Source organism: Vibrio sp. 1CM23M (genome assembly GCF_023161755.1).
GTDB lineage: Bacteria > Pseudomonadota > Gammaproteobacteria > Enterobacterales > Vibrionaceae > Vibrio > Vibrio coralliirubri.
Window position 1 is genome coordinate 57,672 of record NZ_JALNTR010000004.1, and the last position, 57,531, is coordinate 115,202.

Below are 57,531 nucleotides of genomic sequence, written 5' to 3' on the forward strand. Positions count from 1 at the left end.
AAATATCAAAAAGGGCTCCCTTAGGAGCCCTTTTCTATAAATATAGATTATTTACAAGGCTAAACAATACGGCTAGGCATTCGATGCCGTCATAAAGTCTCTGATTTGCTTGCGGTAGTCAGATAAACGGTTTGGTGTCATTAAGTTGCGTGACTCATCCAACACGTTTCCACCCATATCGTCGGCAATTTTCTGCGCCGCACTCAGCATCACATTGAAGTTTTGATCAGCTTGACCATAACAAGGCAACGTCATAAAGAACGAAATGCCTTTAGTCGTGAAGTCAGCAGGATCGTCGTGTTCTAGTGTTCCTGGCTGCATCATGTTTGCTACGCTGAAAATAACCTTTGGTGCGTCTGTAGATTGTGCAAAGCAGTGGTAGATAGACATCTCACCATAAGTTAGACCGTTGTTTTCCATGCTGCGGAAAAGCTCAGTGCCCACGAATGGGAGCTCTCCAGCACAGTGAACATTAAGAACGATCACTTCTAAACCAAGTTCTTCATCTGGTTTTGCTTCTTCAACAGGCGCGCTTTGTGGAGTCACGACTTCTTTCGCAACAACTGGCTCTCGTTGAGTAAGCGTTTCGTTTGGAACGAGTGGCTCATCAACTGTCTCAGAAGGTTCTTCAAACGAACCGTACTGCTCTTTAAAGCCTGCATGGTTTTCTTTTTGCTCGTCAGTCAACTCAAAGCTTGGAACTTCAGGTTCAACGACCTTCTCTTCCTCAATCACTTCAGGTTCACTTTCAACCTTAATTGGGTCTTCTACGCTGAAAGAAGGAAGATCATTTAATTCGATGTCATCTTCGTAAGCTTCTTTCGCTTGTGGCGCTGTTAGCGGATCTGAGTCGATCAGCGGATCAGTCTCAGAGGGTGAAATAGCAAAATCCGGCTCTTTACGTTCTTTTCGGATTATCTCAAAATCATCTTCTGGGGCGAATGAACGGTTTGGAATAGTTTCTGCTTCATCTAAGCTGTCATTATCAAGCTTACCGAGCGGCTTATCTCCAAACTTTGCTTTCCCTTCTTTTTTACTCGTCCATAGACCATGGAACAATAATGCGGCGATAGCTAATGCGCCAACAATAATGAGTACAAATCGCAATTCCTGCATTTTTCGCTCTCAGCTTTCTTAGTCAACTAGCTATAAACACGCTGTCACTAAGTTGGGTTAATTTGGCTAATCTCACTACTCTATCAAAAGTAGCCACTGTTTTAGAACAACTTAATACAATTAGTTCCTTACATGGTGTGATTTTCACCACGCTTTTTTTCTTAATTTCGGTCGAGTACACTAGACATGTTTGCTATTTAACCAAATTCACATGTGACCTAATTTAAATATGACTATTGAATCTGTTCCCCGCTCCGGCTTTGGCTATTTTATTTTCGGAATAAAAATCGCTTTATCACCGAGCATTCGTAAGTTTGTACTAATGCCACTTATCGCGAACGTGTTACTCGTTGGTGGTGCCTTGTTTTATATCTTCTCCAACCTAAACACTTGGATTGAAGGTTGGATTGGTGCATTGCCAAACTTCTTGTCGTGGTTGTCATACATTTTATGGCCATTACTTGTGTTAACCGTCTTGGCCACATTCTCGTATTTCTTTAGTACGCTCGCTAACTTCATTGCCGCACCATTCAACGGTTTACTCGCGGAAAAAGTTGAAGAGTTGTTGAGTGGTAAAAAAGTTAATGACGATGGTTTACTTGATGTTCTCAAAGATACCCCACGTATATTAGCGAGAGAATGGCGCAAGCTTGTCTACATTCTGCCAAAAGCGATCGGTTTATTCCTACTTTTGTTAATTCCAGCACTAGGGCAAACCGTTGCACCGTTTTTATGGTTCATCTTCACAGCATGGATGTTAGCGATTCAATATGCTGACTACCCGTTCGATAACCATAAAATCAAGTTTGATGACATGAGAAACAATTTGAAACAAAAACAAGGCAAGAGCTACAGCTTTGGTGCGCTTGTTTCTGTGTTCACCACAATTCCAATTCTAAACCTGATCGTAATGCCCGTTGCCGTTTGCGGCGCGACGGCAATGTGGGTTGCTGAGTTTAAAGACCAAGCTCTGCGCTCTCGTCTATAACCCTGCCTATACTTCCTAGCTTCGCCTATCTTTTTGAAGTTCTGATTTCAATAAAGATAGGCGTGAATTCTGCTACATATCTATATGATATAACTTTTTAATCCTTTTACCTTTTTTTCAACTTGTTTAATCTAAATTCAAGCTGAATAAACATCGTAAGACACTAGACGGTAAAGTGATTGATATACTACGTTTAGTTCTGTCATTAAATGAAGGAATATCGCATGAGCAAGATCTACGAAGACAACACCCTAACGATTGGTAACACACCTCTAGTCCGCCTTAACAAAGTAAGCAAAGGTAACGTCCTAGCTAAGATCGAAGCTCGTAACCCAAGCTTCAGTGTTAAGTGTCGTATCGGTTCAAACATGATCTGGGAAGCAGAAAAAGCAGGTACGCTTAAGCCAGGTATCGAGCTAGTTGAGCCTACCAGTGGTAACACAGGTGTTGCACTTGCATTCGTAGCAGCAGCACGCGGTTACAAACTAACGCTCACTATGCCTGAATCAATGAGCCTAGAACGTCGTAAGTTGCTTAAAGCGCTTGGCGCAAACCTAGTGCTAACTGAAGCACCAAAAGGTATGAATGGCGCGATTGCTAAAGCAGAAGAGATTGTTGCTTCAGACCCAGACAAGTACCTACTACTACAACAGTTCAACAACCCAGCCAACCCACAGATTCACGAGCAGACGACTGGTCCTGAAATTTGGGAAGCAACAGACGGCGAAATCGATGTGTTTGTCGCGGGTGTAGGTACAGGCGGTACTATCACAGGTACAAGTCGTTACATTAAAGGTGAAAAAGGCAAAGCGATCACTTCAGTAGCGGTTGAACCCGCAGAGTCTCCAGTGATTGCACAGGCACTTGCAGGCGAAGAAATCAAACCAGCGCCACACAAAATTCAAGGTATCGGCGCAGGTTTCATCCCTGGAAACCTAGATTTAGAGATTATTGACCGTGTTGAATCGGTAACTTCTGAAGAAGCGATCGAGATGGCTCAACGCTTAATGAAAGAAGAAGGTATTCTTGCTGGTATCTCATCTGGCGCGGCAGTAGTAGCAGCGAACAGAATCGCCGAACTACCTGAATTTGCAGGAAAAACTATCGTTACTGTACTGCCAAGTTCTGGTGAACGTTACCTAAGCACAGCCCTATTTGCTGGCATCTTTACGGAAAAAGAGAACCAACAATAATATGTGGTCAAATCAATTTTTCGTCCAAAAAAGCCCCGTTTAGGGGCTTTTTTGTTGATCCCTGCCCCACCTTTGGTAATATCGGGTCTGTTTTATTTTTCGCTTCAAAATAAAAGAAGCAATAAACAAATTCTGAAAGTCATGAGTACTCAACAAAAGACGACCATGGCTGGATAAAAATTTATAACCAGTCTAAGTTCTAACACGAACATGGCGTACTAGCCTCTAGCGCATTTGGGCTAAAGCAGTTAAGCTAATCTGGTTACAAACTTACAAAAAATAAATTAATTGGGGTATATAAAATGTACGAGAAGCAAGTAGAAATCACAGCAGAAAACGGTCTTCACACTCGTCCAGCTGCACAGTTCGTTAAAGAAGCAAAATCTTTCGACGCTGACATCACAGTGACTTCTAACGGCAAAAGCGCTAGCGCGAAAAGCCTGTTCAAACTACAAACTTTAGGCCTAGTAAAAGGTACTAACGTTACTATTTCAGCTGAAGGTCCTCAAGCTCAGCAAGCAGTAGACCACCTAGTTGCTCTTATGGATCAACTACACTAATACGGTCTCCTTCTTTCAAAGCCATTTTGCATAGCAAAGTGGCTTTGTTCGAAATAGATAGGAATAAGCGCGACATTAGTCGACGACTTAAAGTCACACACTCTCCCGTTTACAGTTGAACAACTAAGGTAAGGCTATGATTTCAGGCATCCTAGCATCTCCTGGTATTGCTTTCGGTAAAGCACTACTACTTCAAGAAGATGAAATTGTCCTAAACACTCAATCTATCTCTGACGACCAAGTTGAAGCAGAAGTACAGCGTTTCTTTGACGCTCGTAACAAATCTTCTCAGCAACTTGAAGTTGTTAAGCAAAAAGCACTTGAAACTTTTGGCGAAGAAAAAGAAGCAATCTTTGAAGGCCACATCATGCTGCTTGAAGATGAAGAGCTAGAAGAAGAGATTTTAGCACTCATCAAGAAAGACAAAATGCACGCAGACAACGCGATCCACACTGTGATCGAAGAGCAAGCTGTTGCACTAGAGTCTCTTGATGATGAGTACCTAAAAGAACGTGCAACTGATATCCGTGATATCGGTACTCGTTTCGTTAAAAATGCTCTAGGCATCAACATTGTATCTCTAGCAGATATCAATGAAGAAGTTATCCTAGTTGCTTACGACCTAACGCCATCTGAAACTGCACAAATCAACCTAGACTACGTTCTTGGTTTCGCTTGTGACATCGGCGGTCGTACATCTCATACTTCAATCATGGCACGTTCTCTTGAGCTTCCAGCTATCGTTGGTACTAACGATATCACTAAGCAAGTTAAGAACGGCGACATGCTTGTGCTAGACGCGATGAGCAACAAGATCATCATCAACCCTTCAGATGCTGAATTAGCAGAAGCGAAGAAAATCAAAGAAGATTTCGAAGCAGAAGCGGTTGAACTAGCAAAACTAAAAGATTTACATGCTGAAACTCTAGACGGTCACCGTGTAGAAGTTTGTGGCAACATCGGTACAGTAAAAGACTGTGACGGTATCCTGCGTAACGGCGGTGAAGGCGTTGGTCTGTACCGTACTGAGTTCCTATTTATGGACCGTGACGCGCTTCCTACTGAAGAAGAGCAATACGTTGCTTACAAAGAAGTAGCTGAAGCAATGGAAGGCGAGTCAGTGATTATCCGTACTATGGATATCGGTGGCGATAAAGACCTACCATACATGGACCTTCCACAAGAGATGAACCCTTTCCTAGGCTGGCGTGCAGTACGTATCAGCTTGGATCGTCGTGAAATCCTACGTGACCAACTACGTGGTATCCTACGCGCATCTGCACACGGTAAACTACGTATCATGTTCCCAATGATCATTTCTGTTGAAGAGATCCGTGAACTGAAAAAAGCAATCGAAGAGTACAAAGTTGAACTTCGCGCTGAAGGCCTAGCTTTCGATGAAGAAATCGAAATCGGCGTAATGGTTGAGACTCCAGCAGCAGCTGCAATCGCACACCACCTAGCGAAAGAAGTATCTTTCTTCTCTATCGGTACTAACGACCTAACGCAATACACTCTTGCGGTAGACCGTGGTAACGAAATGATTTCTCACCTATACAACCCACTATCTCCTGCTGTTCTTACAGTAATCAAGCAAGTGATCGACGCATCACACGCTGAAGGTAAGTGGACTGGTATGTGTGGTGAGCTTGCTGGTGATGAACGTGCAACGCTACTTCTTCTTGGTATGGGTCTAGATGAGTTCTCTATGAGCGGCATCTCTATCCCTAAAGTGAAGAAAGTAATCCGTAACTCTAACTTCGCTGAAGTTAAAGCTATGGCTGACGAAGCACTATCTCTACCTACAGCTGCAGAAATTGAAGCTTGCGTAGAAAAATTCATCGCTGAGAAAACTCAGTAATCGCCAAATGCTTAATAAAGTTAGACGGCTAAAAATAGTCGTCTAATTTGTTAGATTGGTATAGTATATTCTACAGAATAAAACTAAACGTTAGGAGCATGACACAATGGGTCTGTTTGACAAACTGAAAAAGCTTGTATCTGATGACAGCGCTGATGCTGGTGCAATCGAAATCATCGCACCTCTTTCTGGTGAAATCGTAAACATCGAAGACGTGCCAGATGTAGTTTTCGCTGAAAAAATCGTTGGTGACGGCATCGCTATCAAACCAGCTGGCGACAAAATGGTAGCTCCAGTTAACGGTACTATCGGTAAGATCTTCGAAACTAACCACGCATTCTCTATCGAGTCTGACGACGGTGTTGAGCTTTTCGTTCACTTCGGTATCGATACTGTTGAGCTTAAAGGCGAAGGCTTCACTCGTGTAGCTGAAGAAGGTCAATCTGTTAAAGCTGGTGACACTATCATCACTTTCGACCTAGCGCTTCTAGAAGAGAAAGCGAAATCTACGCTTACTCCAGTTGTTATCTCTAACATGGACGAAATCAAGGAGCTGAACAAGCTTTCTGGTTCTGTAACTGTTGGCGAAACTCCAGTTCTTAAAGTAACTAAGTAATTTCGATTACTTATATGCTTTAATTAAAACGCTACCTAAGGGTGGCGTTTTTTGTGCCTGTTATATTGCTCGAGTTCCTCAAACAACATTTCTGATTACTACTCCTCACCTTGCTGTAAACAATCCCTCAATAAGCCACAGTAATACCCAATTCTTAATTACCAACATAACCCTACTTTGTTATTAAACCATGTTAAACGCCACCATAAGCGCAGATCCCATGCGTTAGAGCACGCGGTATGACTTTCGACAAGCGCCGGTTCTTTGGTATCTCATTTCGCTCGATTCTGAGATAGCAATCATCATTGATTCCTCATCTATGCTCTAGGTTATCAGCTTTATCTAGCTTATTGTCTGTCGACTACAACAAGAGCCTAACATCTGACTTACTTCTAGACCAAAAGCAGATTCCTGATACCTCGTTCTACTCGGTTCTGGAATGACGTATATATCCTTACTGACCTGTAGAGCACTCGTCATTACCTGCCCCGTCGACAATAGTTTTAAAACACCTTCCTCGTAAAGCTAGATCTCTGATATCTCGTTCTACTCGATTCTGAGATGACGACTAAAGACTTCGATTCAGGTAAACAATGGATCAATACCACCCTATAGCCGTCATTCCCTACAGTGAGGCACGAACGTGATAGGGAATCACGCTTTTACTCCTGATCATCAACTCTACTATTTCCCGAGTCCTTCGCTCACCAAATAACAGGCAATAAAAAACCCAGCCGAAGCTGGGTCTGTTTAGCGCTCATCTCTCACCACGAGCTAATTTGTGGAAGCCTAACGTTAACGCTTATGATCAACAGCGCTTATAGTCAACGTGGCTTTTTAATCGATTAACCTAGTAGGCTAAGTGCCGAGTTCGGCGCTTGCTTCGCTTGAGCAAGAATCGAGCTTGAAGCTTGAGAAAGGATCTGAGACTTAGTCATCTGAGTCGTTTCTTTCGCGAAGTCGGTATCTTTAATACGACTCTTAGACGCGTTAACGTTTTCGTTAATGTTGTCTAAGTTGCTGATAGCGTGATCGAAACGGTTTTGGAAAGCACCTAACTCAGCACGGTGGCTATCTACATACTTAAGTGCCGCATCGATAACAGCTACAGACTCTTGTGCGCCGCCAACTGATGTTACGTCAATAGTATCAACGGTTACGTCTTTACCAGGTTGCATGCCTAGTTCGCCAGCCAAGCTGCCTGAGAATGCTACTTCGCCTTCAACTTTGTTGTTACCAGTAAACATTTGTAGCTTGCCATCTTCAGTTACAGACGCTTTCACAGAGTCTTGTTGACCGTTGATGTACGTTGCTAGCTCTTCGATATCGTCACCCGCTTTTGCGTTGATGTCGATTTCTTGCGCTTGGCCGAAGTTGTCGGTGAACGATAGTTTCAGGTCGTTAGAACCCGCTTGAACGTTCCAGTCTTTATCTTTCGCGTTCTCAGTTTGGTAGCTCTTACCACCCATCTGAGCGTTATCAGAACGCATGTCTTTCAGTTGAAGCATTACCGCTTCACCGTTGTCCGCACCGATTTGGAATGATTTAGTACCGTGAGTACCGTTAAGTAACTTGTTGCCACCAAAAGACGTCGTTTCCGCGATACGGTTCAGTTCGTCGTTCAGTGCTGTTACTTCTTCTTGAATCGCTACACGCTCAGATTTTGAGTTTGAGCCGTTTGAAGATTGTAGAGACAAATCACGCATACGTTGCAGGATGTTAGTCGTCTCGTTCATTGCACCTTCAGCTGTTTGTGCAATTGAGATACCGTCGTTCGCGTTACGTACAGCAACATCAAGACCACGACTTTGAACGTTCAAACGGTTCGAGATTTGTAGGCCCGCAGCGTCATCTTTTGCGCTGTTGATTTTTGAGCCTGAAGCTAGACGCTCCATTGATGTTTGTTGTGCGCTGTTTGCGTTGTTTAGGTAACGTTGCGCTGTCATCGCTGAAACGTTTGTATTTACATTCACTGCCATGGTGACTTCTCCAATTGATTTTCCGGTATAGCGGTTTCCGACGTCTCGGAAAACCAAGTAGTTATCTCTAAGTTACTTTTAATAACGGCGTGACTGGCGAAACCTTTAGGAAAAAAACAACAAAATTAAAGAAATAGCGGTAAAACAGAATAAAGCGTGACTGGTCGTAAAATTATCGAAAAAAGATGAGAAAATCGCTAAAGTTGCCGGGAAGTCTGTCGAGTGAGAAATTGTGTTTTTATTCGCCAAAAAGCACTAGCTAAGCTGAAATGCCTTTATAAGATTCGAGGTAATTCATTAACCTAATAACGTTAAAGCTAGATTCGGCGCTTGCTTGGCTTGAGCGAGTATCGTTGTGCTCACTTGCTGCAGTATTTGTTGCTTGAGCATTTGAGTGGTTTCTTTGGCGTAGTCGGTATCTTTGATTCGACTGTTTGATGTCGCCAAATTCTCGTGAACGTTTTCAAGATTATTAATGGCATGATCAAAGCGGTTTTGCATTGCCCCTAATTCAGAGCGATGGCTATCGACATACTTCATCGCCGTATCCAAAATAGAGACGGCACGCTGAGCACCACCCACATCCGTTACATTAATGTCATCGACTGATTCGTAATAACCCGCCGACATCGAAAGTTCACTTGCTAACGAACCTGAAAAAGAGATCGTGCCCGCGGTATCTTCACCAGACATATAAATCTGAAGCTGTCCGTCATCATTAACAGAAGCCGATACGAGATCCGTTTGACCATTAATGTAAGTCGCTAACTCTTCAATATCATCGCCCGCTTTCGCGTTGATGGTGATTTCTTGTGGCTGACCAAAACGATCAGTAAACGACATCGTCATATCATTCTGGTTTGATTTCACTTCCCATGAATCACTGGCCTTGCCATTAGCAACATAGCTAAAGCCGCCCATGTTGATGTCATCAGTACGCATGCTTTTCAAACCAATCTGCACCGCTTCGCCCGAACTGCCGCCGATTTGAAACGAGGTGTGCCCAAAACTGCCGTTAAGGAGCTTTTTACCCCCAAATGAAGTGGTCTCTGCAATACGATTCAGCTCGTCATTTAAGGCGGTGACTTCTTCTTGAATAGCGATTCGTTCCGATGAACTATTCGAGCCGTTACTCGCTTGTAGAGATAAGTCTCGCATGCGCTGCATGATATTAGTAGTTTCATTCATCGCTCCTTCTGCAGTCTGCATAATGGAGATACCGTCGTTAGCATTTCGAACAGCAACATCAATGCCACTCATCTGTGCTTCTAATCGATTTGAGATCTGTAAGCCAGCCGCATCGTCTTTTGCACTATTAATACGGATCCCTGAAGCTAAGCGCTCCAAAGATTGATTCAGCATGTTATTAGCATTAGAGAGATTTCTCTGAGCCACTAACGCCGAGACATTCGTATTAACAGTTATAGCCATAGACCTTCGCTTACAAAAAGATGAATAAAACTCACGATTGCTCTTATATCGACCAGTTCATATAAAGCTTTAATAAAAAAGGAGCCCTGAGGCTCCCTTTCTTTGCTGCAGATGAGGTGATTTACTTAATCGTTAATGCACTCAACAAGTCAGTTGAAGGTGCAAAGTAGTAAGCGCCAGTCACTGCTTTGGTAAAGCGAAGCAGTTGGTCTGTTTTGCCATCTGTTGCGCCGTACATGCTCTCTAACATCGCATCGAAGTTATGACGAACGTTACAGTAAGCAATGAACAGTAAGCCGTGATCGCCCGTAGCAGTACCGTAAGGTAGGCTGTGGCGAACAATCTTAAGCCCCTTGCCTTCTTCTTTGATATCCACACGGCCAACGTGAGACGCCGCAGGAACATCATCTAACTCAATTGAATCAGGTTTAGTTCGGCCAATCACTTTCTCTTGTGCCGATACATTCAAACGATTCCAAGCTGGCAGGTTGTGCACAAAACGCTGCACCATTACATAACTACCACCAGCGAATTCACCCTCAGGCACAATAGCGACTTCAGCACGTTGTGCATCTTTCGGGTTTTCAGTGCCATCAACAAAGTCTGTCATATCACGAGAATCGAGGAATCGGTAACCGTAGGTTTCATCAACGACTTCAACGTCCGCAGCGACTTCAGATAGTAATTTGCGTAGGATAAAGAAGTGCAGATCATGTCGATTTGAATGACAGTGAATCAGAACATCAGACAATGTGCTCGGTGCAGTGATATCACCTTCACCCAGCGCAGGGAAGTCAATCAAATCAGCGGGCGCTGCTTGCTCGAACTTATCCCAAAAAGCTTTTGAGAACGCAACCGATGCCGTTAAGTTCGCATCAGGTTGAGTTTGGTTTAGTTCGTCGATTAAACTCGGAAGCTTTTGAAGTTCCGCTAAAACATTAGCAGCGTTAGCATTCACTTTCAGTTGAACATAAAGAGCGAAAGGCCCAGCTTCTGGCAAGATAGCGCTTTGAATTTTAGGCTGCTCATTTGAGATGTTAAGCATAGATTAATCCTTTCATTTTTTAGCTTCTAAGTATAATTGGGAATGGGACAAATGTTTTGATGAGAATCAGTCTTCGTGCTCAACCACTTTAAAGCAGTCCCTAGCAGCATGGCTATTGGTCAGGTAAAGCGATAACCATAAAAGCAGCAATAAAGTAATGCCATTGGACCAGCTGAACCATCCATTATCCAAATAGATTAAATAAATTGTATGGGAGCCCTGCGCCAAGATAGCCGTCATGGTGACCCAACGCCCCCAAGACACGACTTTATTGAGGCGTTTTCTATCTGGCGATCTTAGCCCAAATAGCCACATCAGTAGCAAGCTAGGCACACTCAACGCGATCCCGACATAAAACATTTGATGATCTGGATAGATAATTTCGAGTATGTCAGTGCCCGACTCTCGGCTTGCTCCTGCGACAATGAAAACAACCAAAGCTTTCGCCAGAAACAGCCAACCTAACCATAATAGGATTGGGGCTTTTAAAAAGCCGTGCTTATCGTATTGTTCTATGGAGTACCGCACAAATCTCACTTTCAGTTATTTTCAAACTAACACTTTAACGCAAATCATTCATACTTAACTAGCTTTGCGTTATCTTAGTAGCCAATCCGTTTTAATTATCGAACTCAGTATGAAAAAGAAAACTAATACACCGTCTGTTGAATCTCAACAAGAAGCACTGAAGATAGCCAAAGCGACTCAAAAGCCAGCTCAAACCAAAGAACAAACTAAGTTGATTGCTCAAGGTATCGAGAAAGGCATCGCACTGTACAAGAAACAGCAAAAAGAGCGCAGTCGCCAAGCCGACAAAGCAAAAAAGCGAGTACAGAAAGAGAAACAAACTCAACAGACTAATCAAGACCAAGAACAGAATGTCGACACGAGTGTTGCAACAACATCAAATCACGGCAGCAAATTACCGTGGCTACTACTGGTCGTTAGCTGGATAGGCTTCGCAATTTATTTGATGAAATAACAGGGTAATCGTATGAAAAAGGAATTAATCGCTTTCGCTATGAGTGGTGCATTGTTAGGTTGCACGACACCAACATCAATACCTCATAGCGAAGCTGACAAAGTGCAAATGGATTACCACGGTGTGATTAATATCGAGCAATGCGAGTATAAAGGGGAAGTCACTGGCAGCGAAGGCCATTGGTACAGCTACCTGTTTTACCCGAATGACACATTGATTCAAGGCGCCATGAATGAACTCAAGTCGAATACGATTGAGCTCGGCGCAGATACCGTGATATTCACACTTCCCCAAGATTTTTCCACTTCCGTGACTATGCTGGGAACTGTCTATCTGTGTAAGTAAATAGAAACGTAATGAGGTAGCTCACCACTCAAATGAGCGAGATACTCCCTACTATTTCTATTCAAAAAAAAGAAAGCCAGCTTTCGCTGGCTTATGCACTAAATCCAAGGCTTGTTGCTATATCGCCTTTACGCTGGATAACCCATTGACTGTCAAATGGCCCCCAGTCGGATAACTGGTAATAGCCATCATTATGACGTCGCCCATCTTGAACAAACATAAGTTCAATACCGATCCCCGGTAACGCCTTGAGTACATCTTGAATAGTACGACGAGGCCACCCCGTTTTTTCGATGAGTTTAGGCACATTTGGCCTATCAAGGCTTTCCACTAACAATGCTAAATATAGCCGCCTTGCAAAAACAGGACTCAACTCCATTGACACCTCCTATATATGTGCAGCTCAATTATTTCTTTTTTCGCTGACAACATGTTGAGGCTGATCAATAAGTCTCCAATAGTGACATTTTCTTACGCTTTTTTTTCACTCTATGAAATATTCATCACTCTATTTTGTCTGAGTTGCTGCTTCCTGATAGGATTCAACTCATAACAATGAAATAAAATCACTCAAAGGAAGAATAATGACTATCACCATGTTTGGTATCCCAAATTGCGACACCATTAAAAAAGCAAAGAAATGGCTCGAAGCTGAAGGTATCGAGTTCGAATTTCACGATTATCGCAAACAAGGCATCACAGAAGAGCTAGTAACAAGCTTCTGCTCTGAGCTAGGTTGGGAGCTTGTGCTAAACAAACGTGGTACGACTTATCGCCAACTTTCTCAAGAACAGAAAGACACCCTAACAGAAGAAAAAGCGGTGACTTTGCTTGTTGAACAACCTGCCATGATCAAGCGCCCAATCTTAAAAGTTGAAGGTAAGCTTCACATCGGATTTAAAGCCGACCAATACGCGGCTATTTTTGCTTAGATCGTTGTATTTACATAGACAGACAACTGGACGTTGATCATTGAATCAGCTTCTAAAAATTAATGACTAGACGTTTTATTTAAACAAGGAATTCAAGGATGACAGATAGCCCAACTTTGGCTCTGGCAAAAGACCTAATCAGCCGCCAATCGGTAACACCAGAAGATGCAGGCTGCCAAGACCTGATGATTGAACGCTTAAAAGCACTCGGTTTTGAAATCGAAGTGATGGTATTTGAAGATACTACCAACTTCTGGGCTCGTCGTGGTACTGAAGCGCCTCTGTTTGCTTTTGCTGGTCACACTGATGTGGTACCTGCAGGCCCAATCGAACAGTGGAACACTAAGCCATTCGAACCGACTATCGTAGACGGTTTCCTACATGGCCGTGGCGCTGCTGATATGAAAGGCTCTCTGGCTTCAATGATTGTTGCCGTCGAGCAGTTCATTGCCAAACACCCAGACCACACAGGCTCAATCGGTTTCTTGATCACTTCAGATGAAGAAGGCCCTTTCATCAACGGTACAGTACGTGTTGTTGAAGCATTAATGGCACGTGGTGAAAACATCGATATGTGTATCGTTGGTGAACCATCGAGCACTGAGTTCGTGGGTGATGTCGTTAAGAACGGCCGTCGTGGCTCTATCACTGGTGACCTAACGATTAAAGGTACACAAGGTCACGTTGCCTACCCTCACCTTGCGAATAACCCGGTACACAGCTCTCTGCTTGCAATCAACGAGTTGGCAACGACTGAGTGGGACAAAGGTAATGATTACTTCCCACCAACCAGTTTCCAAATCCCAAATGTAAGCGCAGGAACGGGGGCTTCAAATGTGATTCCTGGTGAGTTTAATGTTCAGTTTAACCTGCGTTTTAGCACAGAGTTAAGCAACGACATCATCGTTGAGCGAATCACAACGACGCTCGATAAGTACGACTTCGAATACGATCTGAAATGGACCTTCAATGGCGACCCGTTCTTAACAGACGCTGGTTCATTGCTTGATGCTATTGTCGATGCTGTCGGTCATGTAAATGATGTTAAGCCTGCGCTGCTTACCACAGGTGGTACATCTGACGGACGCTTTATTGCTCGAATGAAAGGACAAGTGGTAGAACTAGGCCCTGTGAATGCGACCATTCACAAGGTTAACGAATGCGTGACAGTGGCGGATTTAGAGAAGCTAACTGACATGTACGAAAGAACATTAGTGAACCTGTTCGCTAAATAGTCTTTCATCAACGATTCATAGCATCTAATTATTGTGAGACACGTTATGACACCAGAGCAGCTAACCGGACAATCAGATTCTCATCTAGAACCTAGCCTCATTGGCAGCAAAACCTTCTTGGTTCACAGTGAGGTCAAAGATGACCTAAACAATTTGATTGAAGCTGCTCAACTTGCTGGTTTCAAAATGGAGATTGCCAGTGGCTTTCGCGACTACGCAAGGCAATCTCTGATTTGGAACCGTAAGTTTTCTGGTGAAGCGCCAATATTAGATTCAGATAGCCAACCCCTTGATGCTTCAACACTCAGTGAACATCAGAAATTGTCGGCAATCCTGAGGTGGTCTGCCCTTCCCGGAGCGAGCCGTCATCATTGGGGTTGTGACTTTGATGTCTTTGCTCGAAACGACTTACCTGAAGGTACACAGCTGCAATTAGAGCCATGGGAATACCTTACTGGCCACCAGCAAGCGTTTTACCAATGGTTATCTGTTCACGCTTCGCAATTTGGGTTCTTTTTCCCTTATAGCGAAGACCTCGGCGGTGTGGCGGTCGAACCATGGCATATCAGCCATCGCAAAGTATCGGAGTCGTGTTTATCACAGTTATCTCCGACTTTACTTGGCAAGCAACTCCAATCTAAGCCAATATTAGGGTATGAGATTATTATGGAGCAGCTAGACGAGATCTATGCACGCTTCGTAGCGAATATCAGTCATTAGGAGCGCTTATGTTGGAGTGGCTTACAAACCCTTGGGTTATCATCATCATCGTGGTTAGCGTTGTGGTGGGCAACATCGCAGCGCTCAAACAGACCGCCAATATGGATCTGACGGGACGTGGTAAAACTGAGCGAGACTTAGATAAGCTCAATCGCTTGGATAAACTTAACCAAGAGAAAGCTGAAAAAGAAGAATCCAAAGACAATAAAGACGCATAGTTTTTTTCTTTGGCTAATCAGCTTGATTGACTAATATAGCCTGATGACAACGAATACAAAAAAAGAGGACACAGTGTGTCCTCTTTTTTATTTGCTTGAGCTAATCACAAGGCTGATTTAACTCAGCTCTGTGACGGCTTAAGTGCAACTACTCAGCTTTCGCTTCTTTGTCATCTTTGGTTTGGTCAGCAATATGCGCCAGTACCGGAACCATTGATTTAAGCAGCTCTTCTTCTACTGGCTTACCTGATGCATCCGTTACGTTGATTGACGTACGGTTGCCAAGATCACCAAATAGGAAGTTGTAAGTGCCTGGCGCTAAGTCGATAGGCTGTAGGCCAATTTCTTCCCAGAACTCATCATCTGGTGCTGCGTACTTCGCCTTCACCGTACCCTGAGATTGATTGCGTTCTTCAAGCTCAAAGCCCATTTCAGGCAACAAGTTAGGCAGACGCTGCCAGAATACATTGTATGGCGTACGAGCAATAATCACAGGGAAACCACTACGGTCAGCACCCATTGAAATTGGAATGCGCTTCACCAACTCTTGCGCTTTCAGCGCCGCTTCAGCACGAAGGTTTTCATCGTACTTAGCCATAACTAGGTTGGTCAGGAACGCGTTGTAACGCTCTTTATTGGTTGCCGTTACTGGTTTCTCTTCAGTACCTTCACGCCAATCAATCAGATTAATCTTGAAGCCATGACGGTTGTTTGCTTGGAAACGAGAGATAGAGTAGCGGCTGCCAATCTCTACGTCTTCATCTTCAGAAACCCAAGTTACCCAATCGGTCTCAATCTCATTCTCTGATTGCTCACGAATACCAATGCCACGCTGAGCCAGCATATCTACAGCCGTTTGCCACACGCGGTCAGCCTCTTCAGCACGAAGAAGCCATAGTGTCACTTCACCGTTTTGACGCTCAGCACGAGCACCCGGGATCAGTTCAAGAACCTGTTGCGGTGGACGAATATCCACTTCACGACCTGTACCACCACTGAATTCACCGCTTGGGATGTCAAAATTTGGGTAGAACTGAGGCTGAGCATCTTCAGGCAACTGCCATTGTGAAAACTCAGGTGTTTCTAAGTATTCGAAATCATCTTTGGCTTGGCGACGTTGAGTCGGGCTGCCAGAACATGCTGTAAGAACGAAAACAGCCAGTGACCCAATCACTAGCTGGTGAGAATACTTCATTTATACTCCTAAATGCCGAAGGTTCGCTTCGGCATCACTTCATACGTTTTAGTAAATGCACGCTTCAGTCATTGCTTGAGCAACAACAGGTTGAGCTGGCTCTGACAGTTCAGTCAGCGGTAGACGTAAGCCACCTTCAGCAATCAGACCCATTTTATGAACCGCCCATTTTACGGGAATAGGGTTAGACTCAACGAACAAATTCTTATGTAGAGGCATCAAACGCTCATTGATCGCTTCTGCTTCTTCAAACTTACCTTCTTTCGCTAGCTTGAACATGGTTGCCATATCAGCGGCTGCAACATTATTCGTTACAGAAATCACGCCATCGCCACCACGCTTAACAAATTCTAGACCTGTTAAGTCATCACCACTTAGTAAGATAAAGTCTTCGCCACAAAGTTCACGGTGAATTGCAATTCTGTCGAGATCACCCGTCGCATCTTTAAGTGCAACGATGTTTTCGATCTCAGCAAGGCGAGCAACCGTTTCTGGAAGCAAGTCTACCGCAGTACGACCTGGAACATTGTATAGGATTTGTGGAACGTCACTGACTTCAGCAATCGCTTTGTAGTGTTGGTACAAACCTTCTTGAGTCGGTTTGTTGTAGTAAGGCGTTACACTCAGGCAACCAGCAATACCAGAACCATTCAACAAACGGCTGAATAGAACAGATTCGTGAGTTGCATTTGCACCTGTACCAGCGATAACGGGAATACGACCATCAGCAAATTCAACGATCTTATTGACGACTTTGACATGCTCTTCAATAGTGAGTGTTGAAGACTCACCTGTTGTGCCAACCGCAACCAGACCATCACTACCTGCAGCAATATGGTGCTCAACTAACTTTTTAAGGCTGTCGAAATCCACTTCACCATCTGTATTAAATGGCGTAACTAGCGCAACGATACTTCCTGAAAACATGTCTATCTCCCTTAATTTATTCTTTTTGCATGTTACTGTAAGCCAATCAATAAACACAAGACATTAAAGTGGCTTACCGGCAACATCTGCATTAAATATTGTCGTATGTTTGAGGTAAAACGACTTCTAACGGCGTTCTACCTAAAATTTGGGTAACCTGCACTCAATCTAGCGGATAGCACATCACTGGATGTCAGTAACAAGTAAGCTGTGCTCTCATCGCTCTATCTCATTTTTTAACGCGCTCGATATTCTTATCATTGGTTGCATGTTCGAAGCAAGGTCGCTCATAAAAAGCCCCGCCCGCACGCTTATTCCACGAGCTAACTGTGCTAACATGCGTGAATCAATGGAATATAAAGAGACGTGATTTTATGACTCAACATCTAGTAATCACAGCTGTGGGCACTGATCGCCCAGGTGTATGCAACCAAGTGGTTCATTTAGTCACCCAATCAGGCTGTAACATTATTGATAGCCGTATCGCCCTGTTTGGCGAAGAATTTACGCTTATCATGCTGCTGTCTGGAAAGGCAAACAACATTACCCGCGTTGAAACCACCTTGCCCTTGCTTGGACAAGAGCACGACTTGATTACGATTATGAAGCGAACCTCAACTCATGATGTTATTGAGAACTCTTACACAGTAGAGGTGTTCGTTGAGTCAGACGATAAAATCGGACTTACTGAGCAGTTTACCCAGTTCTTCGCAGACCGAAACATCGGCCTCGATTCGTTAAGTGCACGAACCATCAATAAGTCTAAGGTTCAACTCGATAACGACCAATTCCATATCTCTATTACCGCTTCTGTGCAATCAGAATGTAACTTGATGCAGCTACAAGAAGAATTCGATTCGCTGTGTCAGAGCCTATCAGTCCAAGGCTCGCTCAACTTTATCAAAAACAGTCTTTAAAAAGGAAATGTCATGAATACGCTAACGGCTGGTGTTCCAGCACCTGCTTTTTCTCTTCCAGATCAAGATGGCAATATCGTATCTCTTGGTGACTTCAAAGGTAAAAAAGTACTTTTCTATTTTTACCCAAAAGCAATGACTCCAGGTTGTATTGTGCAAGCGGAAGGCCTGCGTGATATCAAAGCACAGCTTGATGAACTAAACGTGGTTGTTCTAGGTGTGAGTGTTGACCCAGTAAAACGTCTACCAAACTTCGTTGAGAAGAAATCTCTAAACTTCACCCTGCTATCTGATGAAGACCACAGCGTTGCTGAACAGTTTGGTGTTTGGGGCGAGAAGAAATTCATGGGTAAAGTATACGATGGTCTGCACCGTATTAGCTTCCTAATTGATGAAGAAGGCCAGATTGAACACGTCTTCAACAAGTTCAAGACTAAGACTCACCACGAAGTGGTTCTAGATTACTTCAATCAAGAAGCTTAAGGGCTATTTGAGTGAGTTAATGACTTAGATTCACCACTCTCTAAGGCAATAGCAACACTCATTAAGCTAAGAGCAAAAAGGCCGAACATCATGGATGTTCGGCCTTTTTCTATAACAAGATCAATTACTTTTGATGTTCGGGGTCATCGTCTAATGCGTGACTCGGTAAGGCATTCCAAACCGCCTTAACTAACGTTGCCAACGGGATAGCAAAGAACACGCCCCAGAATCCCCACAGTCCACCAAACACTAACACGGCAACAATAATAGCCACTGGGTGCAGGTTCACCGCTTCAGAGAAAAGAACCGGAACGAGCACGTTGCCATCTAGCGCTTGGATAATACCGTAAGCGAGAAGCAGCCAGTAAAACTGAGGCTCTAATCCCCATTGGAACAAACCAACGATCGCCACCGGAACAGTCACAGCTGCCGCACCGATATAAGGAATTAGTACCGAGAAACCAACCGCGACAGCCAACAAGACTGAATAGCGCAGATCCAGAATCGCGAAGGTTACGTAGCTGACACCACCAACGATTAAAATCTCTAAGACTTTACCGCGAATATAGTTCGAGATTTGCTGGTTCATCTCTTCCCATACTTTGGTCGCTAAACGACGATTTCGAGGAAGTACACCGCTCGCCATTCTGATCATCTCTTCTTTGTCTTTTAACAAGAAGAAGATAAGCAGTGGTACAAGAATCAAGTAAACCGCCAAGGTCGCTAAGCTCACAAGAGAAGCAAGAGAGCCTTTGACAACACTTTCACCAAAACCTAACGCTTTATTCTTGGCGTTAGACATAATGGACTCAACGATCTGCAGGTTGGCTAATTCTGGATAGCGTTCAGGTATCGTTGCAATGAAGTTTTGTAAACTGCCATACATGCTTGGGATGTCATTGATTAGGTTACCTACTTGTTCCCAAATGGTTGGTACCAAGCCAAAGATCGCAAGTAGCATCACGCTAAAGAACATCATGATCACCAACATCACCGAGGGCGTTCTTGGAACACCGAGTCTTTGAAGTTGGGTAACAGGCCACTCAAGCAAATAAGCCAACACAATCGCAACCAAGAGTGGTGCAATTAGGTGACCAAAGAAGTAGATCGTAATAAAGCCGAAGAGAATGATGGCAACCAAACTGACAGCATGGGGATCAGAGAAACGTCGTTTATACCAACGATTGACCATTTCAAGCATCTGACTGCGATTCCTTTTTAGTGACGAGGAGATGATGGTAATTAGAGCAAACCTCAGTGATGACGTCATAGGTTTGCTTAGACAAAAAAGTAACAATATCTTTCATTGAGCTGTTATCAGAAACATAAATTGACAATGATTGCCCTACTTCTAACTTTACACTGTGACGCTTGGCTAATAATAGCGCCATTGGACAGCGCTCTTGGCGTAAATCTAGAATATTAGGTGTCATTCTTGAGCTCGATGCTTATTATAAGGGTCGTATTGTAATCTGTTTTTGAAAACGCGCCATCATTCATTCATCTTCCTTCATGATAGCGCACGCACTTGGCAAAGGTTAAATCAGATAAAGAACCAATTTGCATTGCACTTGTCTTACTGTCAGAAGAAACGGAGTATTACTGACTAATATGTTTAAACGCGCTCGCTCAATTGCTTGCTTATGCATCGCAGCTACATTAAGCACCCCAACTATGGCGAATACCAATAGTTTGGAGCTACCAGATATCGGTACCGCTGCTGGCGGCACACTCACTATCGACCAAGAGCTTATCTATGGTGATGCCTACATGCGCATCATCAGAAGCAGCCAGCCTATCGTAAACGACCCAGTTCTAAACCTGTATATTGATACGCTTGGCCATCGTCTAGTCGCGAACGCAAATGATGTAAAGACACCTTTCCAGTTCTTTATGATCCGTGACCGCAACATCAACGCCTTTGCTTTCTTTGGTGGTTACGTTGCTTTGCACTCAGGTCTATTCCTGCATGCACAATCTGAAAGTGAATTGGCTTCAGTATTAGCGCACGAAATCGCGCACGTAACCCAACGTCACTTAGCACGTAGTATGGAAGATCAAGCGCGCCGTTCTCCAGCAACCATTGCAGCCCTTGCGGCCTCTGTATTGCTCGCGATTGCTGCCCCTGAAGCCGGCATTGCAGCCCTAACGGCAACGACTGCGGGTAATATGCAAAGCCAAATCAACTACACACGTAGTAATGAAAAAGAAGCCGACCGCTTTGGTATCAACACGCTAGCAAAAGCTGGGTTTGATGTGAATGCGATGCCACGTTTCTTTGGCCGTTTAGCTGATGAATACCGCTATGCGAGCACACCACCGCCCATGCTACTGACTCACCCATTACCAGAAGACCGAATTACCGATTCACGTGCTCGTGCTCGTAGTTACCCGCCACTGAAACTGGCTCCGTCTCTGGACTACCACCTAGCAAGAGCTCGCATTGTTGCTCGCTATGCTGGTATTAATAATGATGCTGCTCTTGATTGGTTTGAGCGTCAGCTAAAGAAAGCCCCTAAAGCTTTGGTTCCGTCACTAGAATATGGCCAAGCACTAGTTTACCTAGATTCCAAAAAATTAGACAAAGCAGAGCCCATCCTGAACAAGCTGATTAACAGCGACCCAACCAACCTGTTTTATCTAGATGCTATTTCTGATCTGCACATCGAGAAGAAACAACCTGAGGTTGCAATTAAAGAACTTAAATCGGCACTGGTTCGTCAACCAAACAACCCGGTTCTGACCATTAACTACGCCAATGCACTGATTGAAAATGAAGATCTACAGGAAGCCGTTCGCGTATTGCAACGTTACACCCACGATAATCCGAACGACACCAATGGCTGGCACTTACTTTCTAAAGTAAATACGAGCCTTGGTAATAGCGACGAAGAACTGGCTGCTCGTGCAGAAATTTTGGCTCTGCAAGCCAACTGGAACAAAGCGATTCAGTACTACACGCAAGCAAGCCAAATCGCAGAATTAGGAAGCCTAAAACAAGCACGCTACGACGCTCGAATTGATCAGCTGATGATTCAACGAGAACGCTTCTTATCGCTACAATAGTATGTTTACTGATAACAGCTCGTTACCTGAATAAAAAGAAAGCTCAACGTTACACAAAAAAGAAGTCACCTCTGGTGGCTTCAGCTAAACAATTAAATCAAAAATAATAATGAGGAAGAACCATGTCTGTCGTGATTTATCATAACCCACGCTGCTCAAAGAGCCGTCAAACTCTAGAAGTGCTTCAGGAAAACGGCGTACAGCCAGAGGTAATCAAATACCTAGAGACTCCGTTAACAGTTGAACAGCTGAAAGTACTATTCACTCAGCTTGGTTTTGAGAGTGTTCGCGACATGATGCGCACCAAAGAAGCAGACTACAAAGAAGCAAACCTTGGTGATGCTTCGGTTACTGATGAAGATCTTTTCGCCGCGATGGCAACCAATCCAAAACTGTTTGAGCGCCCAGTGGTTGTCGCGAACAACAAAGCAAAAATTGGTCGTCCACCAGAGCAAGTGCTAGAGATTCTGTAATCCAATATGAGCATTAACATTCTTGTTCTTTACTACAGTCGCCACGGCAACACACAAGCTCTAGCAAGGCAGATTGCACGAGGGGTTGAATCTATCCCGAACTGCGAAGCCATGCTAAGAACGGTGAACGACGTGTACACAGTAGAAGAACAGCCTGATTCGCGTTATCAACCAACCGATCCTATTGCCTCGTTACAAGAGCTTCGATCTTGTGATGGTTTGGCGCTAGGCAGTCCGGTTTGGTTTGGCAACATGGCTGGGCCAATGAAGCACTTTTGGGATAGCACGACATCAATGTGGATCAATGGTGATCTCATCGATAAGCCAGCTTGTGTCTTTACCTCTTCTTCTTCACTGCATGGTGGTCAAGAGACGACACAACAAAGCATGATGTTGCCCCTGCTTCATCACGGCATGTTAGTCGTGGGCATCCCCTACTCAGAGCCTGCACTGCACACCACGCAAACCGGTGGTACGCCTTATGGTGCAAGCAGTACTGGAGAGAGCGCTTCGCTTAGCAAAGAAGAGATTGAGTTGGCGCAAAACCTAGGTAAACGCCTAGCGCGCATAGCGTTAAACCAAAAGGGAATTTATCAATGATGTATATGCCAGAGAAGGCCATGTCTCCCAAAACCAAGCTATTTCGCTACCTTGCTTTAGCGGGCAACTTGTCGCTGTTATTCTGGGTGGTGGCTTGGCAGATGACGCTTTCACCGCACCCTCATCTCAGTAATGTCACACTGGCGATTGCTTGGGCTATCCCGTTGTTACTGCCATTGCCGGGAATTTTAGCAGGTAAGCCTTATACGCACGCTTGGGCAAATTTCGTTTTGATGCTCTATTTCCTACACGCATTAACTATTTTGTATGTAGACGATGGTGAACGCTTGTTAGCGGCGGTAGAACTGCTCCTGACGACTCTAGGTTTCGCGGGCAATATCTTATTTACTCGCTTTAGAGCCAAAGAGTTAGGTATCAAGTTGAAGCGTCTTTCCGAAGTAGAAAAGAGAGAGAAAGCTAAGTTCGAGCAATAATATAGAACCCATGCTTTTAAGCTGACCGCTTACAAACAAAAAGCCCTGCAAGATTGCTCTTGCAGGGCTTTTTTCATGTTTTCATTTCAATCAGTCATGTCAGCTGACAATTATGAGCGAACCCACTCGTATACCAAGCTTGGCTTAGCATGTACTGGCGCAGTGATGGTTAGATCTTCTGTACTAGAATCCTCTAACGTTGTGTCAGGCGTTAGCTCAGCATCCTCAGATACCTCGTTGCCCTTAATCACTTGTACGCCTGAGTCAGTTTCGTCACCAACGACTTCAGCAGCGTCTGTTGAATCATCACCGACAGACATTGTGTTGTCTTGAGTTTCAAATTCAGGACTCACTTCAGGCTCAATGTAAGATTCTTCAACCTTCGCAACTTGACGAATACTTGCGACTTCTTGCTCAAACTCTTGTTGAGTCGACAATAAGTGAATTCGGAAAGTGACTTCGTTGTTCTGAATCTTCAGAATATCTAGGCTTGCCACCGAGTTTAGACGCTTCAGTGCGTTCTCCAACTGGAAGAAGTCTTGAGCATTATTCAGGCTAATAAACTGCGTTAAAATCGATTCTGATGACTCACTCGCTACCGTCACAGCACTTTTGCCTGCGTAGTAGTTACTGATTTGGTCAACTAACTTCTTAGAAGTCGTGTCGCTGTTACCCGATAGTGAACCACTTACAGGCGATGTTGGTGCACTCGTCAATTGACTTGGCTTTTGATCGTATAGAGCCCAACGTAGGCCTGAAGATTGAGCCTTTATCACCAACACAGCATCAACAGGATAACGCTGGCTCGCTTTACTGATTGGCGTAACAAAGCTACCCCACAAATCAGAAGTCGCAATACCCGTAATATCGTCAAAGTCACCCACAGGCAGTGTTAGAGGCAAGCCACGCTCTTTTGCGTTCGCTTGTAAGCTAGCTGCTAACTCTGAGTTAGAGTGTTCCCATACGATGTTCTTGTCGTAGTTGTCCTCTTCCACCAGCCAAACAAGGATGTTTGAACGCGTGTCAGGCCAGTAAGGTAACTGTGCTTGAGTCAACAGAGAACGGATTTGAGCACCGTTAAAGCGCATACGCAACGTTGATTGGTCATTGCTTTCGCCAAAACTCATTTGAGACATGTATTGCGAACTCTTGCGCATCGCCTTTTGAATCGTCTCATTCGAAGCGACATCAGTTTGGCCAGTCGCACGTATCAATACCTGCTCCATACCTGTATTTCTTGCCACTTGTTCTGGCTGTTTGTCTTCAGCGTTAATCGCAACTTCAGCACTAAAAATATCTACTTGAGTTAAGGCATAACTCGGAGAGGCTAATAGTCCCATCAACAACAATGCTATGTAGCGCATACTGATCCTAATATTCAAATCTTGTGCCTAGATGATAAGCAACTATGGATTGAGGGGCAAGGTCGATAGCGCCCACTGTGTTTAATAACCACAAAATATCACCTGGCCATGATAAATCGCTCACTTATAAACTGAATTTCTAGGGCTTAGATGGATATAAAACATCACTAAGATAAATAAATTTGATCTATCTGGTGTAGCAATCGATTGCTAAGTGATAGAATCCCGCGAATTTTATTTTTCACTTTTCATATAACGACCATTTTTAAGGACATATCATGAAAAATGCTTTGCAAGGTGCGCAAATGCTGTTCGTAGCTTTTGGTGCGCTTGTACTCGTGCCGCTACTAACAGGACTTGATCCTAACGTTGCACTCTTTGGCGCAGGTATCGGTACCCTTTTATTCCAACTTATTACACGCCGTTCAGTGCCAATCTTCTTAGCGTCTTCTTTCGCATTCATCGCGCCTATCATGTTTGGTATTCAAACTTGGGGTGTAGGTGCAACCATGGGCGGCCTTATGGCGGCGGGTGTTGTGTATGTACTAATGGGCGCGTTAATTAAAGTTCGTGGCGTTGGCTTCATCCATAAACTGCTTCCACCTGTCGTGGTTGGCCCTGTGATCATGGTTATCGGTTTAGGCCTTGCGCCTGTTGCGGTTAACATGGCGCTAGGTAAGACAGGCGATGGCGCGGTTCAGCTTGTTGATGCAGACGCTGCACTGTGGATCTCTTCGATTTCACTGTTAGTGACCATTGTCATCAGTGTGTTCTCTAAAGGCTTCCTTAAGCTACTGCCAATCTTCGGTGGTATTGTCGCGGGTTACATCACTAGCTTAGTTTATGGCGCAGTCGACTTCACACCAGTAGCGCAAGCATCTTGGTTAGCACTGCCAAACTTCACAGCGCCAGAGTTCAACATCAACGCGATCTTCTTTATGGTATTTGTTGCGATTGCACCTGCTGTTGAGCACGTAGGTGACATGCTTGCTATCTCTAACGTGACCGGTAAAGACTACCTTAAGAAGCCTGGCCTACACCGCACAATCACTGGTGACGGTGTGGCAACAATTGCTGCTTCTATGCTGGGCGCGCCACCAAACACTACGTACAGTGAAGTAACAGGCGCAGTAATGCTGACCAAAGCATTCAACCCAGTGATCATGACTTGGGCTGCGGTAACCGCCATCGTTCTGGCGTTGGTTGGCAAGCTAGGCGCACTACTTCAAACGATTCCGGTTCCTGTAATGGGCGGCATCATGATTCTACTGTTTGGTTCTATCGCAACCGTAGGCTTGAATACTCTAATTCAAAACAAAGTTGACCTGCACAAGTCACGCAACCTTGTGATTGTGGGCATTACGTTAGTCTTCGGTATTGGCGGCATGGCATTTGGCATCGGTGACTTTAGCCTACAGGGCGTAAGCTTATGTGGCATCGTAGCGATTCTACTTAACCTAGTACTTCCAGATGAGCTAGGTGACAACACTGTGGTAGATAAAGCTCAAATCGATTAATGAATCGATAAGGCTAGATTCAAAAGAATCACAACCTAACAAGATCAAAAAAGGGAGAGCATCGAATGCTCTCCCTTTTTATTAATACGGTTAATTCAGCGAGTTAAGGAACTGTTTAGAGTCACTTAAGCTGAAACCGAATTACTTAGTACCGAAGATCTTATCGCCAGCATCGCCAAGACCAGGAACAATGTAGCCCTTGTCGTTTAGCTTCTCATCGATTGCAGCCGTGTAAAGCTCAACATCTGGGTGCGCTTTTTCTAGAGCAGCGATACCTTCAGGAGCAGCAACAAGCACAAGAATCTTAAAGTGCTTACAACCTTTCTCTTTCATCAGGTCGATAGTCGCGATCATAGAACCACCTGTCGCAAGCATTGGGTCTACCACTAGAGCAATACGCTCATCGATGTTAGATGCAAGCTTGTTGAAGTATGGTACTGGCTCAAGTGTTTCTTCGTCACGGTAGATACCAACAACGCTGATACGTGCACTTGGGATGTGCTCAAGAACGCCGTCCATCATGCCTAGACCAGCACGTAGGATTGGCACTACCGTTACTTTTTTACCTTTAATTTGGTCAACTTCTACTGGACCGTTCCAACCGTTAATCGTCACACGCTCAGTTTCAAAGTCTGATGTCGCTTCGTATGTTAGAAGGCTACCCACTTCTGTCGCTAGCTCACGAAAACGCTTAGTGCTAATCTCACCTTCACGCATCAGGCCAATTTTATGTTTTACTAGCGGGTGTTTCACTTCAACAACTTTCATTTCCAACTCCGGCAATATTTAAACAAACCTGTAGATTATACACGAACTCTAAGGTTATTTCAGAATCTTTATTCTAATAAAAAAAACCGCGCAAACGTTTGCTCTTGGTAATCAAGCCCTGTTAGAATAGCGCCGTTTTCACATCCAACTTAAGTTCGAGGACTATCCCGTGAGTGGTAATACTTCTTCTCTAAGCTACAAAGACGCTGGTGTTGATATCGACGCAGGTAATGCACTAGTAGACCGTATCAAAGGTGCTGTTAAACGCACTCGTCGCCCTGAAGTAATGGGCGGTATTGGTGGCTTTGGCGCCCTATGTGAACTTCCAACGAAATACAAAGAGCCGGTACTTGTCTCAGGTACTGATGGTGTTGGTACTAAACTTCGCCTTGCTTTGGATCTGAAAAAACACGACACCATTGGTATCGACCTAGTGGCAATGTGTGTGAACGACTTAATCGTTCAAGGTGGTGAGCCGCTATTCTTCTTAGACTACTACGCAACAGGTAAGCTAGATGTAGATACAGCAGCAGACGTTGTTTCTGGTATTGCTGAAGGCTGTGTTCAAGCTGGCTGTGCACTAATCGGTGGTGAAACTGCTGAAATGCCAGGCATGTACGAAGGCGACGACTACGATGTAGCTGGCTTCTGTGTTGGTGTTGTAGAAAAAGCTGACATCATTGACGGCACTAAAGTAGCAGCAGGCGACGCACTTATCGCTGTTGGCTCAAGTGGTCCACACTCAAACGGTTACTCTTTAATTCGTAAAGTCCTAGAAGTTTCTGGTGCTGATAAGAGTGAAGAACTAGAAGGTCGCACTATCGGTGAGCACCTACTAGAACCTACTAAGATTTACATCAAATCGGCACTTAAGATGATTGCAGAGCATGACATTCATGCTATCTCACACATCACAGGTGGTGGTTTCTGGGAAAACATCCCACGCGTACTTCCTGAAGGTACTAAAGCAGTCATTGATGGCAAGAGCTGGGAATGGCCTGCTATCTTCAACTGGCTACAAGAGAAAGGTAACGTGGAGACATTTGAAATGTACCGCACTTTCAACTGTGGTGTAGGCCTAGTTGTTGCTCTACCTAAAGATCAAGCAGACGCTGCTGTTGAACTACTGAAAGCTGAAGGCGAAAACGCTTGGGTTATCGGTGAGATCGCAAACGCTGAAGCTGGCGAAGAGCAAGTTGAAATCAAATAAGTGATACGCTCACTTACTTAGTTAATCAATGAGGACCTAATGGTCCTCATTTTGCTATTTAGCCCGCAGAAAACCTTAGTTTATGTAGGTACATTGTAAACAGTTCCGTTAATCAATCGTATGACCCACTCTATGAAAAACAATCACTCAAATAAAACCAGTCACTCTAAGAAAAACATCGTTGTGTTAGTTTCAGGAAGCGGAAGTAACTTACAGGCAATTTTGGATGCTTGTGATAACAATATGATTGATGCTTCAGTTAAGGCTGTCTTTTCAAACAAAACAGAGGCTTTTGGATTAGAACGAGCGAAAACCGCAGGTGTTGACGCACATTCAGTGAATCCAAAAGACTTTGCTTCACGTGAAGAGTTCGATCATGAATTGATGATTCAGATTGATGCATACCAACCCGATTTAATCGTACTTGCGGGATACATGCGTATCCTGAGTTCAGAGTTTGTTCGTCACTATGCGGGAAAAATGGTCAACATCCACCCTTCCCTGTTACCTAAATACCCAGGCCTACACACCCACCAGCGTGCCATTGATGCACAAGATAAAGAGCATGGAACTAGTGTCCACTTTGTGACCGAAGAACTTGATGGTGGTCCTGTGATCTTACAGGCTAAGGTACCGGTATTTGAAGATGATGATGCTGGTATGCTGGCAAGCCGAGTGCTTACCCAAGAACACTGCATTTACCCTATGGTCTGTAAATGGTTCGCCGAAGATCGTTTATCAATGCTAAACGGGCAAGCTGTCTTAGACGGTAAGGCATTAGGTAAACACGGTTACGCAGAAGAGTAATTCTTCAGAAACTAAATCAAATCCCAAAAAAGGCCGCTTACTGATTCATTAGTTCAGTAAGCGGCCTTTTTTATAGGGTTCAAATAATACTATTCGGGATACTTAGCTCAGCTCAATGGTTCAGTTGGCGCTTGGCTTGCTACCTTCTTCGGCGCATAAGCGACATCTTCCAACGCTTTATGATTGTTTCCAATCAGCTCACCAAAATGAAACAGCGCATATTCGCCCGGCTTCATTCTAAACCACTCTTCATTGTCTGTTAGAGGCTGAGTTGCCACCACTGTAACCACATCATTAGGCGTAGTTTCTTCCTGGAAGTTTATCTCAACATCTTCATCAATCAGGCTCGCTTTACCAAAAGGTGCGCGCCTTGTTATCCAGTACAAATGGTTGGTGCAGTACGTCATCACATACTCACCATCACTGAGTAACATGTTGAAAACGCCTTTCTCACGCAGCTTGTCACAACACTCAGCCACAAAGCGAAACATACCTTCCATATCTTGAGGTGGCTCAGGGAAACGCTCTTCAAGTTGTTTGAGTAGCCAACAGAACGAGAGCTCACTGTCTGTCTCGCCAACCGGTCTGAAACGACCACTAATCAGATCGTCGTAATCCGTTAATTGACCATTGTGAGCAAAGGTCCAGTATCGCCCCCAAAGCTCACGAGTAAAAGGGTGTGTATTCTCTAGATTAACACCACCACGGTTCGCTTGACGGATATGACTGACAACGGCTTGGCTTTTAATTGGGTAGTTTTGAACCAACTCAGCGATCTTAGATTCACAGCTAGGGTTAGGATCTTTAAATGTACGAAAACCCTTTCCTTCATAGAAGGTAATACCCCAGCCATCGCGGTGCGGGCCAGTATTGCCTCCACGCTGCATAAGACCAGTAAAGCTAAAACAAATATCAGTTGGCACATTCGCGCTCATACCGAGCAATTCACACATGGTTTAATCTACTCCCTATTAAAACCAATGGAGCCACAAACCAGGGCTCCAAATGTCTGTAAAACTATTATTCCATCTCTTTTTCAACAAGCTGAATCACAATATGAATGATCTTAATGTGAATCTCTTGGATGCGATCTGCGTAACCAAAGTGTGGCACTCGGATTTCGATATCAGCACAACCCGCCATTTTGCCGCCATCTTTACCCGTCAATGCAATCGTCTTCATTCCTTTAGCTTGAGCAGCTTCAATCGCTTTTAGAATATTGGCAGAGTTACCTGAAGTCGACAGACCAAACAACACATCACCTTTACGACCTACCGCTTCTACATAACGAGAAAATACGTGGTCGTAGCCAAAATCATTACTCACGCAAGACAAGTGGCTTGGATCTGAAATCGCAATACCAGCGTAACCTGGACGGTTTTCACGGTATCGGCCAGTAAGCTCTTCCGCAAAGTGCATTGCATCACAGTGTGAACCACCGTTACCACAAGAAAGCACTTTGCCCTCTTGCTTGAATGAGTCAGCAATCAGTTTTGCCGCCGCTTCAATTTGAGCGATGTTATGGTCATCACTCAAGAACTTATTCAGAACGTCAGCAGCTTCGTTTAATTCACTTTTGATTAGGTCTTGGTACATAAGGCTTATCTCTTATTTTTTTGACGTAACTTAAAGTACGCGAAATTAGAACTGAGGGTTTTCCCCTCTTTATAGCTGAGTTTACCCACAAACATGAAATAGTGTCGACACTTAAGCCCAAAGATTGCCACCTTAATTAACTTGTCGTTGTAAATCCGTCCAAATATTCGCCACCAACCTCTCACAATTAGAACTTTAACTCTATTGAGATCACTTTTTATTCACTTTGGAGTTTTACAAATATTTAATATTTTGTTTACACTTAACTGGTTAGACCTCTTACCTAAAACTTAATAACAATAAGTGATCTCTGAAAAGGAAATCGATCATGAACATATTGCTCTCCCTACTCGGCATGACCGCCATCTTAGGCGTCTGTCTTTACCATAGAGTTAGTCTGGTACGTGCATTAGTTGTATTAACCGGCGCAATGGTAGTATTAACACTGTTTGGCGGCGTGGCTGTTACTGGCTGGCTTTGCTACCTGTTAGCGGTTGCGATCTTTGCTGTACCTACCATTCGTCAGACCCTAATCAGCCAAAAAGCACTCTCTTTATTTAAGAAAGTTCTACCGGCGATGTCTCAGACAGAAAAAGAAGCACTAGAAGCTGGCACAGTATGGTGGGAAGCAGAGCTGTTCAAAGGCAAACCTGAATGGAAGAAGCTTCAGGACATTGCTGACCCTAAGCTCTCTGAAACTGAGCAAGCGTTTTTAGATGGCCCAGTAAATACCGTGTGTGAAATGGTCAATGATTACCAAGTGACACATGAGCTTGCTGATTTGCCACCAGAAGTATGGCAATACCTGAAAGACCATAAATTCTTCGCCATGATCATCAAGAAAAAATACGGCGGCTTAGAGTTCTCAGCTTACGCTCAATCTTTGGTTCTACAGAAGCTAACGGGTGTTTCTAGTGTATTGTCATCTACGGTTGGCGTACCTAACTCATTAGGCCCTGGTGAGCTTTTACAACACTACGGTACCGAAGAACAAAGAAACCACTACTTGCCTCGCCTAGCGGAAGGTAAAGAGATCCCTTGTTTTGCTCTGACTAGCCCAGAAGCCGGTTCAGATGCAGGCTCTATCCCAGATTACGGTGTGGTATGTAAAGGCGACTGGCAAGGCGAAGAAGTACTCGGCATGCGCCTAACTTGGAACAAGCGTTACATTACTCTCGCGCCTGTCGCGACCGTTTTAGGCTTAGCTTTTAAACTTCGTGACCCGGATGGCCTGCTTGGCGATCAAAAAGATCTTGGTATCACTTGTGCGCTTATCCCAACGGATTTAAAAGGCGTAGAGATTGGCAACCGCCACTTCCCACTAAACGTACCTTTCCAGAATGGTCCAACGCAAGGTGACGATATCTTCGTGCCTATCGATTTCATCATTGGTGGCCAGAAAATGGCTGGTCAAGGCTGGCGTATGCTGGTTGAGTGTCTGTCGGTTGGTCGTGGTATCACACTGCCTTCAAACTCAACAGGTGGCATTAAGTCTGCTGCGCTCGCAACAGGCGCTTACGCTCGTATCCGCCGTCAGTTTAAACAGCCTATTGGTCGTATGGAAGGGGTTGAAGAGCCACTTGCACGCCTGGCAGGTAACGCTTATGTAATGGACGCTGCAAGTAATCTAACCGTCGCAGGTATCGACCTTGGCGAAAAGCCTTCGGTTATCTCTGCAATCGTTAAGTACCACTGTACGCACCGCGGCCAACGCAGCATCATTGATGCGATGGATATCGTAGGTGGTAAAGGTATTTGCTTAGGCCCATCGAACTTCCTAGCTCGTGGCTACCAAGGCTCGCCAATTGCGATTACCGTTGAAGGCGCAAACATCCTGACTCGTTCAATGATCATCTATGGTCAAGGTGCGATTCGCTGTCACCCTTACGTACTTAACGAAATGGAAGCGGCTTATTCTGAAAGCAGCGATGCGCTTGATAAGTTTGATTCAGCGTTAGCAGGACACGTTAGCTTTACGATGAGTAACCTAGTCCGCAGCTTGTGGTTTGGTTTAACCGATGGCCGTGGTTCTGATGCGCCAACACCTTCAAATAAAACCGATAAACAGACACAGCGTTACTACCAACAGCTAAATCGCTACAGTGCAAACCTGGCGCTACTGTCTGATATTTCAATGGCAGTTCTAGGCGGCTCACTGAAGCGTAGAGAACGTTTATCAGCAAGACTGGGTGATATCTTAAGTCAACTTTACCTCGGTTCAGCAACGTTGAAGCGCTTTGAAAGCGAAGGTAGCCACGCTGAAGATCTACCGTTAGTACATTGGGGTATGCAAGATAGCTTACGTCAGACTGAAGTGGCGATTGATGAGTTCTTAGCGAACTTCCCTAACCCTGTGATTGGTCGTCTGCTTCGTGTTGTGCTAATGCCATTTGGTCGTATCCGTCGTGCTCCAAACGACAAGCTCGATAGCAAAGTTGCGCACATTCTACAAACACCAAGCGAAACACGTTCTCGTATCGGTCGCGGCCAATATCTAGAAGCAACGGAATACAACCCAGTAGGTAAGATTGAAAAAGCGCTAGAAGTGATTCTTCAAGCTGAACCTCTATTCGACAAAGTCTGCAAAGAGACACATCAAAAACGTGCCTTCTTACGACTTGATCTTGTTGCTCAGTTGGGACTTGAGAAAGGTATCTTAACGCAAGACGAAGCAAATCTTCTGATTAGCGCAGAGGAACACAGATTGTACACGATTAACGTAGATGACTTCTCACCTGAGGAGCTTGCAGCAAAGTCTCAGTACCCGGACCAATCGATTGATAACGTCGCTTAAGGCCAGAAAAAGAAACAAAAACGGGACTCCTATGAGTCCCGTTTTTTTTTTCATGATTTCGTTACCACAAATTCCAATGCTTTATCTAGCGGCTTATTCTCTCTAGACAATCTAATCATCTAAGCTAGTTACTTGGGCGCCTTGAGCTGCATCTCAGGTAATGCTTTTTTCTTCGCCTTAACCTTACGAACCACAAACCAAATCAATAAACCCAATAGAATCGCAACCACATTACCCACCGCAATAATGATCATACTGCGCTGTCTGTCATCTTCACGTTTTTGAAGGATCATCAACTCTGTTGCGATACGCTTCTGTTCAGCAAGTGCTTCTTCTTGAAGGCGTCGTGATTCTGCTAAGTCGATATCTTCAACAACGCTGTACGACTGCTCGGTAATTGGAAAGATCAACGGGCGCTGACTTGAAGCATCAGTGGCGTAAACCATCCCAGACCAATTATAAATCCCCAAATCGCCATTGTAAGGCACCTCTAGAGCGACTTTCATTGCGTCGACTTCAGCTTGCCCCTGCTTGTACATCACATATTCATCAGGAGCCTTGTGCTCAACATGAACCGCTAACGAACTCGGTGCGATCATCCCCTGCTCACCAGACACCACAATAGTATGAGGTAAGCCCTCTTTTCGTGACTGAATGAAGGTGCTAGTGATCGGTGTTGGATAAACCAAGACTTCTTGCTCTTGCGCTCGCAAGAACACACCATTACCAGAGGTAATACGCGCTCGGTATTTACCAGGCTCGATATCAATTGGCAAAGAGACCGTGAACACACCATTTCCAGCCTTTTCATCACGATCAGCGCCATCGTCGGCAAACTCGCCCATCACAACCGGCACCGGGCGCGCTTCTCTCACCAAAGACTCTTCGTTTTCAACAAACTTAGTAAAGGTGACCTTAAGCTTCACGCGATCGAGAAAATCGCGCAGCACCAGCGGCTTGCCATCAGAAGTCAGTCGAGCGGTAAATTTGATGCGTTCTGTTTGATACAACTTATCTGGGAACTCATTAGCATCCAAAACTAGATGAGACAGGAGCTTGATGTTGTTCTTAGGGGAAACTTTACCGACCGCTTGCCAAGGGCCAGGCATCGGATTGTCGATAGAGATAATGTCCATGGACGATTCTTCGTACCAACGGACATTATCAGCATTGCGCCAAGAGTAGTATTTCTTGCCATCAGGGCGAACCAAAACGACAGGTTTAGAATTATCGGCTCGATAAATCACAAAGGTGACTTGTTCAATACTGGGATCAACGCGAAAACGGTTGTCCAATAAACTCATTACAGATTCGGTTGCTGCATGTAAGCCAAAGCTTAACAGCAATAAGCAACCGGTAGCCAATACCCTTAACATACTTTCTCCCTACTGACGCCAGAGGCAGCTTCCGCTTTTCTCGACGAGATCTAAACGACTTTGATGCGCTTCTACTTCATCGGCCGTAGCTCGTAAAACCTTTAGGGATTTTCGACCACTTTCTACTCTTCGTATGCTTTCAGCTTCGCCTTCCTGTTGACCAGCGTTAAATTGCAGCGAAGTTTGACCACCCGTCATCAATAAGTAGACGTCGGCTAGGATCTCCGCATCGAGCAATGCGCCGTGGAGAGTACGGTGCGAGTTATCGATACCGTAACGGTCACATAAGATATCTAGGTTGTTTCTTTTACCCGGGAATATCTTCTTCGCCATTGCCAAGGTATCGGTAACTTTACAGTAGTCATCCGTTTTACCTATCGCAGGGTTGAGCTTCTCAAACTCATAGTCCATAAAGCCCGTATCGAAGGGCGCGTTATGAGCCACCAGCTCCGCACCTTTGATAAAGTCGAGAAACTCTTTATGTATGTCTTGATATTCAGGCTTATCAATCAAGAACTCATCGGTAATACCGTGAACGCCAATCGCCTCTTCTTGAATCGCACGATCAGGTTTTATGTAGACGTGAAAATGACGCCCGGTCAACCTACGGTTGATGATCTCTACTGCACCAATTTCAACGATGCGGTGACCCATATAGTGAGGACCACCTTCTGTATTCATACCGGTGGTTTCGGTATCGAGTACAACAATGCGCTTATTTTCGTTCGAACTGTTTTTTTCGTTCGTGCTTTGTTCTGGAGTGCTACTGGTATTCATAAGGATAACTGTGTCAGACTATGCCGATAATGTGCTTGAGGTAATAGTATCAAATCATGACGAAACAAGTTGAAATTTTCACTGATGGTTCTTGTTTAGGCAACCCTGGTCCTGGCGGCTATGGCATCGTACTTCGCTACAAAAAAGTCGAGAAGACGCTAGCAGAAGGTTTCACGCTAACAACCAATAACCGTATGGAAATGCTCGCCGCTGTCGTTGCTCTCCAAGCCCTCAAAGAGCCTTGTTCTGTGATTCTGACCACAGATAGCCAATACGTGCGTCAAGGCATCACACAGTGGATTCACAACTGGAAAAAGCGTGACTGGAAAACAGCCGACAAGAAACCGGTTAAAAATGCCGATCTGTGGCAAAGGCTTGATAAAGAAACCGCTCGTCATAGCGTTGATTGGCGCTGGGTAAAAGGACACGCAGGACACAGAGAAAACGAAATGTGTGATGATTTAGCAAGAAACGCAGCGGAAAATCCGACTAAAGAAGATACGGGCTATCAGCCAAGTTAATCGTCTTTTTGAATTAGACGTACATTTCAGAAAATGATTTATTGTTCCTGAAACTGATTGATAACGCCTTAAATTAATTGATAGTTTCTTAACCGAACTAGTAGATAAAAAGCCGACAACTAGTCGGCTTTTTCTGTTTTTAGCGGATATGATGCTTTGGCTGAATCCATTGTACGACGCGTATTTGTTCTAAAACTTGCTCCAACAGGTGAGAAACGTCGCTTAAGGTGCCAATGTGGCTTGATAGGTTTTAGCGGGTAAGTACGTTTACGTGCAACAATAAAGTATTGGCTTCCGGCGAAGGATGCACATCCACCTAAGCTGTTCTCCAACCACGTCCACATCGCTTGATACTTACTCATCGGAAACAGCGCGTAGGTGTCACAATGAATCACTTCATAATTAAGTACCCCTAACCAGTCTTTTATTCGGTTAGGCGTGTACATGCGCCCACTCCAAGGCAAACTGTTCTTTCGCCAAGGCATCAAACTGGCAAGCCCAGTGACACTAATCGGGTTAAAGCCAGTGATAATGATATAGCCATCGTCCATCATGACTCGATCAACTTCTCTCAATAAGCGATGTGGGTCATTGCTATAATCTAACTGATGACTCAACACCACAACATCAAAGCTTTTCTCCAAAAAGGGCAAATTATAGCCATCCGCTATCACATTATGTAATGGGTTCTGGATATCTAGGTTTACTTGATGTTGAATGTTGCATGTGCAGCTAGAAATCTCACTACTGAGGCCACCGAGCTTGAGCATATGGTAACCAAATAGCTTTGGGCACCACTCATCGAGTCGAGTTTGAATAGATTCTCTCAACCAGTCCCCATTGTGCAATTGCGCCCAAGTATAAGGACGTTCAAACTTCTTTCTGCTACGTGCTGGCTTCATCAATAATCTGTCTCACTTATTCTGTCGCACTAAAAGTGACTGGAGAACCAATAATGTTACATATCAAAAGCATACCTGCATTTAACGACAATTACATCTGGCTGATTGAAAATAGCGATCGCCGTTGTGCTGTCGTCGACCCCGGTGATGCGGCTCCAGTATTAGAGTACTTAGCACACCATGAGCTAACTTTAGATGCAATCTTGATTACGCACCACCACCACGATCACATTGGTGGCGTTCCAGAACTAGTTAGACAATTTCCCGGCGTTGATGTCGTGGGTCCAAGGAATGAACCAATCCCCACCTTAACTCACCCAGTCGATGATGGTGACCAATTAGAACTGTTTGACGAAGTATTCCTCGTCCTAGGGCTCAGTGGCCACACCGCGGGTCATATTGGTTATGTGGGTGATGCAAAACTGTTTTGTGGTGATGTGCTATTCTCTGCGGGTTGCGGCCGAATCATGGAAGGCACACCACAACAGATGTTCGATGCACTGAATAAGATCACGGCGCTACCTCAAGAAACCGAAGTTTATTGTGCGCATGAATACACTGCCGCAAACATCGCTTTCGCATTAGCGGTTGAACCTGACAACCAACATTTGCAGCAATATCGCGACCAAGTGAACCGACTTCGTGCTCAAAATAAGTCGACCATCCCCACAAATTTGAGACAAGAGAAGTTTGTGAACCCCTTCTTGCGCTATACCGAGCCAAGTGTAGTGAAATCAGTGTCTAATCGCACCGAGCAGACCGATCCTTTATCGGTATTCACCGCTTTACGTGCGTGGAAGAACGAATTTTAACAAATACAGACTTGTCACTCATAGGGGGTGGCAAGTATTATCATCGGCCGTTAATTAAAAAGGCTGTAACATGCGAGTTAAGTACAGCTGGGCTTTGGTATTACTACTTTCTGGTTGCCAATTAACTCAGTCAGAGAATCCAGACCAAGCTTCCGAGCAAACCAACACATCTCCTACTAAAGAAGTTTCTCAAGCGAACGTTTCATCAGAAGCCACAGCCAAAGAAGATCAAAAAATTGAAGCACCTGTCGTTACTCCACAAACACAACAAGATGTTTGGAAACGCATTGCGATGCAACTTGAAATGGAAGTACCAGACCAAAAGAAGGTCGACTACTACCGAACTTGGTACCTCAAGCACCCGAGTCATCTAAAAACCGTATCAAAGCGTGCTGAACCTTTCCTGTATCTGATCACCACTAAGATTGAAGAAAAAGGCTTACCACTAGAACTGGCCCTATTGCCCGTTGTAGAAAGTTCTTTCGATGCATTTGCCTATTCTCATGGCAGTGCTGCAGGTCTATGGCAATTCATTTCAGGCACAGGCAAAGACTACGGGCTTGAACAGAACTTTTGGTATGACGGCCGCCGTGATGTTGCCGCCTCTACCGACGCCGCATTGGATTTCTTATCAGACCTTAACCGACGTTTTGATGGCGACTGGAACCATGCGATTGCTGCCTATAACAGTGGCGGTGGTCGAGTAAACAGCGCAATCCGTAAGAACAAAAAGTTGGGTAAACCAATCGACTTCTTCTCTCTGGACTTACCAAAAGAGACCAGCAGCTATGTACCAAAACTGCTTGCTCTAGCTGATGTCATTGCCAACCAAGAAAAGTATGGAATCGATATTCCGGCGATCCCGAACAAGCCAGTGCTGACACTGGTTAACCCAGAAGAACAACTTGATTTAGCCATTGCTGCGAACTATGCAGGCATTCCTGTCAAAGAACTTCAAGGTTACAACCCGGCTTACAACCAATGGGCGACAGCGCCAGAGAAACACCAACAACTATTACTTCCTTTAGACTCAGTTGAAAGATTCAACAAAGAAGTCGCTGCCAATAAAGGCAAAGGTATGAAGTTGGTGCGTTACAAGGTTCAATCTGGTGACAGCATTAGCGTACTGGCTAGCAAATATAACACCACCAGCAAAGTGATCCGCTCTGCGAACGGTTTGAGCAACAACAATATTCGTATTGGCCAGCACTTGCTTATCCCAACATCCACCAAAGACGACAAGACATACGCCCTAAGCGCCTCAAATCGCCTAGCAAGCACACAGTCGAAGAGTCGTGGTCAATATAAGCTTAGCCATACTGTAAGAAGTGGTGACAGCCTATGGACGATTGCACGCGCAAACAAGGTATCTCACCAATCACTGGCTAAGTGGAATGGCATGGGACCACGCGACACGCTTAGAGTTGGTCAAGAACTGGTCATTTGGAAGAACGGTTCAGACGGCGCCATCATCCGTACGATCTTTTATAACGTGAGATCAGGTGACACAGTCAGCGGTATTGCATCAAAGTTCAAAGTAAAAAGTGCAGATGTTGTAAAATGGAACACTTTGCAGAACAAGAAATACCTACAGCCAGGACAAAAACTGAAGCTGTATGTTGATGTAACTAAGGTAAGTGTATGAACCCGTCAAGTAACCCACTCGTCATGCTGTTGGATATATTCCGTTCGCCAACAGCTTGTTTCTTAGCGCTTTATCAACGAAGTGCTTGGGGATGGCAACCCTACGTCGTATTAATGCTCAGCCCATTTTTATTTTGGGGTGCTTATTTTTCGAATGTAGATTTTGCCTGGTTAAGTGCAGAGCTATCGCAGCAACTGGCTCAAACGAACCCTGACCAATTGGCGTTACTTGACAGCAATACCTTACTCGCAAGTGAAATCATCAGTGACGTATTTGGCCGAACATTAACCATTGTTCTATTGGCATTCTGGTTTAACCTAGCAACCAAGCCAAGCCAACACCAACACAGCTTTTGGCGATGGTTTGCAGCGGCATCGGTTGTTATATTCCCAGCTGTTTTAGGTGATGTAGCAAGCTACGCAAGCCTGATACTCAAGCATGGACATGTGATGAACTACGCTGCCGACTTGAACAGCTTAAATGGCTTGATCAAGTTACCGCTAACTAATGATTGGTCACAATTTGCTAGCTCATTACCACTGCTTCTGCCATGGTACATCGTGCTAGGTTATGCTGCGGTATTAACGTGGACTGAGTTTGAACGCGGGCAAGCGCTTGTGATTTCAGGCTTACCATGGGTTGGCTACTACCTAATCTGGGCGCTCTACATTTTAATCTTTTAAGTAGAAGAGATAAGGCTAGCGAAGACTCTCTAGCCTATTGTTCCGTTAGATTTCCCAACGTAACCACCGTGCGAATGGTTAAGTTCCAATGACTAATAGCTAATCACTATTTAGCCTTAAAGGTCACTCGCATAGGGTTGTGATCAGAAGCGTCCGTAATGGGCGCTTTTGCTTTTTCTACCTCTAGCCCTCGATAGAACACGTGGTCGAGCACCAGTCCTGTAATGAACTGAGTTCTGTTATCTGGCTCAAAGGTAACTTCCGTCAAACCAACCTTCTCCAACGCATCTTTCAATACAGCAAAGCGAGCTTCACTCCAGCTATTAAAATCCCCGGCAAAAATAACAGGTCCACGATACTTTTGCAGATTATCAGTTAAGCTCTTGAGCTGAGCTTCATAATCTTCCGTACCAAAGGTAAAGTTCACAGCGTGGATATTAATCACAGCCAGCTCTTCGCCATTACTTAGTTGGTAACGCGACCAAAGCGCGGATTTAGGCAGTTGAAGCCAAGGTTCTTCATGAGTATAAGCACACGCTTCAATCGGTAAATGAGTTGCTAGGTTGAGTACCCCTGCACTTTGCTCAAACGCCTCAAACGCATTCACACGAGTGCTACCCCACTGTCCGCTCGTTACCCATTGGCGAAGTCCTTCTGTCATACTCGCTTCTTGCAGCAAGACTAAATCGCTACCTGCCGACAGCTTATTTAACTCACCCTGCCAATTATTTCGGTTTTGCTTATAGATATTCCACACCGTAATGTCTAAGCCATCAGACACATCAATCGCTTTCGGTGCAGAGTTTTGGTAGCAGCTGTAGATGTCGTTACTGGTACTTTGAGAGGAAGTGATCAGGTTGGGTTTATTCGGGATCACGAAGATAAAATGAAAACTAACGACAGCAAGCGTTATCAATAGCGTGATAACAATGATGGTTTTCTTAAACATACAACACCCTACCAGAAATGAAAAAGGAGCGATAAACGCTCCTTTTAGGGTAATAGTTTTTTTATACGGCGTCTTCGTCTTCTTCGCCAGTACGAATACGTACCACACGTTCAACTTCAGTAATGAAGATCTTACCGTCACCGATTTTACCTGTTTGAGCCGTCTCGATGATGGTATCAACACATTGGTCAGCCACTTCGTCGGTCACAACGATTTCTAGTTTCACTTTAGGTAAAAAGTCGACCATGTACTCTGCGCCGCGGTATAGCTCAGTATGACCTTTTTGACGTCCAAAGCCTTTAACTTCAGATACTGTCATACCCGTAATACCCACTTCTGCAAGTGCTTCACGTACATCATCAAGTTTGAATGGCTTGATAATGGCTTCAATCTTTTTCATGTTCATCCCTTAAACTGTGCGAATGGCTCATTATCGGTTAGCTATAGTAAACATTCAATGAAAAAAGCCAGAGCTTTAAAGCTCTGGCTCGAAATTTATCATCTTGTTTAATCAGCGCTTTGAGAAGGTTTTACTTAAGGCTTGCGTAGTAAGCGGCTAGATTCGCGATGTCTTCATCACTCAGCATTGAAGCTTGAGCCTGCATGACAGCGGCCAAACCGCCGGTGCGCTGGCCGTTCTTATAGGCCTTAATTGATGAAGCGATGTATTGCTCGTTTTGACCTTTAAGGTTTGGATAGCCAGGGATCACTGCGATACCGTCTGCACCATGACATGCCGCACAGATTGCTGCTTTAGCTTGACCCGCAGCGACATCAGCCGCCAGTGCGTTACCACTCAATAGTCCAAATCCAAGAACTAATCCTAGTGTAATTTTCTTCATTGCATATTCCATTAATTATTTTTATTAAAGTGACGGTGAATTGTGACACAAACTTTTTCTACTTGCTCCAAAGCGCTTCACAATCTTGACCTTCGTAGTTTTTATCTACGAATAAGCCTAAAACAGCGATCACTCGATCGCCATCAATTAATATCGGCGTTCTGCGTCTTAACCAACTGGGTACTTGGTACTCTTGAAACAACTTCTTAAGCTTCCTGCTATGACCGCGCCCAACAGGGTGTGCTGACAATCCCTCAGGGTTAAAGATCACTCGCAGTGTTCCTCTCGTTGTGTTGAGACTAAAATGTTGCGCATCACAGTGGTTAGATACACCATCACTCGCCGCTGAAGTTAAGTGTAGTTCCCCTAAACCGTCAGGCAAAACTAAGCTCTCTTCCATCGAGATATCACTTTGCCAGTTCGACAAGTCTTTGGTCTCTTTGACGACATAGAGCTGATGATTAAAACGTCTAACCTCAACCTCATTCAACACCAGCTTAGGATTAGCGTCCGCCTGAGCGCATGCCACCTCATCCCATATAAGTTTGAGCTGCTTTTGGCTTGGCATCGGTTGATTACAATGGCTAAGCCACATTCTTATCAGTCGTGCTCGTAACAAGTCTGAATGTTGGAATAACGCCTCAATGCTTAAGCTCTGGCTATCTCCCAAAGCTTGCTGTAAGTGAGACTCAAGCAACTCATCCAACAGTAACTCTTGCTCTGCACATAGCTGAGCGCTGCGACTGACCGATTCTCGAAAACTAGGCCAACGCTCAGTCAGCACCGGAGTCACTTGATGACGGATAAAATTGCGGTCAAAACGCACGTCCTGATTACTTTCATCTTCTACCCAAGTTAAGCCCATGTCGTGAGCTGCTGCTTCAATCTCGATTCGAGTTACCGATAGCAGTGGGCGAACAATATGAGCATCAGCAAACGGCATCACTTTCGCCATCGAAGAGAGCCCTTTCGGACCACTGCCACGCTTCAACGCTAACAAGAAAGTCTCGACTTGGTCATCAATGTGCTGGCCTGTCACTAACACATCGCCTTGTCTAATATGCTTTTTAAAGGCTTGGTATCGCGCGTCTCGAGCCAGCTTTTCAACGCTTTCTCCACGGCTGATATCTAGCGAGACTCGTTCAATGAACAAAGGTACCCACAAAGCATCACACCATGCTTGGCACTGCTCTGCCCAGTGATCAGCATTGTTACTTAAGCCATGATGAACATGTACCGCACAGCACTCGATGTGATGGGACTTAGCGAATTGGGCAGCCAACTCCAACAAAACTCGTGAATCGACACCACCACTGAAAGCGACGAGCAACCGGCAAGGCTTAAGCGCGCTTTGATCAAGTACAGATGTGAAGGTATCAATTAAGTGTGTCATGAGGCTAATAAACCAGAGGTCGTGTGTGAAGGGATAATGTTTTAATAATAAAAAAGGGTTGGCACTGAGTCCAACCCTTTCATCAACTTGTTCGTATAGCTGGCCTTATCGCTAAGGCAACTTATCAGCAGTAGCCGTAGCTCATTAGACGCTGGTAACGACGCTCAAGCAGCGTTTCGTTATCAAACTGCTCTAGCTCTTCTAGCTGTTTAACTAACATGTCTTTCATGTTCTGAGCCGTTTGTGCAGGGTCGCGGTGCGCGCCACCTAGAGGCTCAGGAATGATTTCGTCGATAAGCTCAAGCTCTTTAAGGCGAGGAGCAATCAGGCCCATCGCTTCAGCAGCTTGTGGTGCTTTATCTGAATCGCGCCATAGGATTGAAGCACAACCTTCTGGAGAGATTACTGAGTACGTAGAGTACTGAAGCATGTTCACGTAGTCACCAACACCAATCGCTAGTGCACCACCAGAACCGCCTTCACCAACAACGTTACAGATAACAGGAACTGAAAGGCCAGCCATCACTTTTAGGTTTTTAGCGATAGCTTCAGATTGACCACGTTCTTCAGCACCAACACCTGGGTATGCGCCCGCTGTGTCGATGAAAGTGATGATAGGCATGTTGAAACGCTCAGCAGTTTCCATTAGACGTAGCGCCTTACGGTAACCTTCTGGCTTTGGCATACCAAAGTTACGGATCACTTTCTCTTTAGTCTCACGACCTTTCTGGTGACCAATAACCATAACAGGACGGCCATTTAGACGAGCCATACCACCCACAATAGCTTTGTCGTCAGCGTAAGCGCGATCGCCCGCCATCTCTTCAAACTCTGTGAATGCATGCTCCAGGTAATCTTTGGTGTAAGGACGTTGAGGGTGACGAGCAAGTTGAGCTACCTGCCATGCACCTAAGTCACTAAAGATTTTCTGTTTAAGCTCTAAGCTTTTTTTCTCTAGTTGTTCGATTTCTTTGTCTAGATCTACCGCTGTGTCACCACCGTGACGCGAAACGTCACGTAGCGCTTCGATTTTTGCTTCAAGTTCAGCGATAGGCTTTTCAAATTCTAGAAAGTTCAGGCTCATCTATGAATCCTTGTTGATTCAGCTCCGCATTCGCGAAGCTAAATTTTAGTTAAATTCGAGTTCTACTTGGCTATTTCCAAGCAGCTGTTTTAATTCGTCTAGCAATGTATCACTTGGCGTCACGCGCCATTCTGTGCCCAATGTTAACCGCGCTCTAGCGTCGGCACGCTGGTAGTATACATTGACTGGGACCGTTCCGGCTCTATAAGGTTCTAAGATTTGACTAAAGCGTTCAAAAAATTGACCGTTAATTTGGGATTGGTCGATAGATATCGACACCCCACGAGCATATTTCTCACGGGCGCTTCCTAAGTCCATGACCTCGCGCGCGGACATTTTAAGCCCGCCATTGAAATCATCAAAGCTGACCTGTCCGGAAACGACCACAATTTTGTCTTTTTCGAGCAGTTCTGCGTAGCGATCGAGCGCATCCGAGAACAACATCACTTCCATTCGGCCCGAACGGTCATCAAGTGTCATCAAACCGATTCGCGTACCACGCTTCGTCGTCATCACTCTCGCTGCAATCACCAAACCGGCAATCGTTAGTGATTGGTCACGACGCGTTGGCGTGGCATCTTTCAAACGACAGCTGGTGTATTTCGCTAACTCTTTGATGTAAGCGTTAACCGGGTGACCCGTTAAATACAAGCCAAGCGTTTCACGCTCACCCTCAAGCCAAACCTTCTCAGGCCATTTAGGCACTTGGGTATACTTGTGCTCAACCTCTTCCGGAGCGTCGGTCAACACACCAAACATATCAGATTGACCAAAAGACTCGGCATGGTGATGTTGGCTCGCCGCCTTCACCGCATCTTTCAAAGATGCCATCATCGCCGCTCGGTGAGGACCTAATCTATCTAAGGCTCCGGATAGAATCAACTTTTCGATAACACGTTTATTAACCTTCTTCAGATCAAGGCGTGCACAGAAGTCGAATAAGTCTTTAAAGTAACCACCCTTATTTCGCGCTTCGATGATCGCTTCAATAGGGCCTTCACCCACCCCTTTGATCGCGCCGATACCATAAACAATCGCGCCATCTTCATCCACGTTGAAACGGTATAGACCTGAGTTGATATCTGGTGGCAAAAGCTTGAGCTTCATACGGAAACATTCATCAACAAGGCCGATAACCTTCTCGGTGTTATCCATATCTGCCGTCATTACCGCAGCCATAAATTCCGCTGGGTAGTGCGTTTTCAGCCATAGCGTTTGATAAGAAACCAGTGCGTACGCTGCGGAGTGAGATTTGTTAAAGCCGTAGCCCGCAAATTTCTCTACCAAGTCAAAGATCTTCATGGCCAGCTCGCCATCAACACCATTGGCTTCAGCACCTTCTTTGAAGGTACCACGCTGTTTAGCCATCTCTTCTGGCTTTTTCTTACCCATCGCACGACGCAACATATCCGCTCCGCCAAGCGTATAGCCAGCAAGGATCTGTGCGATTTGCATTACCTGTTCTTGATACAGGATGATGCCGTACGTTGGCTCCAGTGTCTCTTTAAGCGATTCGTGCTGCCACGTTTCATCAGGGTAAGAAACCGCTTCTCGGCCGTGCTTACGGTCGATAAAGTTATCTACCATGCCTGATTGCAGAGGACCCGGACGGAACAAGGCTACCAATGCGATAATATCTTCAAAACAGTCCGGTTGTAGGCGCTTGATCAGGTCTTTCATACCACGCGATTCCAGCTGGAATACCGCGGTGGTTTCAGAATTTTGTAATAAGTTGAACGATGCTTGGTCATCAAGAGGAATCGATTCAATTCGAATCGGATCTTTACCCTCTTTTGCCAAACGAGGGTTCACTAACCCTAGCGCCCAGTCGATGATGGTCAGGGTACGCAGACCCAAGAAGTCGAACTTAACCAAGCCAGCCGTTTCAACGTCATTCTTATCGAATTGCGTTACTGGGAAGTTACCCTCGGCATCGGCATAGATTGGCGCAAAATCGGTGATCGTGGTGGGTGAGATTACAACACCGCCCGCGTGCTTACCGGCATTTCGCGTACAACCTTCAAGGATACGACACTTATCGATCAGCTCACGAACTTCTTCATCGCCATCGTAAAGCTCTGGCAATGCAGGTTCAGCAAGGAATGCTTTCTCTAGCGTCATGCCCGGATCTGGCGGTACAAGCTTTGAAATTCGATCGACAAAACCAAATGGGTGGCCCAGTACACGGCCTACATCGCGAATTACCGCTTTTGCCGCCATGGTACCAAAGGTGATGATCTGAGAAACGGCATCACGACCGTACATTTCAGCCACGTGATCAATAACTTGGTCACGCTTATCCATACAGAAGTCGATATCAAAATCGGGCATGGAGACACGTTCTGGGTTCAAGAAACGTTCGAAAAGTAGATCGTATTCAAGTGGATCAAGATCGGTGATATCAAGCGCGTAAGCCACCAAAGAACCGGCACCAGAACCACGCCCTGGACCTACTGGTACATCGTTGTCTTTTGACCACTGGATGAACTCCATTACGATCAAGAAATAACCTGGAAAACCCATGTTATTGACAACTTCGAGCTCGATCTTGAGTCGCTCATCGTATTCAGGTCTGCGCTCAGCGCGAACTTTTTCGTCAGGGAACAGGAACGCCAAACGTCGTTCAAGACCTTCTTCAGATTTCTTGATCAGGAAGTCTTCAATCGCCAAACCTTCCGTAGGGAAGTTAGGCAGGAAGTATTCACCCAGACGAACGGTCACGTTACAACGCTTGGCAATCTCAACACTGTTCTCTAGCGCTTCTGGAATGTCTGAGAACAGCTCACACATCTCTTCTTCACTACGTAGGTATTGCTGCGCGCTGTAGTTCTTAGGACGACGAGGATCGACCATAGTGAAACCGTCATGGATCGCCACGCGGATTTCATGAGCATCAAACAGGTCTTCAGTTAGGAAAACCACTTCGTTGGTTGCGACAACAGGCAGGTCTTCCTGTTCAGCAAGCTCTAACGCAAAGTGTAAGTATGACTCTTCATCGGGTCGTCCGGTACGAATCAGTTCCAAGTAAAAACGGTCGGCGAAGTACGTTTTGTAAAACTCGACGCTGCTTGCAACCAAATCACGGTTACCTTTCAGTAACGCCTTACCAATCTCACCTTCTTTGGCGCCCGATAGAATGATCAGGCCTTCTGCATTCTCAATTAGCCACTCTTTATCAATAACAGGCTGATGCTGAACGTGACCACGAAGGTAAGCTTTTGAGATAAGTAGCGTTAGGTTGTTATAACCTTTATTGTCCGTTGCGATAACGGTGAGCTTGGTCAACTCGTCACCGAATTCCGTAGACTGCATCAAGAAGTCAGCACCAATAATAGGTTTAACCCCACACCCATGGGCAGTACCGTAAAACTTCACCAAACCACACAGGTTGGTAAAGTCGGTCAATGCTAGAGCAGGCATACCCATTTCAGCGACTTTTTTAACTAGTGGTGGCACCTTGGATAGGCCATCCACCATCGAAAAGTCACTGTGTACGCGTAGGTGAACAAATTTTGGATCTGACATTATTTTTCCTGAGTTCTAGGTTTGAGCCTAGGATTACAACTGTGTGTATTCTATTTTTTTCTAATACAAGTTAGCAACTTTATTCGATGCCAAGCTCTAGTTAACGTAAAGCTCTAATCTATACCAAGAATACGTTTTACTGGCTTAAAGCTCTTGCGGTAATGCTCGGTTACACCATGTTTTTCAATCGCTTCGAAATGCGCTTTGGTCGGGTAACCTTTATGCTTAGCAAAACCAAACTCTGGATGAAGTTTATCAAGATCTTCCATCTCTTGGTCACGAACAACTTTTGCGATAATAGACGCCGCACTGATTTCAGCCACTCGCAAGTCACCCTTCACTATCGCAAGGCCGTCCATCGGCAGTTCTGGGACACGGTTTCCATCTATCAACGCCATATCAGGTTGAACGCTCAAACCTGCGATAGCTCGCTGCATAGCTACCATCGTCGCTTGCAGAATATTCAACTCATCAATTTCTTGTGGAGAGCAACGACCGACAGACCACGCTAAAGCTTTCTCTTTGATTTCCGGAAGCAACGCAAGACGCTTTTTCTCAGATAATTTTTTTGAGTCATTCAAGCCTTCGATTGGGTTGTTTGGATCGAGGATAACCGCAGCAGTCACAACGTCGCCAACCAAAGGGCCGCGTCCTACTTCATCCACGCCAGCAAACAGCTGGTAACCTTGCGGGTATTCAAATGGAGGAAGCTCTTTTTTCTCTTTTACTGCCATAACTAATCTCTTAATGTTCTGTAGGTAAGCGCTTTATGCTTCAACAAAAGGTCGGTCAATCAATTTCAATACTGCGTTAGCGGCTTGTTTGTCTGCGTCTTTACGGATCCAGTGATGCATCTCGGTAAAGCGTTCGATCAAGGCACTGTTATCGGCTGATAGCATTTTATCGACAGACGGGAACAAAAAGTCTGGGTGGCACTCTTCAAGAATATGCTCTTTCACGATCTCTTCACCGGCCAAAATATTCGGCAATGACACAAACTCAGTGATCGCCAATTTCTTAACAATGTAACCCGTCAGCTTATTTACTTTGTAACCAACCACCATAGGGCGTTTAAGCAACATACATTCGAGAGCCACGGTACCTGAAGCCAAAAGCACAGAATCAGCAGCGGTAATCACGTTGGTTGCCGTATCTTCGACTAACGTGAATTCAAGCTCAGGTGCGGTCGATTGCCAGATTTCAGTAAACTGCTTTTTACGCTGCTCGTTAACGAGCGCAACAACAAAATTGATATCCGGATACTTCTGCTTGATACGTTGGCAGGTCTCGATAAATGGCTGAGCAATCAACCCCATCTCACCGCCACGACTGCCTGGCAATACGGCTAACCACTGCTTGTCTTGATCAAGACCTAACAGCTCTCGAGCATCTTGTTTACTAGGCTCTAAAGGAATCGCGTCTGCCAACGTGTGACCAACAAACTCACAGGCAACGTTATATTTATCGTAGAACGCTTTTTCGAACGGCAAGAAAGCCAATACTAAGTCGGTTGCTTTGTCGATTTTAAAGATACGCTTTGGACGCCAAGCCCATACTGAAGGGCTCACGTAATGCACCGTTTTGATGCCAGCGTTCTTAAGGTCTAACTCAAGCCTTAGGTTGAAATCGGGCGCGTCGATACCGACAAAGACATCGGGTGGATTTTGAGTGAAATACTTAACCAGCTCCGCTTTTACTTTTAACAAGCGAGGTAAACGGCCAAGCACTTCAACTAAGCCCATAACGGCCAGCTCTTCCATCTCGAAAAGAGACTCACAACCTAGGGCTTTCATTTTCGGCCCGCCAATGCCAACGAACTCAGCATTCGGGTATTGTGATTTGATCGCTTTGATAAAGCCTTCACCAAGCGTATCGCCAGACAGTTCGCCGACAACAATGCCTACGCGCAATGGTTCATTCGAAACGAAGTCCGAGCTATTGGTTGCTGCTTCTTGCTGTGCCATAGTTTTCCAATTCCCTTGTTGCCTAAAACAAAAAAGACCGCCTAACGAGTAGCGATCTTTTTGTTATACCATTCTGATGAAGTAATTATTGTCATACTCACATTGATTGGTACATAACCACATCGAGTATTAACGAATAATACCGCGCTCAGAGTTCTCTAGCATTTCAAGCATAGGCGCTACCGAAGTAAACTCTTTTGCCATTTCAACTAAAGCTGCTTTCGCTTCTTCAAGTGTTTTACCTGAACGGTATAACTCTTTGTACGCTTTCTGTAGTGCACGAATTTCAGGTTTTTCAAATCCGTTACGCTTCAAGCCCACTAGGTTAAGACCGAATGGAGCCGCGTGGTTACCCTGTGCAAGTACGTACGGCAGTACATCTTGAACAACTGCAGAACAGCCACCAATGTATGCGTAAGCACCAATTGAGCAGAATGGGTGAATAGCAGAAAGTGCCATAACACCAGCGTAGTCGCCAACCGTTACGTGTCCGCCAAGAATAGCGTTGTTACCAATGTGAGTATGGTTACCAACAATAACATCGTGCGCTACGTGAGCATTAACACAAAGTAGGTTGTCATCACCAATTACAGTGGTTGCTTTGTCTTGAACCGTACCACGGTGGATTTGAACCGCTTCACGAATTACGTTGCGATCACCGATCACAACCGTCGTGTCTTCACCGCCGTATTTCTTGTCTTGGTTTTCTTCACCAATAACAGCGTGTGGGAATATGCGGTTTTCTTTGCCAATGGTAGTGTGACCTTTGATCACAACGTGCGACATGATTTCTGTGTCGTCACCAATGGTCACATTACCAGCAATGTAAGTGAAAGGCCCAACCGTCACGTTAGCACCGATAGTTACATCACCTTCGATTACTGCTGCCGGGTGAATTTTCGCTGTTTCATGAATCATATTAAAACTCTCTACGAGCACATTTAAGTTCAGCTGAACATACAACTACGCCATCAACCTTAGCAACACCGTTAAACGATGCGATGCCACGACGCTCTTTTAAGAATTCAACTTCGATAACCAGTTGGTCACCTGGTACTACTGGCTTACGGAATTTAGCTTTATCTACGCTAGCAAAGTAGTACAACTCGTTGCCAGAAGGCGCACCGAAAGATTTGAATGCTAGAAGGCCTGTTGCTTGTGCCATTGCTTCTAAGATCAACACGCCTGGGAATACAGGAAGCTGAGGGAAGTGGCCAGTGAACTGAGGTTCGTTAACAGAAACATTCTTAATTGCGGTCAGTGTTTTTTCTTTTTCAAAGCTAGTCACACGATCAACCATTAAGAATGGGTAGCGATGAGGTAGTAGTTCCTGAATTTCAGTAATGTTCATCGTTGTCTGTTCAGTAGTCAAAGTCGTATTCCTATGTATATTCTTTATTTAATTAGAAGGATTATAAACGAAAAAGACTCGCTGTACGCGAGCCTTTTATTAGAAATGCTGGAATTATGATTCCGCGCTCTTCTCAATAAGTTTTTCAACGGTTTTCAAACGCTTGTTCATTTCATCAATACGATGAACTCGCGTCGCTGTTTTACGCCAGTCTTTATTTGGCTGTAAAGGAATACCCGAAGAGTACATGCCTTTCTCAGTGATGCTGCGCATTACCATCCCCATACCGGTGATTGTAACGCCGTCAACGATTTCAATATGACCATTAATCACACAACCGCCACCAATAATACAGTACTTACCTATCGTCGTGCTGCCTGCAATGATAGTACCACCTGCAAGAGCTGAACCATATCCGATGTGAACATTGTGAGCAATCTGAAGTTGGTTATCTAGGATAACGTTGTCTTCAATGATTGTGTCATCTAATGCGCCGCGATCGATGGTAGTACACGCGCCAATTTCTACGCGGTTACCGATGCGAACCGAGCCGACTTGCGGGATCTTAACCCATTCGCCTTTCTCGTTCGCATAACCAAAACCATCAGAGCCAATAACAGTACTTGATTGAATCAGACATGCTTCACCAATCACCACTTCATGGTAAACACTTACGTTAGCCCACAGCTTAGTGCCTGCGCCAATTTTTGCATTTTTACCAATAAAGCAACCAGCACCGATGATCACATCATCACTAAGTACTGCACCAGACTCAATCACAGCGTTCGCACCAATAGACACATTTTGTCCAATGGTTGCATCGCTAGAGATTGAAGCAGAATCAGCAATATCCGCTGCGGGTGCAGGAGTAGTATCAAGCGCTTGAGCAACCTTAGCAAAAGCAACGTAAGGGTCACTAACCACAATAACGTTGGTCTTACACAGTTCGCGCTCACTCTCTTTAACCATAATAGCGGATGCTTTACAGTCACCTAGGTGCTTGCTGTACTTCACGTTAGAAAGGAACGTAATGTTGCCTTCTTGCGCTTTATCCATAGGAGCGACTGCTGAGACGGTAATCGTACCGTCTCCATGTAGCTCTCCCCCAGTAATCGTTGCCAATTCGGCTAAAGTCAGGTTCTTCATAAAACTTATTTCAGTGATTTAATTACTTGCTCAGAGATGTTGTATTCAGGCTTACCGTATTGTAGAGCTTGAATATCAACGATCATGTCGTAGCCTTCTTTCTCTGCAACTTTAGTTACAGCATCTTGAATCACTTTGAACAGCTTCTGCTTCTCTTGTGCTTCACGACGTTGACTTGCTTTTTCTAGTGCTTGAGCTTTGATTTTGTATTTGCTGTCTAGTTGGCCTACTTCGATACGAAGCTTCTCAACTTCTTCAGGACCTAGTAGCTCGCCATCACGCTTAAGCTTTTCAATCTTCGTTTTCGCTTCAGCTTGAATGCTCTGTAGCTCAGCCGCTTTATCTTTGAACTCTTCCTGCATTTTTTGAAGAACAACTTCACGCTGAGGTAGAGCCTGGAATACTTGTGCAGTGTTTACATAACCCACTTTTTGCGCAGCTTCAGCAGCTGTTGCAAAGAAAGAAGAGCTAAGAACTACAAGGCCTAAACCTGCTGCTTTAATCATATTTTTCAAAATATTGTCCTTTAAATATTAGAAAGTTCTACCAATGGTAAATGTGAAGAATTCCTCATCATCACCTTCGTAAATTTTAATTGGCTTCGCTAGAGAGAAAACCAGTGGGCCCATCGGTGACATCCATTGAAGAGCTGCACCATAAGATGAACGGTAATTTGTTGGATCGGAGTAATCGTAGTAGTACTGGCCACCACTATTCGGTGCACCACGGTCTACGAACTCTGTGTCCCACACACTTGCCATGTCGAAGAAGACACTGGTACGAATCTGGCTACGCGCTTCATCAGAAGCAAACGGTGTTGGTACAATTAACTCTAAGCTTGCCAAAGCAACCGCGTTACCACCCACTGAATCATCAGTAGCGGTATCATAGGTTGGGTTGTTACCTGTGCTGCTTCCGTAAACGGCTTTCGGGCCAGCTGAGTTAGAACCAAAGCCACGTAGGGTTGTAAAACCACCTGCGTAGTAGTTCTCGTAGAATGGGAACAAGTTATCGTTACCATCTGTTTGACCATAACCATTACCATAGCCTAATCGGCCACGCATCAATAGTGTGAACTCATGCTTTTTGGTCAGCGGGATGTAATGTTTTACATCGTACTGCATTTTGAAGTACTGAGCATCAGAACCGGGTACCGTCACCTTAGCAAAAGCACGTTGATGGTTACCTTCGGTTGGGAAGAAACCACGGTTAAGATTGTTACGCGTCCAAGAGATATTGATGTCGAAGTCATCGGTTAGAATGTGTTCGTCGCCATATTGGTCAATACTTCTCGCGAACTGTTCAACTTGGATATAGGTCGGAACGTTACCGATCTTGTTGTGCGTATAGCCAACACCAAACTCGAGACGGTTCAACTCATCCATAGGGAAACCCCATGTAAGGCTAGTACCATAACTTTGGTTGGTATAGTCGACAATACCCGCTTCAGAGGCTTCAAATTCGTTGTAGAAGATCTTACCGCCTAAGCTCACACCATCCAGGTTCCAGTATGGGTCACGGTAGTCTAAGCTCACGTTCTTTTGGTAATCGTTCATCATGGCACTTACGCCAACACGGTTACCAGAGCCCGCAAAGTTGTCTTGCTGTAAACCAACTTGGAAACTAACACCTGATTCAGTACCGTAACCAACACCAAAGTTGATGCTGCCTGAGTTTGCTTCCTTAACGTTGTAGACCAAATCAACTTGGTCTTCACTGCCAGGAACACGCACTGTTTGTACATCAACCGTTTCAAAGAAACCTAAACGGTTAAGACGGCTCTTACCGGTATCAATTGACTTAGAGTTAAGCCAGCTGCCTTCCATTTGACGCATTTCACGACGCAGTACTTCGTCTTTCGTTGAGTTATTACCCGTAAATCGAATATCACGAACATAGATACGGCTGCCCGCTTCTACATTGATAACCAACGACACTTCTTTGGTCTCATCGTCAAATTCAGGAATCGTGCGAACTTGTGGGTACGCGTAGCCAGATTCACCAAGAATTCGTTTTACGTTCTCTTCCAAAGACGTTACCGAAGAGCCGTTATAAGTATCGCCGTCTTCAAATGGCACTAACGCTTCGAAGTCAGCCTCACGACCGATTAATTCACCACGGAAAGAGACATCTTTAACCGTATAAGCTTCGCCTTCATCAAGGCCAAGTGTGATGTAAACACCTTTCTTGTCTGGAGAGATCGCCACTTGTGTAGAGTCGACCTTAAACTTCAGGTAACCACGGTCAAGGTAGTAAGATTTCAGCGCTTCAATATCACCGGCTAAGACCTGTTTCTGGTATTTTTCATCCGCAAGGAAATTCCACCATGCAACATCAACATTCAGATTGAAACGACTAAGCAGTTCAGAGTCTGAGAAGACTTCATTACCGATAAAGTTGATTTGCTGAATCTTAGCGGATACGCCCTCAGTAAACACAAACTTAAGGTCAGAACGGTTACGTGGCAGAGGTGTCACAACCGCTTTTACTGTCGCATTGTACTTACCCACGCTGTAGTAAAAGTCTTCAAGGCCTTTCTCAATGTTACTCAGCGTAGTGCGGTCAAGAGCTTCACCTTCACGAACACCAGACGCATCTAGGTTCTGCTGAAGCTGCTCTTCTTTGATCGCTTTGTTACCCGAGAATGAAATGCTCGCGATGGTCGGTCGTTCTTTCACTTGAACAACTAAAACACCTTCATCGCGAAGAACTTTAACGTCCTCGAAGTTACCTGAAGCATACAGTGCACGAATGATCTCAGATACATCGCTTTCATCCACTTCATCGCCAATACGCACTGGCATTTTCAGTAGAGCAGCACCAAGTGCAACACGCTGTAAACCTTCGATCTTGATATCTTGAACCACAAAGTTTTGTGCTCCATTCGCAGCCACACTAGTGGCCAATAGACTTGCGAACAGAATTTGCTTAATCGCCATACTTATTCTAATTATTCCTTGCTACTACCAATGCCTGTGAGAAACCATTCACAGACGAGTAAAATCATTAAATATTGCCAGAGCCATCAAAGAGAAGAGGATTGCACCTCCCACTCTGTACCCCATTTCCTGAACTTTTTCAGGCACCGGTTTACGAGTAACGGCCTCAATAGCGAAAAAGAGCAAATGTCCGCCATCAAGCATAGGCAGCGGAACCAAATTAATAATCCCCAAGTTAACACTAATCAGAGCCAAAAAGCCTAAGAAGTAAACCAAACCGTAATCGGCGGTTGTCCCTGCACCTTTGGCTATTGAAATCGGGCCACTCAAGTTATTTAAGCCAACATCACCGACGATGAGCTTCTTAAGCATTGTCAGCGTCAAACCAATGATTTGACCTGTTTTATCAAATGCTTTTCCTACAGACTCAATTACACCAAATTGTAACTCAAAGCGATAATCTTCTGGCCATTCTGCGACTTCTGGAGCAATACCTGCATAGCCGATTGTGGAACCATCAGAAAGCTCGCGGCTTTTTGGCGTCATAACTAATGACTGTTCAGTTCCATTTCGCAGAACTACAAGGTCCAAGGCTGTCATCGGGTTTGAACGGATTAACTCAACAACCGACTGCCACTGTTCAATAGGCTGCCCATTAATCTCAACAATTTTGTCGCCAGCTTCTACCCCTGCATCGTATGCCGCACCGTCATCAATGACTTGAGCGAGCACTGTCGATATCTCTGGAGAATATGGTCTAAAGCCCAGCGTTGTCATTGCAGATTCAGTTTCTGGATTGAATGACCAGTCTGAAATATCCAATGTCATCTGTTGTTCAAAGCCGATATCGTCTTGAGAAGAAACCGTTACTGTCATGGACTGATCACCAATATGCGATATCAACCCCATATTGACTGATTCCCAATCTGCGGTTTTGATTCCCGAAATAGATTTAAGTTCCATTCCAGTTTCAATTCCGGCTTGTGCAGCAATAGATTGCGGAGTAACTTCACCAATTACGGGTTTAACCGCCGGCACGCCAATCAAAAATACAAGCCAATACGCAAAGACGGCAAAGATAAAGTTAAACGCGGGACCTGCACCAACTATCGCCGTTCTTTTCCACAATGGCTTCTTATCAAAAGCGTATTGTTGTTCGTCTTCAGAAAGGTCGTCTACACGACCATCAAGCATCTTAACGTAACCGCCCAATGGAATGACAGACAAGCTGTACTCTGTGCCATCACGGCCAACTTTGCTCCAGATTGATTTGCCAAAACCAATCGAGAATTTCTCAACTTTCACACCACAGCGACGAGCAACCCAGAAGTGTCCAAACTCATGAACAGCGACCAGAATACCAAGCGCTACAATAAAGGATGCGAAGTTCCACAGAATTCCACTCATGCTAGCTGCTCTTTAATAAATTGATTGGCTATTTGACGAGACATATTATCGAGCTCGAGAAGGCTTTCCAAGCTATCTAAGCCCTCAGAGTTATGTTGTTCACATACTTTGCTCATAACATGCTCGTTAATGACGGCAATATCGGTAAATTTCACTCGATTGTTCAAGAAAGCATCGACTGCAATTTCGTTTGCTGCGTTAATTGCGGTTGTAGCGTGCTGACCTAGGTAGCAAGCTTCAATCGCTAATCTTAAACATGGGTAACGGCTAAAATCTGGTTCAAGGAAAGTAAGCTCGCCCACTTTGGTGAAATCCAGAGGCTTAACACCCGCTTCTGTACGCTCAGGGTAAGACATCGTCAAAGCGATTGGCGTCGCCATGTCAGGTTCGCCCATTTGCGCAAGCACAGAGCCATCCTTGTACTGGACCATAGAATGAATCACAGACTGAGGATGAATAATCACTTTCAACTGCTCTTGAGACGCATTAAATAACCATTTAGCCTCAATGTACTCTAAGCCCTTATTCATCATAGTCGCGGAATCGACCGAGATCTTAGGACCCATAGACCAGTTAGGGTGTGCGATAGCTCGTTCTGGTGTTACCGACTCCAGCTCAGCAACGTCCGTATAACGGAAAGGACCACCCGAACCAGTCAAAAGAATATGGTTGATACCGTTCTCTTCTAAATCACAACGGCCTAGGTTAGTTTGTACGTTTTGAGGCAAGCATTGAAAGATAGCATTATGTTCACTATCAACTGGAAGTAGTTCAGCGCCGTATTTTGCTACTGCATCGATAAACAACTGCCCAGACATTACTAAGGCTTCTTTATTAGCAAGC

At 44.8% G+C, this 57,531-nt stretch carries 57 protein-coding genes (1 of these 57 cut by a window edge); 25 read left to right on the forward strand and 32 right to left on the reverse strand.

What is annotated here, in order from left to right; genetic code table 11:
• Window positions 1-72 precede the first annotated feature (72 nt).
• Window positions 73-1,116 carry a cell division protein ZipA gene (gene zipA / locus MSG35_RS14490; protein WP_248384399.1) on the reverse strand — a complete coding sequence of 348 codons (1,044 nt, stop codon included), beginning with the start codon at window positions 1,114-1,116 and terminating at the stop codon, window positions 73-75.
• A 229-nt stretch (window positions 1,117-1,345) separates the two neighbouring features.
• Between zipA and cysZ the strand changes: the two genes are divergently transcribed.
• The 5 genes from cysZ to crr all read left to right on the forward strand — a co-directional run bounded on the left by cysZ (window position 1,346) and on the right by crr (window position 6,334).
• Window positions 1,346-2,104 (forward strand): sulfate transporter CysZ, encoded by a 759-nt coding sequence (gene cysZ / locus MSG35_RS14495; RefSeq protein WP_248384401.1) that lies wholly within the window; start codon window positions 1,346-1,348, stop codon window positions 2,102-2,104.
• 224 nt (window positions 2,105-2,328) lie between these two features.
• Entirely contained in the window at window positions 2,329-3,297 is a 969-nt protein-coding gene (gene cysK / locus MSG35_RS14500) for a cysteine synthase A (protein ID WP_017061934.1), read from the forward strand.
• A 302-nt stretch (window positions 3,298-3,599) separates the two neighbouring features.
• The gene (locus MSG35_RS14505) at window positions 3,600-3,857 is read left to right on the forward strand and encodes an HPr family phosphocarrier protein (protein WP_004734263.1); all 258 of its coding nucleotides are present in this window, start codon (window positions 3,600-3,602) and stop codon (window positions 3,855-3,857) included.
• Window positions 3,858-3,993: 136 nt separating this feature from the next.
• Window positions 3,994-5,718, forward strand: coding sequence for a phosphoenolpyruvate-protein phosphotransferase PtsI (gene ptsI / locus MSG35_RS14510; protein WP_248384402.1), 1,725 nt, complete (start codon window positions 3,994-3,996; stop codon window positions 5,716-5,718).
• A gap of 106 nt (window positions 5,719-5,824) precedes the next feature.
• The gene (gene crr / locus MSG35_RS14515) at window positions 5,825-6,334 is read left to right on the forward strand and encodes a PTS glucose transporter subunit IIA (protein WP_004737851.1); all 510 of its coding nucleotides are present in this window, start codon (window positions 5,825-5,827) and stop codon (window positions 6,332-6,334) included.
• 845 nt (window positions 6,335-7,179) lie between these two features.
• Here crr and MSG35_RS14520 read toward each other — a convergent pair.
• The 4 genes from MSG35_RS14520 to MSG35_RS14535 all read right to left on the reverse strand — a co-directional run bounded on the left by MSG35_RS14520 (window position 7,180) and on the right by MSG35_RS14535 (window position 11,317).
• On the reverse strand, window positions 7,180-8,313 hold the full coding sequence (locus MSG35_RS14520; protein ID WP_010436625.1) for a flagellin: 1,134 nt from the start codon (window positions 8,311-8,313) through the stop codon (window positions 7,180-7,182).
• A gap of 297 nt (window positions 8,314-8,610) precedes the next feature.
• A complete protein-coding gene (locus tag MSG35_RS14525; RefSeq protein ID WP_248384404.1) occupies window positions 8,611-9,744 on the reverse strand; it encodes a flagellin in 1,134 nt (377 codons plus the stop codon).
• A 121-nt stretch (window positions 9,745-9,865) separates the two neighbouring features.
• Window positions 9,866-10,789, reverse strand: coding sequence for a Dyp-type peroxidase (locus MSG35_RS14530; protein WP_248384406.1), 924 nt, complete (start codon window positions 10,787-10,789; stop codon window positions 9,866-9,868).
• A 66-nt stretch (window positions 10,790-10,855) separates the two neighbouring features.
• Window positions 10,856-11,317 (reverse strand): DUF2919 domain-containing protein, encoded by a 462-nt coding sequence (locus tag MSG35_RS14535; protein ID WP_248384408.1) that lies wholly within the window; start codon window positions 11,315-11,317, stop codon window positions 10,856-10,858.
• 109 nt (window positions 11,318-11,426) lie between these two features.
• On the opposite strand from MSG35_RS14535, the gene MSG35_RS14540 reads away from it, so the two are divergent.
• Window positions 11,427-11,771, forward strand: a complete 345-nt coding sequence (locus tag MSG35_RS14540; RefSeq protein WP_248384410.1) for a DUF2956 domain-containing protein — start codon at window positions 11,427-11,429, stop codon at window positions 11,769-11,771.
• A gap of 12 nt (window positions 11,772-11,783) precedes the next feature.
• Window positions 11,784-12,116 carry a DUF4156 domain-containing protein gene (locus MSG35_RS14545; protein WP_248384412.1) on the forward strand — a complete coding sequence of 111 codons (333 nt, stop codon included), beginning with the start codon at window positions 11,784-11,786 and terminating at the stop codon, window positions 12,114-12,116.
• A gap of 91 nt (window positions 12,117-12,207) precedes the next feature.
• On the opposite strand, the gene MSG35_RS14550 is transcribed toward MSG35_RS14545, so the two are convergent.
• Entirely contained in the window at window positions 12,208-12,495 is a 288-nt protein-coding gene (locus MSG35_RS14550; RefSeq protein ID WP_004734273.1) for a helix-turn-helix domain-containing protein, read from the reverse strand.
• 205 nt (window positions 12,496-12,700) lie between these two features.
• Here MSG35_RS14550 and MSG35_RS14555 point away from each other — a divergent pair, with 205 nt between their 5' ends.
• From MSG35_RS14555 to MSG35_RS14570, 4 genes are all read left to right on the forward strand, one after another.
• On the forward strand, window positions 12,701-13,048 hold the full coding sequence (locus MSG35_RS14555) for an ArsC family reductase (protein WP_017060699.1): 348 nt from the start codon (window positions 12,701-12,703) through the stop codon (window positions 13,046-13,048).
• A gap of 98 nt (window positions 13,049-13,146) precedes the next feature.
• On the forward strand, window positions 13,147-14,283 hold the full coding sequence (gene dapE, locus MSG35_RS14560) for a succinyl-diaminopimelate desuccinylase (RefSeq protein WP_248384413.1): 1,137 nt from the start codon (window positions 13,147-13,149) through the stop codon (window positions 14,281-14,283).
• Between the two features lie 45 nt (window positions 14,284-14,328).
• Window positions 14,329-15,003, forward strand: a complete 675-nt coding sequence (locus tag MSG35_RS14565) for a M15 family metallopeptidase (protein WP_086970665.1) — start codon at window positions 14,329-14,331, stop codon at window positions 15,001-15,003.
• An 8-nt stretch (window positions 15,004-15,011) separates the two neighbouring features.
• Window positions 15,012-15,221 carry a DUF2897 family protein gene (locus MSG35_RS14570; RefSeq protein WP_019821638.1) on the forward strand — a complete coding sequence of 70 codons (210 nt, stop codon included), beginning with the start codon at window positions 15,012-15,014 and terminating at the stop codon, window positions 15,219-15,221.
• Between the two features lie 148 nt (window positions 15,222-15,369).
• On the opposite strand, the gene bamC is transcribed toward MSG35_RS14570, so the two are convergent.
• Window positions 15,370-16,416, reverse strand: a complete 1,047-nt coding sequence (gene bamC, locus MSG35_RS14575) for an outer membrane protein assembly factor BamC (RefSeq protein ID WP_248337043.1) — start codon at window positions 16,414-16,416, stop codon at window positions 15,370-15,372.
• Window positions 16,417-16,464: 48 nt separating this feature from the next.
• A complete protein-coding gene (gene dapA, locus MSG35_RS14580) occupies window positions 16,465-17,343 on the reverse strand; it encodes a 4-hydroxy-tetrahydrodipicolinate synthase (protein ID WP_017060704.1) in 879 nt (292 codons plus the stop codon).
• A 374-nt stretch (window positions 17,344-17,717) separates the two neighbouring features.
• Here dapA and MSG35_RS14585 point away from each other — a divergent pair, with 374 nt between their 5' ends.
• Both MSG35_RS14585 and bcp read left to right on the forward strand, forming a co-directional pair.
• On the forward strand, window positions 17,718-18,260 hold the full coding sequence (locus MSG35_RS14585; protein ID WP_017060705.1) for a glycine cleavage system protein R: 543 nt from the start codon (window positions 17,718-17,720) through the stop codon (window positions 18,258-18,260).
• 12 nt (window positions 18,261-18,272) lie between these two features.
• Window positions 18,273-18,743, forward strand: coding sequence for a thioredoxin-dependent thiol peroxidase (gene bcp / locus MSG35_RS14590; RefSeq protein ID WP_050649614.1), 471 nt, complete (start codon window positions 18,273-18,275; stop codon window positions 18,741-18,743).
• 124 nt (window positions 18,744-18,867) lie between these two features.
• On the opposite strand, the gene MSG35_RS14595 is transcribed toward bcp, so the two are convergent.
• Together MSG35_RS14595 and MSG35_RS14600 are read right to left on the reverse strand one after the other, a co-directional pair.
• On the reverse strand, window positions 18,868-19,944 hold the full coding sequence (locus tag MSG35_RS14595; protein ID WP_019821634.1) for an AI-2E family transporter: 1,077 nt from the start codon (window positions 19,942-19,944) through the stop codon (window positions 18,868-18,870).
• Entirely contained in the window at window positions 19,937-20,176 is a 240-nt protein-coding gene (locus MSG35_RS14600; RefSeq protein ID WP_248384415.1) for a sulfurtransferase TusA family protein, read from the reverse strand. The genes MSG35_RS14595 and MSG35_RS14600 overlap by 8 nt, the downstream gene beginning before the upstream one ends.
• Before the next feature lie 178 nt (window positions 20,177-20,354).
• Between MSG35_RS14600 and MSG35_RS14605 the strand changes: the two genes are divergently transcribed.
• The 4 genes from MSG35_RS14605 (at window position 20,355) to MSG35_RS14620 (ending at window position 23,316) form a co-directional block, all read left to right on the forward strand.
• Complete coding sequence (locus MSG35_RS14605; protein ID WP_050644964.1) at window positions 20,355-21,809, forward strand: M48 family metallopeptidase; 1,455 nt, start codon at window positions 20,355-20,357, stop codon at window positions 21,807-21,809.
• Window positions 21,810-21,931: 122 nt separating this feature from the next.
• On the forward strand, window positions 21,932-22,282 hold the full coding sequence (gene arsC, locus MSG35_RS14610; protein WP_050619930.1) for an arsenate reductase (glutaredoxin): 351 nt from the start codon (window positions 21,932-21,934) through the stop codon (window positions 22,280-22,282).
• Between the two features lie 6 nt (window positions 22,283-22,288).
• Entirely contained in the window at window positions 22,289-22,882 is a 594-nt protein-coding gene (gene wrbA / locus MSG35_RS14615) for an NAD(P)H:quinone oxidoreductase (protein WP_065675253.1), read from the forward strand.
• Window positions 22,879-23,316 (forward strand): DUF2069 domain-containing protein, encoded by a 438-nt coding sequence (locus MSG35_RS14620; protein ID WP_017060713.1) that lies wholly within the window; start codon window positions 22,879-22,881, stop codon window positions 23,314-23,316. Before wrbA ends, MSG35_RS14620 begins: the two co-directional genes overlap by 4 nt.
• Before the next feature lie 110 nt (window positions 23,317-23,426).
• On the opposite strand, the gene MSG35_RS14625 is transcribed toward MSG35_RS14620, so the two are convergent.
• Complete coding sequence (locus tag MSG35_RS14625) at window positions 23,427-24,680, reverse strand: DUF2066 domain-containing protein (RefSeq protein WP_248384416.1); 1,254 nt, start codon at window positions 24,678-24,680, stop codon at window positions 23,427-23,429.
• 278 nt (window positions 24,681-24,958) lie between these two features.
• On the opposite strand from MSG35_RS14625, the gene MSG35_RS14630 reads away from it, so the two are divergent.
• The gene (locus MSG35_RS14630) at window positions 24,959-26,197 is read left to right on the forward strand and encodes a uracil-xanthine permease family protein (RefSeq protein ID WP_050619933.1); all 1,239 of its coding nucleotides are present in this window, start codon (window positions 24,959-24,961) and stop codon (window positions 26,195-26,197) included.
• Window positions 26,198-26,338: 141 nt separating this feature from the next.
• Here MSG35_RS14630 and upp read toward each other — a convergent pair whose 3' ends face one another.
• Window positions 26,339-26,965: a uracil phosphoribosyltransferase gene (gene upp, locus MSG35_RS14635; RefSeq protein ID WP_017060716.1), complete on the reverse strand. Its 627-nt coding sequence runs from the start codon at window positions 26,963-26,965 to the stop codon at window positions 26,339-26,341.
• Between the two features lie 169 nt (window positions 26,966-27,134).
• On the opposite strand from upp, the gene purM reads away from it, so the two are divergent.
• Both purM and purN read left to right on the forward strand, forming a co-directional pair.
• Window positions 27,135-28,175, forward strand: a complete 1,041-nt coding sequence (purM, locus tag MSG35_RS14640) for a phosphoribosylformylglycinamidine cyclo-ligase (protein ID WP_008222945.1) — start codon at window positions 27,135-27,137, stop codon at window positions 28,173-28,175.
• A gap of 132 nt (window positions 28,176-28,307) precedes the next feature.
• Window positions 28,308-28,982 (forward strand): phosphoribosylglycinamide formyltransferase, encoded by a 675-nt coding sequence (gene purN, locus MSG35_RS14645; RefSeq protein ID WP_248384418.1) that lies wholly within the window; start codon window positions 28,308-28,310, stop codon window positions 28,980-28,982.
• A gap of 107 nt (window positions 28,983-29,089) precedes the next feature.
• Here the strand turns inward: purN and MSG35_RS14650 are convergent, their stop codons facing one another.
• On the reverse strand, window positions 29,090-29,935 hold the full coding sequence (locus tag MSG35_RS14650) for a class II glutamine amidotransferase (protein WP_050633987.1): 846 nt from the start codon (window positions 29,933-29,935) through the stop codon (window positions 29,090-29,092).
• Between the two features lie 67 nt (window positions 29,936-30,002).
• The gene (gene lpcA, locus MSG35_RS14655) at window positions 30,003-30,578 is read right to left on the reverse strand and encodes a D-sedoheptulose 7-phosphate isomerase (protein ID WP_017063379.1); all 576 of its coding nucleotides are present in this window, start codon (window positions 30,576-30,578) and stop codon (window positions 30,003-30,005) included.
• A gap of 328 nt (window positions 30,579-30,906) precedes the next feature.
• On the opposite strand from lpcA, the gene fadE reads away from it, so the two are divergent.
• Window positions 30,907-33,372 (forward strand): acyl-CoA dehydrogenase FadE, encoded by a 2,466-nt coding sequence (fadE, locus tag MSG35_RS14660; RefSeq protein ID WP_248384419.1) that lies wholly within the window; start codon window positions 30,907-30,909, stop codon window positions 33,370-33,372.
• A 128-nt stretch (window positions 33,373-33,500) separates the two neighbouring features.
• On the opposite strand, the gene MSG35_RS14665 is transcribed toward fadE, so the two are convergent.
• On the reverse strand, window positions 33,501-34,748 hold the full coding sequence (locus tag MSG35_RS14665; protein WP_248384421.1) for a TIGR03503 family protein: 1,248 nt from the start codon (window positions 34,746-34,748) through the stop codon (window positions 33,501-33,503).
• 9 nt (window positions 34,749-34,757) lie between these two features.
• Window positions 34,758-35,525 (reverse strand): DNA polymerase III subunit epsilon, encoded by a 768-nt coding sequence (gene dnaQ, locus MSG35_RS14670; protein ID WP_017060722.1) that lies wholly within the window; start codon window positions 35,523-35,525, stop codon window positions 34,758-34,760.
• Window positions 35,526-35,581: 56 nt separating this feature from the next.
• Here dnaQ and rnhA point away from each other — a divergent pair, with 56 nt between their 5' ends.
• Window positions 35,582-36,046 carry a ribonuclease HI gene (rnhA, locus tag MSG35_RS14675; RefSeq protein WP_048661234.1) on the forward strand — a complete coding sequence of 155 codons (465 nt, stop codon included), beginning with the start codon at window positions 35,582-35,584 and terminating at the stop codon, window positions 36,044-36,046.
• Window positions 36,047-36,165: 119 nt separating this feature from the next.
• Here the strand turns inward: rnhA and MSG35_RS14680 are convergent, their stop codons facing one another.
• Window positions 36,166-36,948 carry a class I SAM-dependent methyltransferase gene (locus MSG35_RS14680; RefSeq protein ID WP_048661233.1) on the reverse strand — a complete coding sequence of 261 codons (783 nt, stop codon included), beginning with the start codon at window positions 36,946-36,948 and terminating at the stop codon, window positions 36,166-36,168.
• Window positions 36,949-37,001: 53 nt separating this feature from the next.
• Here MSG35_RS14680 and gloB point away from each other — a divergent pair, with 53 nt between their 5' ends.
• From gloB to MSG35_RS14695, 3 genes are all read left to right on the forward strand, one after another.
• Entirely contained in the window at window positions 37,002-37,760 is a 759-nt protein-coding gene (gene gloB, locus MSG35_RS14685) for a hydroxyacylglutathione hydrolase (protein ID WP_048664593.1), read from the forward strand.
• Window positions 37,761-37,830: 70 nt separating this feature from the next.
• Window positions 37,831-39,405, forward strand: coding sequence for a LysM peptidoglycan-binding domain-containing protein (locus MSG35_RS14690; protein WP_248384422.1), 1,575 nt, complete (start codon window positions 37,831-37,833; stop codon window positions 39,403-39,405).
• Complete coding sequence (locus MSG35_RS14695; RefSeq protein WP_017060727.1) at window positions 39,402-40,088, forward strand: YIP1 family protein; 687 nt, start codon at window positions 39,402-39,404, stop codon at window positions 40,086-40,088. The genes MSG35_RS14690 and MSG35_RS14695 overlap by 4 nt, the downstream gene beginning before the upstream one ends.
• A gap of 106 nt (window positions 40,089-40,194) precedes the next feature.
• Here MSG35_RS14695 and MSG35_RS14700 read toward each other — a convergent pair whose 3' ends face one another.
• The 15 genes from MSG35_RS14700 to ispC all read right to left on the reverse strand — a co-directional run.
• Entirely contained in the window at window positions 40,195-41,037 is an 843-nt protein-coding gene (locus MSG35_RS14700; RefSeq protein ID WP_248384424.1) for an endonuclease/exonuclease/phosphatase family protein, read from the reverse strand.
• 61 nt (window positions 41,038-41,098) lie between these two features.
• Complete coding sequence (gene glnB, locus MSG35_RS14705; RefSeq protein WP_017063373.1) at window positions 41,099-41,437, reverse strand: nitrogen regulatory protein P-II; 339 nt, start codon at window positions 41,435-41,437, stop codon at window positions 41,099-41,101.
• A 130-nt stretch (window positions 41,438-41,567) separates the two neighbouring features.
• Window positions 41,568-41,891, reverse strand: coding sequence for a cytochrome c (locus tag MSG35_RS14710; RefSeq protein WP_170791809.1), 324 nt, complete (start codon window positions 41,889-41,891; stop codon window positions 41,568-41,570).
• Between the two features lie 46 nt (window positions 41,892-41,937).
• Window positions 41,938-43,272: a tRNA lysidine(34) synthetase TilS gene (gene tilS / locus MSG35_RS14715; protein WP_248337058.1), complete on the reverse strand. Its 1,335-nt coding sequence runs from the start codon at window positions 43,270-43,272 to the stop codon at window positions 41,938-41,940.
• Window positions 43,273-43,396: 124 nt separating this feature from the next.
• Entirely contained in the window at window positions 43,397-44,356 is a 960-nt protein-coding gene (gene accA / locus MSG35_RS14720) for an acetyl-CoA carboxylase carboxyl transferase subunit alpha (protein ID WP_017060731.1), read from the reverse strand.
• Between the two features lie 45 nt (window positions 44,357-44,401).
• Window positions 44,402-47,881, reverse strand: a complete 3,480-nt coding sequence (gene dnaE, locus MSG35_RS14725; RefSeq protein ID WP_248384425.1) for a DNA polymerase III subunit alpha — start codon at window positions 47,879-47,881, stop codon at window positions 44,402-44,404.
• Window positions 47,882-47,994: 113 nt separating this feature from the next.
• Complete coding sequence (rnhB, locus tag MSG35_RS14730) at window positions 47,995-48,615, reverse strand: ribonuclease HII (RefSeq protein ID WP_017063371.1); 621 nt, start codon at window positions 48,613-48,615, stop codon at window positions 47,995-47,997.
• Window positions 48,616-48,648: 33 nt separating this feature from the next.
• Complete coding sequence (lpxB, locus tag MSG35_RS14735; RefSeq protein WP_050619939.1) at window positions 48,649-49,845, reverse strand: lipid-A-disaccharide synthase; 1,197 nt, start codon at window positions 49,843-49,845, stop codon at window positions 48,649-48,651.
• Window positions 49,846-49,974: 129 nt separating this feature from the next.
• Window positions 49,975-50,763 carry an acyl-ACP--UDP-N-acetylglucosamine O-acyltransferase gene (gene lpxA / locus MSG35_RS14740; RefSeq protein WP_017632525.1) on the reverse strand — a complete coding sequence of 263 codons (789 nt, stop codon included), beginning with the start codon at window positions 50,761-50,763 and terminating at the stop codon, window positions 49,975-49,977.
• A gap of 1 nt (window position 50,764) precedes the next feature.
• Window positions 50,765-51,217 (reverse strand): 3-hydroxyacyl-ACP dehydratase FabZ, encoded by a 453-nt coding sequence (gene fabZ / locus MSG35_RS14745; protein ID WP_009847408.1) that lies wholly within the window; start codon window positions 51,215-51,217, stop codon window positions 50,765-50,767.
• 93 nt (window positions 51,218-51,310) lie between these two features.
• Window positions 51,311-52,342: a UDP-3-O-(3-hydroxymyristoyl)glucosamine N-acyltransferase gene (gene lpxD / locus MSG35_RS14750; RefSeq protein ID WP_248337065.1), complete on the reverse strand. Its 1,032-nt coding sequence runs from the start codon at window positions 52,340-52,342 to the stop codon at window positions 51,311-51,313.
• 5 nt (window positions 52,343-52,347) lie between these two features.
• The gene (locus MSG35_RS14755; protein WP_017063367.1) at window positions 52,348-52,848 is read right to left on the reverse strand and encodes an OmpH family outer membrane protein; all 501 of its coding nucleotides are present in this window, start codon (window positions 52,846-52,848) and stop codon (window positions 52,348-52,350) included.
• 27 nt (window positions 52,849-52,875) lie between these two features.
• Window positions 52,876-55,281: an outer membrane protein assembly factor BamA gene (gene bamA, locus MSG35_RS14760; RefSeq protein WP_248384427.1), complete on the reverse strand. Its 2,406-nt coding sequence runs from the start codon at window positions 55,279-55,281 to the stop codon at window positions 52,876-52,878.
• A 48-nt stretch (window positions 55,282-55,329) separates the two neighbouring features.
• Entirely contained in the window at window positions 55,330-56,688 is a 1,359-nt protein-coding gene (gene rseP / locus MSG35_RS14765) for a sigma E protease regulator RseP (protein ID WP_248384428.1), read from the reverse strand.
• Window positions 56,685-57,531 carry the 3' portion of a 1-deoxy-D-xylulose-5-phosphate reductoisomerase gene (gene ispC, locus MSG35_RS14770; protein ID WP_050619941.1) on the reverse strand. It continues 362 nt past the right edge of the window, so the window shows 847 of its 1,209 coding nt (coding positions 363-1,209); the start codon falls outside the window, past its right edge; it ends in the stop codon at window positions 56,685-56,687. Before ispC ends, rseP begins: the two co-directional genes overlap by 4 nt.

Coding starts and splice junctions, on each gene's coding strand:
- zipA (WP_248384399.1), bottom strand. CDS start 1,116: ATGCAGGAATTGCGATTTGTACTCATTATTGTTGGCGCATTAGCTATC.
- cysZ (WP_248384401.1), top strand. CDS start 1,346: ATGACTATTGAATCTGTTCCCCGCTCCGGCTTTGGCTATTTTATTTTC.
- cysK (WP_017061934.1), top strand. CDS start 2,329: ATGAGCAAGATCTACGAAGACAACACCCTAACGATTGGTAACACACCT.
- MSG35_RS14505 (WP_004734263.1), top strand. CDS start 3,600: ATGTACGAGAAGCAAGTAGAAATCACAGCAGAAAACGGTCTTCACACT.
- ptsI (WP_248384402.1), top strand. CDS start 3,994: ATGATTTCAGGCATCCTAGCATCTCCTGGTATTGCTTTCGGTAAAGCA.
- crr (WP_004737851.1), top strand. CDS start 5,825: ATGGGTCTGTTTGACAAACTGAAAAAGCTTGTATCTGATGACAGCGCT.
- MSG35_RS14520 (WP_010436625.1), bottom strand. CDS start 8,313: ATGGCAGTGAATGTAAATACAAACGTTTCAGCGATGACAGCGCAACGT.
- MSG35_RS14525 (WP_248384404.1), bottom strand. CDS start 9,744: ATGGCTATAACTGTTAATACGAATGTCTCGGCGTTAGTGGCTCAGAGA.
- MSG35_RS14530 (WP_248384406.1), bottom strand. CDS start 10,789: ATGCTTAACATCTCAAATGAGCAGCCTAAAATTCAAAGCGCTATCTTG.
- MSG35_RS14540 (WP_248384410.1), top strand. CDS start 11,427: ATGAAAAAGAAAACTAATACACCGTCTGTTGAATCTCAACAAGAAGCA.
- MSG35_RS14545 (WP_248384412.1), top strand. CDS start 11,784: ATGAAAAAGGAATTAATCGCTTTCGCTATGAGTGGTGCATTGTTAGGT.
- MSG35_RS14550 (WP_004734273.1), bottom strand. CDS start 12,495: ATGGAGTTGAGTCCTGTTTTTGCAAGGCGGCTATATTTAGCATTGTTA.
- MSG35_RS14555 (WP_017060699.1), top strand. CDS start 12,701: ATGACTATCACCATGTTTGGTATCCCAAATTGCGACACCATTAAAAAA.
- dapE (WP_248384413.1), top strand. CDS start 13,147: ATGACAGATAGCCCAACTTTGGCTCTGGCAAAAGACCTAATCAGCCGC.
- MSG35_RS14565 (WP_086970665.1), top strand. CDS start 14,329: ATGACACCAGAGCAGCTAACCGGACAATCAGATTCTCATCTAGAACCT.
- MSG35_RS14570 (WP_019821638.1), top strand. CDS start 15,012: ATGTTGGAGTGGCTTACAAACCCTTGGGTTATCATCATCATCGTGGTT.
- bamC (WP_248337043.1), bottom strand. CDS start 16,416: ATGAAGTATTCTCACCAGCTAGTGATTGGGTCACTGGCTGTTTTCGTT.
- dapA (WP_017060704.1), bottom strand. CDS start 17,343: ATGTTTTCAGGAAGTATCGTTGCGCTAGTTACGCCATTTAATACAGAT.
- MSG35_RS14585 (WP_017060705.1), top strand. CDS start 17,718: ATGACTCAACATCTAGTAATCACAGCTGTGGGCACTGATCGCCCAGGT.
- bcp (WP_050649614.1), top strand. CDS start 18,273: ATGAATACGCTAACGGCTGGTGTTCCAGCACCTGCTTTTTCTCTTCCA.
- MSG35_RS14595 (WP_019821634.1), bottom strand. CDS start 19,944: ATGCTTGAAATGGTCAATCGTTGGTATAAACGACGTTTCTCTGATCCC.
- MSG35_RS14600 (WP_248384415.1), bottom strand. CDS start 20,176: ATGACACCTAATATTCTAGATTTACGCCAAGAGCGCTGTCCAATGGCG.
- MSG35_RS14605 (WP_050644964.1), top strand. CDS start 20,355: ATGTTTAAACGCGCTCGCTCAATTGCTTGCTTATGCATCGCAGCTACA.
- arsC (WP_050619930.1), top strand. CDS start 21,932: ATGTCTGTCGTGATTTATCATAACCCACGCTGCTCAAAGAGCCGTCAA.
- wrbA (WP_065675253.1), top strand. CDS start 22,289: ATGAGCATTAACATTCTTGTTCTTTACTACAGTCGCCACGGCAACACA.
- MSG35_RS14620 (WP_017060713.1), top strand. CDS start 22,879: ATGATGTATATGCCAGAGAAGGCCATGTCTCCCAAAACCAAGCTATTT.
- MSG35_RS14625 (WP_248384416.1), bottom strand. CDS start 24,680: ATGCGCTACATAGCATTGTTGTTGATGGGACTATTAGCCTCTCCGAGT.
- MSG35_RS14630 (WP_050619933.1), top strand. CDS start 24,959: ATGAAAAATGCTTTGCAAGGTGCGCAAATGCTGTTCGTAGCTTTTGGT.
- upp (WP_017060716.1), bottom strand. CDS start 26,965: ATGAAAGTTGTTGAAGTGAAACACCCGCTAGTAAAACATAAAATTGGC.
- purN (WP_248384418.1), top strand. CDS start 28,308: ATGAAAAACAATCACTCAAATAAAACCAGTCACTCTAAGAAAAACATC.
- MSG35_RS14650 (WP_050633987.1), bottom strand. CDS start 29,935: ATGTGTGAATTGCTCGGTATGAGCGCGAATGTGCCAACTGATATTTGT.
- lpcA (WP_017063379.1), bottom strand. CDS start 30,578: ATGTACCAAGACCTAATCAAAAGTGAATTAAACGAAGCTGCTGACGTT.
- fadE (WP_248384419.1), top strand. CDS start 30,907: ATGAACATATTGCTCTCCCTACTCGGCATGACCGCCATCTTAGGCGTC.
- MSG35_RS14665 (WP_248384421.1), bottom strand. CDS start 34,748: ATGTTAAGGGTATTGGCTACCGGTTGCTTATTGCTGTTAAGCTTTGGC.
- dnaQ (WP_017060722.1), bottom strand. CDS start 35,525: ATGAATACCAGTAGCACTCCAGAACAAAGCACGAACGAAAAAAACAGT.
- rnhA (WP_048661234.1), top strand. CDS start 35,582: ATGACGAAACAAGTTGAAATTTTCACTGATGGTTCTTGTTTAGGCAAC.
- MSG35_RS14680 (WP_048661233.1), bottom strand. CDS start 36,948: ATGAAGCCAGCACGTAGCAGAAAGAAGTTTGAACGTCCTTATACTTGG.
- gloB (WP_048664593.1), top strand. CDS start 37,002: ATGTTACATATCAAAAGCATACCTGCATTTAACGACAATTACATCTGG.
- MSG35_RS14690 (WP_248384422.1), top strand. CDS start 37,831: ATGCGAGTTAAGTACAGCTGGGCTTTGGTATTACTACTTTCTGGTTGC.
- MSG35_RS14695 (WP_017060727.1), top strand. CDS start 39,402: ATGAACCCGTCAAGTAACCCACTCGTCATGCTGTTGGATATATTCCGT.
- MSG35_RS14700 (WP_248384424.1), bottom strand. CDS start 41,037: ATGTTTAAGAAAACCATCATTGTTATCACGCTATTGATAACGCTTGCT.
- glnB (WP_017063373.1), bottom strand. CDS start 41,437: ATGAAAAAGATTGAAGCCATTATCAAGCCATTCAAACTTGATGATGTA.
- MSG35_RS14710 (WP_170791809.1), bottom strand. CDS start 41,891: ATGGAATATGCAATGAAGAAAATTACACTAGGATTAGTTCTTGGATTT.
- tilS (WP_248337058.1), bottom strand. CDS start 43,272: ATGACACACTTAATTGATACCTTCACATCTGTACTTGATCAAAGCGCG.
- accA (WP_017060731.1), bottom strand. CDS start 44,356: ATGAGCCTGAACTTTCTAGAATTTGAAAAGCCTATCGCTGAACTTGAA.
- dnaE (WP_248384425.1), bottom strand. CDS start 47,881: ATGTCAGATCCAAAATTTGTTCACCTACGCGTACACAGTGACTTTTCG.
- rnhB (WP_017063371.1), bottom strand. CDS start 48,615: ATGGCAGTAAAAGAGAAAAAAGAGCTTCCTCCATTTGAATACCCGCAA.
- lpxB (WP_050619939.1), bottom strand. CDS start 49,845: ATGGCACAGCAAGAAGCAGCAACCAATAGCTCGGACTTCGTTTCGAAT.
- lpxA (WP_017632525.1), bottom strand. CDS start 50,763: ATGATTCATGAAACAGCGAAAATTCACCCGGCAGCAGTAATCGAAGGT.
- lpxD (WP_248337065.1), bottom strand. CDS start 52,342: ATGAAGAACCTGACTTTAGCCGAATTGGCAACGATTACTGGGGGAGAG.
- MSG35_RS14755 (WP_017063367.1), bottom strand. CDS start 52,848: ATGATTAAAGCAGCAGGTTTAGGCCTTGTAGTTCTTAGCTCTTCTTTC.
- bamA (WP_248384427.1), bottom strand. CDS start 55,281: ATGGCGATTAAGCAAATTCTGTTCGCAAGTCTATTGGCCACTAGTGTG.
- rseP (WP_248384428.1), bottom strand. CDS start 56,688: ATGAGTGGAATTCTGTGGAACTTCGCATCCTTTATTGTAGCGCTTGGT.